Origin of the sequence: Paraburkholderia domus, from assembly GCF_905220705.1 — a bacterium.
Taxonomy (GTDB): domain Bacteria; phylum Pseudomonadota; class Gammaproteobacteria; order Burkholderiales; family Burkholderiaceae; genus Paraburkholderia; species Paraburkholderia domus.
Map to the genome: position 1 here is coordinate 1 of NZ_CAJNAT010000013.1, position 57671 is coordinate 57671.

Sequence of the window (57671 nt, forward strand, 5' to 3'; positions counted from 1 at the left end):
GCATGCGTTGAAGGAACTCACCGACAAGCTGGTCGAGAAGGGCATCGAGGTGAAGTACGCGATTCACCCGGTGGCCGGACGGATGCCGGGCCACATGAACGTGCTGCTCGCGGAAGCCGAAGTGCCGTACGACATGGTCTACGAAATGGACGACATCAACGGCGAGTTCGGACAGGTCGACGTGGTGCTGGTGCTCGGTGCGAACGACGTGGTGAACCCGGCGGCGAAGAACGATCCAAAGTCGCCGATCGCGGGCATGCCGATCATTGAGGCGTACAAGGCGCGCACGGTCATCGTGAACAAACGTTCGATGGCCGCGGGCTACGCGGGCCTCGACAACGACCTGTTCTACATGGACAAGACGATGATGGTGTTCGGCGATGCCAAGAAAGTGATCGAGGATATGGTGAAAGCGGCTGCATGACGTACCTTCCACGGCGCGTGGTTGGCTTCAATTGCCATCCAAATCTTGATCGAGTCGACGTCAGCAAGTTCCAATGTCTGTACGCGAAGAGGGTTGCATGACGACTATTGATGCTACTGATATGGACGTGGAAGCGCTCGCGCTCTACCTCGAACAATCGGTCAAGGGATTTAGCGGACCTGTGACCGCGCAAAATTCTCAGGCGGTCAGTCGAATCCCACTTTTTTGCTCAAGGCAGCAAGCGGCCAGTATGTCTTACGCCGGCAGCCGTCCGGACCGTTACTGAAAAGTGAGCAAGATGGTAGCGCCATTGGCGCGCATGGCGGTGGCCGTCCTCGAAGAGCAAAGTGACCGGACTTTCAGGAGCAAATGATCCGGCACGCAGCATGATGAGATCCGCTTGCAATGACCGATGATTCGCTCGCAGTCAGCCGAAATTGCGTGGAGAAACCGCGATCGGCCGACTGGCATCACATCACGCTGAAGACCGCCACAGCCGCATTGAGTTTAAGCGCCTGATCCTGCAACGATTGCGCTGCGGCGGCGGCCTCTTCGACGAGCGCGGCGTTTTGCTGCGTGACTTCGTCCATTTGCGTGACCGCCTGTCCAACCTGGTCGATACCCTTGCTTTGCTCGTCCGATGCTGCTGCAATCTCGCTCATGATGCCGGTCACACAAGATACGGCGTGAATAATCTCCTGCATCGTGCGCCCGGCTTCACCGACAAGCTCAGTACCTGCTGCGACACGCACAACCGATGTCCCTATCAATTCCTTGATTTCCTTGGCGGCACTGGACGAGCGCTGAGCGAGCGCTCGAACTTCCTGCGCGACGACGGCGAAACCCCGCCCCTGTTCGCCTGCGCGTGCCGCTTCAACCGCAGCGTTGAGCGCGAGGATGTTGGTCTGGAAGGCGATGCCCTCAATTATTCCAATGATGTCGGCGATCCGCGCGGAGCTCTCGCTGATCTCGCCCATTGTTCCTACCACGCGCTCCACAACCTCATTACCGCGGGCTGCAATGTCAGACGCGCTGCCAGCCAGGGCAGTCGCATGACGTGCATTGTCGGCATTGTGACGGACGGCGCCCGTCAATTGCTCCATGCTTGCGGCCGTTTCTTCGAGTGACGCTGCCTGCTGCTCTGTGCGAGAGGACAGGTCAATGTTTCCTGCCGCGATCTGTTTCGTCGCGGACCCGATAGCCTCACTGCTTGACCGTACTCCGCCCACGATATTGATCAGACTATCGTTCATGTGCTTGAGGGCAGTCAGCAACTCGCTTGTTTCGTCGTGCCCAGTTACGGAGATTGTCGACGTCAGGTCGCCGGATGCCACGGTTTCCGCAACCTTCACCGCTTCCGAAAGCGGGTTTGTAATCGAACGTATCAGCATCCAGCAAGTCAGCACGGCGGCGCAGAGGGTGAATCCTGTCACAAGCCCGTTCACCACCATGAACCGTTTGACCATGTGATGCGCCTCGACGTATTCGTGCTGAACCTCGTCGATCTGCGGATTGGCCCCTTTGAGTTGACCAGGACCAACCACGCGATCGTTGTAAATGGTCTCGATCGAAGCATCGGCCTGCAGAAGGCGGATGCTGCCCATAACAGAAGTCAGCAACACGAGTGCAAGCAGAACAGCAACAAGTGTGATCAATCGGGTCTTGATGCGGAATTTGTTCACGGCGATTTACGTGCGGAAATGACCAAAAAATGCCGCCTCGCACATGCGGGCGGCCTTGGGTGCCGACTGCCTGACAAGCCCCGCGACGGCAACGCTGCGCGCCGCGCGGGGTGCCGGCTTTAGAAGGAGTGGCGAATGCCGAGCATGCCGGCAGCGGTGTTCATGCCGACTGCGGTAGGCTGACCGTAGACAAGCTCCTGGTTCATCGCGCCACGGTTCGACACGTAGCCGAGCTCGGCGTAGAGCAGGGTGCTCTTTGACAGGTTGTAGTCGGCGCCCAGTACATACGCGGTCGACTGATTTTGCGAGTGCTTCTCGTCCTTCACATAGTAGACGCCCGACGTGATATCGAACGCGGGTGAGAAGCGATACCCGATGCCACCGGTCAGCATATTGAAATCCCCCGATACGGCGAAAATCTTGGGATTACCGTTCTCGTTTGCCGGGTTGCGTCCGTTGCTGAAGGACCCGGAGACTGACAGTCCGCGCCACGTGTACTTCGCGCCAAAGTAGACGAAGCGGTTGTTGTTCAGGCCGGTTGCCGGGACTGCGGTGGTGGGCGCTGCATAGGTATAGGGACTGGCGTCGTGGCCGTTGTAGTAGACGGCTGCGGCATTCAGGCCGTAGTTCGAATACTTGAGCACGGCCGACTCACGCGTGCCGCCCTGGATCTGGCCGGCCACTCCGCCCGGTGCGTATTCCAACGCGGCTGATACGCCGTAAAACGACGGCGAATTGTAGACCAGCGCATTGCTGTCATACAGCGCGCCGATCTGGCCATTCGTGCTGTTGCCGGGCCACCCGCCCACCGTGTTCATGGTGAGCCACGCGGTCAGGACGCTACCGAAGAACTGCGCATTGCGTACGTCTGTGTCCGCGAACGCGTAGGCCATCGGTGCGAGCTGCCGACCCGCGTCAATCCGGCCAAAGGGCCCCGATACGCCGACCGCTGCGATCTGGTTGAACAGTGCAGGGGTGCCCGGGGTATCGCTCAGCTGGAACTTGCCGGTGCCACTGTCAAACGACCCCTGGAGCCGGAAGTTGATCTTGTAGCCGCCGCCGATGTCCTCCGTCCCCTTCAAGCCGTAGATGCTGGAGTAGATGCCGCCGTCCTTGAGCCGGAACACGGATCCTGTGTTCGGGTTAAGTTTGCTGTTCGGGAGGAAGGGAGCGGCTCCTGAGGCTGAGGTGTTCTGCCAGAGCAGGCCTGAGTCGACTGTGCCGTACAGCGTAACGGATGATTGGGCGTGTGCGGCACCAGCACATGCCAAAAGTGCTACACACCCGGTGATTCTCAACTTCATGCGGTCTCCTGTGCAACGTTGTTCTAACGAGAGGCACCACGGCCTGGTTTCATGAAGGCCACGTTGCATCTGGGTCGAGAGCATACGTACTCGTGCCGCAGCCGCCTCCCCCTCGCAGAAGGGGGGCGGGTTTTCAGGAATACCGTGATGGCATAAACACCGGCCGACCCTTCATATCAAGGTCCACGGTCGCTGGAAGACCCTGATCTCATGCTTCGTATCCCGTACCATCCCGCCCGAGTGTTGTACTTACGTGACAAACGACAGGACGAGATGGCGGTTGGTTCATTCACGGAGCTATCCGTTTTCGTGGCGATCCTGCATGAAACTTCAGGGCGCGACGAGGCCGACGCAAAAGGCTCGCGCATCGTGGCGTATCGTGGCGTATTGGCGGCACTAGTCCGAGAAGCGTGGCGGGAGAAGGGCGGTGCCCAGGCGCACTATGGGACGCTCAGGCGGCTTCCAGCAGCAGGCCCATGAGTTGAGCCCGGCGAACGATCTGCTTGCGTGACGTCGCGTCGAGCTTGAGGAAGAGGTTCTTCATATGCCACTTCACTGTTTCCTGGCCAATCCCCATGGCGAATGCGATTTCCTTATTGGTGAGATGACGGGTGACTAGCTCCAGCACGTCACGTTCCTTCGGTGTCAGAGCCATACTTGGGGTCGCACGCAAGCCATCATGACGCTCGGGCACGGGTGCATTGGCCACCGTCGACGATTGCTGTTCGGGCGGCGAGGAAGGGCTCGCGGCGCCGTCGGCTGCGTCCATCCACAGGGCAACGGCGGGATGCAGGTCGAGAGGTACCAGCTTCATCCCGCACGCCACGCCAAGACCCACGGCCTCGCGCAGAAGCGCGGTAGACGTTTCCCCGATGCGATCCAGAACAAAGGCGCGCAACGTCATGATATCGACGCGCGCCGCACCGAGCCGCATCTCTTCGGCAACCCCCTGCGCGCGAGTGAGCGCATGCTTGGCTGCACGCCAGTCCTGAGCGGCGATAGCCACGTAAGCATGGCTAATATCCTGATGTAAGACCAGGGTGCGACGCGTGATGGGCGCATCTGACACCGTGTGCGCGGCGACGATTCGGTCGAGCTGCTCGACAAGCGTCTGGCATGTCGCGGAACGGAAGCAGCCACTATGTAACCGGATCTGCTCCGTCAGGCTTGCCACGCGCAGCCTCGGCATGTTGCGCGCGGCGCCAATGGCATCGAGTATTCCAAGCAGGTCGATGGCGCGATGCTCCATACCCGCCGCGACTGCAACACGCGCTGCTGTGCGGTACGCGAGGATCACGGCGTCGGGTGTTCCCCCGCGTTCGAGTACGTCCAGGCGGTTTGCCAGCAAGGCTGTCGCTTCCTCGAAGTCGCCTCGTTTGAATCGGGTCGCGGCGAGAAGCGCTGCAATCATGCAGGAGAACGGGTGCCGCCGGCCAAGGTCGTTGTCGGCACGGTCGAGCGCGGGGCGCAGTGCGCGCTCCGCCAGCAAAAATTGCCCCTCGAACAGATACCCAAGGCCGGTCATGTAGTCGCGCCATCGACTCACGTATCGGCACGCGGCGCTGGTTTTGCCGTGCGGTGCGCGCCGCTGCAACTGACGGGCCGCCGCGTAATCGCCGTTCATCAATGCTCGCGCGGCAAGCCGGTTTGCGTGCACCTGTTGCAGCCACGCGTCGCCTACCGGGGAAGTCTCCCCCCACTTCTCCATCAGACATTCTGCGCGGTCCGGCTCGTCAGCGAAATAGGCGGCAGCGCTCAGGATCAGATCGATCTCATAGCGTGTCGCCTCGTCTGGCCGCATGCTGAGGAGAACGGCTTGAGCCTGTGCCTCGGCGTCCTGGTGCCGGTCGCTCATGGCGAGTGCCCATGCGATCGCGATGCGCAACTGTGGATGCCGGTCCAGCACCGCCTCAGGCAACCATTCGCGCCACTCGGCCACATCAACAAGGTGGCCCTGGGTGACGGCTTCATGCAAGCTACGTTGCACGAGTCTATAGGCTGTCTCCTCTTCGCCACATGCCAGTGCGTGCCGCGCTGCCGCCACGGTCATGCCATGGTCGGCCAACCACTGCATGGCACGTTTATGCAGGCAAGTCAGCTCGGCGTGGGGCAGATCAGCGACATTCTCGCGCAGCACCTCGCGCGCCATGGCGTGCAGACGGTACCAGCCGCTGCGACCCTGCGCGTTGCAAAGAAGCGGGGTTTCACCTGCAAGGCGCAATAGCCGTTGCCTTGCATCGGGGAACCCGGAGAGCGCAGAGCAGAGGTCCCCATGCAACAGGTCGACGATCGAGATGAGCGTGAGAAAGCGGATGTCGTCGCTGTTGAGCCGCTCAAAAAGTGCGCTCACGAAGCGCCTCTGGATGCCACCGGTGCTGCTTGCGAAAGCGTCGATACCGGCAGATGGATCGTGTGTATCGGCGATCGCGTCGAGCGCGAGTTGCAGGCCGAGTGGCCACCCTTCGGTGATGTCGTGCAATCTTGCACTTGTATCTGCATCGACATCGGCACCAAACCGGCTGCCGATCAGGGCGATGGTTTCATCGAGGCGAAAGCGAAGCGTCGCGGCGTCCACGGCCGTACACGTGCCATAGGGGATCAAGCGCGCGATAAGCTTGTCGTATCCGCCACGCGAGGCAAACACGACACGCAGATTGGCGGGCAGATTCTCGAACAGGTAAACCAGCACTTCCTGGCTCGCCTGCGGAAGTGGCGCCGCTTCGTCGAGAATCAGAACGATATCGAGTGCCGTGCGGGCGACCTCGGCCAGCCAGGCCGTGATCGCTTCGAGCGGCGCATCGGGCGCTGCGCCACCTTCGAGTAAGTGTTTCCCAAATGCTGCCCGCCCGGAACCCGCGCGGACAGCAAGCATCAGTCCCATGAACAGACGCCTCGGGTCGTCGCGTCCGTCAAGCGAGAGCCACGCCACGACGCAGCCACGCATCAGTTGCTCGTGGCGCCATTGAGCCAGGAGCGATGTCTTGCCGAAGCCTGGTGGCGCCTGCACGATCGCCACCGGCCGGTCGCGAAAGCGCTCGCCATTGGAGCTCAGGCGCGTGCGGGCAAGCAGGTGCCGTGGGGCTCGTGGTGGACTGATCTTAAGGGTGAGTTCCATCGTGACGGGTAGTTTGATGCTCTCGAATGCGGCGATTCTGGCAGTTACCTGTACGTGGCGGGAGCCCTCGGTTCTCGGCGGCTATTGAAGATTTTCGAAGATGGCCGCGATACCTTGACCGCCACCGATGCACATGGTCACCAGCGCGAAGCGCCCATTAACGCGCTTCAGTTCATGGAGAGCCTTGACGGTGATCAGCGCGCCTGTTGCGCCGATCGGGTGACCCAGTGAAATACCGGAGCCATTGGGATTCACCTTGGCAGCGTCGAGCTGGAGTTCTTGTGCGACGGCGCAGGCTTGTGCCGCGAATGCTTCGTTTGCCTCGATCACGTCGATATCGTGAATACTCAGGCCCGCACGTTCGAGCGCGATGCGCGTAGCAGGCACGGGACCGATGCCCATGTAGAGCGGATCCACGCCGGCATGAGCGTAGGACACGAGGCGGGCGAGAGGCTTGACCCCGCGTTGTTCCGCAGCACCGCGCTCCATCATCAGGACCGCGGCGGCGGCGTCATTGATACCGGATGCGTTGCCTGCTGTTACGGTGCCACCGGTCTTCTGGAAAGCGGGCCGCATGCCGGAAAGGTCGTCAAGGGAGACGTCCGGACGCACGTGTTCGTCCGTGTCGAACGACACTTCCTTTCCCTTCACTTTACGTGTCACAGGAACAATCTGCTCCTTGAAGCGCCCTTCGGCGATCGCATGTGCCGCGCGGCGGTGCGATTCCATCGCCAACGCGTCCTGCTGTTCGCGCGTGATGCCATATTTCTGGGCGACGTTTTCTGCCGTGATCCCCATCGGTACAGTATGGAAGGGATCGTTCAGTGCGCCGAGCATCATGTCGACCAGACGCGCATCGCCCATCCGAACGCCAAAGCGTGCGTCGGGGGTGATGTACGGCGCACGGCTCATGTTTTCTGCGCCGCCACCTATGGCAACGTCGGCGTCACCTAGCAGAATGGCCTGCGCGGCGGAGATAATGGCCTGTAGTCCGGAGCCGCACAGACGGTTCACGGTCAGTGCCGGCGCTGACTCGGAGACACCGCCGTTAATGGCGGCCACACGTGCCATGTACATGTCTTTGGGTTCAGTCGCAATCACATTGCCGAAAACCACATGCCCTACCTGATCGCCGGCAACGTTGGACCGTGCCAGCACCTCTCGCACGACAAGGGCTGCAAGCTCTGTCGGCGGTACGTCTTTCAGGCTTCCGCCGAATTTCCCAATGGCGGTGCGCACACCGCTCACAATAACGACTTCTCTTTGCACGTTGCACTCCTTGATCTAGATGGCGCTCGCGGGCATCGTTTTCGACGTCCCGCGTATCGAATCACATATTCGGGTAGTTGGGACCGCCGCCGCCTTCAGGCGTCACCCAGACGATATTCTGGGTCGGGTCCTTGATGTCGCAGGTCTTGCAGTGCACGCAGTTCTGCGCGTTGATCACGAGCCGCTCGCTGCCGTCATCGTTCTTCACGAACTCATACACTGCGGCCGGGCAGTAGCGTGACTCCGGACCCGCATAGGTCTGCAGATTCACATTCACTGGCACCGAAGGATCTTTCAGCGTCAGGTGAGCCGGCTGGTTCTCTTCATGGTTGGTGTTCGAGATGAACACGGAAGAGAGCCGGTCGAACGTCAGTTTCCCATCCGGCTTCGGATAGACAATCGGCTTGCACTGCGACGCAGGCTTCAGCATCTCGTGATCGGAATGCTGGTGATGCAGCGTCCACGGCACGTTGCCGCCCAGCAGCTTCTGCTCGATGCCGACCATCAGCGTGCCGAGGTACAGGCCCTTGCTCATCCACTGCTTGAAATTGCGCGCGCGATGCAGTTCGGTATGCAGCCACGAGGTCTTGAACGACTCCGGATACGCCGTCAGCTCATCGCTGGTGCGGCCTGCCTGGACTGCCTCAAAAGCAGCCTCAGCGGCCAGCATGCCGGTCTTGATCGCCGCGTGCGAACCCTTGATCCGCGATGCGTTCAGGAAGCCCGCATCGTCACCCACCAGCGCGCCGCCCGGGAACACCAGCTTCGGCAGCGACAGCAGGCCGCCCGCGGTGATCGCCCGCGCGCCGTACGACACCCGCTTGCCACCTTCCAGAATCGCCCGGATCGCCGGATGTGTCTTGTAGCGCTGGAATTCCTCGAACGGTGACAGATACGGGTTCGTGTAGCCCAGGCCGACCACGAAGCCCACCACCACCTGGTTGTTGTCCATGTGATAGAGGAACGAGCCACCGTACGTGTCGTTCTCCAGCGGCCAGCCGGCGGTGTGCATCACCAGACCCGGCTTGTGCTTGGCCGGATCGATTTCCCACAGTTCCTTGATGCCGATGCCGTGAACCTGCGGATCAACGCCTTCGCGCAGCTTGAATTTGTCATTCAGTTGACGGCCCAGATGCCCGCGTGCGCCTTCGCAGAACAGCGTGTATTTCGCGTGCAATTCCATGCCGAGCTGGAAATTCTCGGTCGGCTCGCCATCCTTGCCGATGCCCAGATTACCGGTCGCGACGCCTTTGACCGAGCCATCGTCGTTGTACAAGATTTCAGCAGCCGGGAAGCCCGGAAAAATCTCGACGCCCAGCGCTTCAGCCTGCTGACCCAGCCAGCGCGTGACATTCGCGAGGCTGATCACATAGTTGCCGTGGTTCTTGAAGTTATCCGGCAGCGCCCAGGTCGGCACGCTCTTCGACCCGGTTTCGGTCAGGAAGAGGAATTTGTCTTCGGTCACGTCGACCGTTAGCGGTGCACCTTTTTCCTTCCAGTCCGGGATCAGTTCGGTGATGGCGCGCGGATCCATGACCGCGCCCGACAGGATATGCGCCCCGATCTCCGAGCCTTTTTCCAGTACGCACACGCCAAGCTCGACGCCTTTCCCAGCCGCCAACTGCTTCAGGCGGATCGCTGCGGACAGGCCAGCCGGGCCGCCGCCGACGATCACGACGTCGTATTCCATCGACTCGCGTGGACCGTACTGTTCAATGAGACTTGCGTCTGTCACGATGCGATGCCTTTTCTTTAGAACTGGTCTTCACTCAGCGCCAACATGCCTTCGTTGTTCTTCGCGCTGACGATGGATGCCTCAAGCGCGACGGCTTGGGGCAGGACGTGATCGGCAAAGAAGTGAGCGGTTGCGATCTTCGAGTCGTAGAACGACTTATCTTCAGCGTGCTTCTCCTCAGCCACCAGCAGGGCACGTGCAAATTGCCAGCCCACCAGGACGATGCCAGCCAGCTTCAGGTAGGGCACACCGCCGGCAAATACCGCATTCGGATCGCTTTTGGCGTTGGCGAGCATGAATTCCACTGCGCTTGCAAGCGCCTCACGGCCTGTCGTGAGTCGCTTGTGCAGCGACCGGTACGCAGGGTTGGAGGAGAACGACGCACAGCCTTCCAGTTCACCCAGCGTTCGATCAATCTGGGCGAGGATTGCCTTTGCCACCGCGCCGCCGTCGCGCAGGGTTTTGCGCCCGATCAGATCGTTCGCCTGAATCGCCGTGGTGCCTTCGTAGATCGTCAGGATGCGGGCATCGCGATAGTACTGGGCAGCGCCCGTCTCCTCAATGAAGCCCATCCCGCCGTGCACCTGCACGCCCAGGCTCGCCACTTCGATCGAGAGTTCCGTGCTCCAGCCCTTCACAACTGGCACGAGATATTCGTAGATGGCCTGGTGTTCCGCCTGCACGGCTGCGTCCGCGTGGCGATGGGCGATGTCGCTATGCGCCGCTGCGACGTAGGCGAGCGCACGGGCGCCCTCGGTGAGCGCACGCATCGTCAGCAGCATGCGGCGCACGTCCGGGTGCTGGATGATCGCCACGGACTGTTTCGCGGAGCCATCCACCGGCCGGCTTTGCACGCGATCCTTCGCGTACGCAACGGCCTTCTGATACGCGCGTTCAGCAACGGCGATACCCTGCACACCCACGCCAAAGCGGGCCGCATTCATCATGATGAACATGTACTCGAGGCCGCGATTCTCCTCGCCGATCAGTTGGCCGATCGCGCCACCATGATCGCCGAACTGCAGCACCGCGGTCGGGCTCGCCTTGATGCCGAGCTTGTGTTCGATCGACACGCAATGCACATCATTGCGCTCGCCCAGCGAACCGTCTTCGTTGACGAGGAACTTTGGTACGGCAAAGAGGGAGATGCCCTTGACGCCTTCGGGCGCATTGGGCGTACGAGCCAGCACGAGATGGACGATGTTTTTCGCCATGTCGTGCTCGCCCCACGTGATAAAGATCTTGGTGCCGAACACGCGATACGTTCCGTCGCCTTGGGGCTCGGCGCGTGTGCGCACCAAGGCCAGATCCGAGCCGGCCTGGGGTTCGGTCAGGTTCATCGTTCCGGTCCATTCGCCGGAGATCAGCTTCGGTACATAAGCTTGCTTCTGCGCTTCCGTGCCGGCTGTCAGCAGCGCTTCAATTGCGCCGTCGGTCAGCAGCGGGCACAGGGCAAGCGACAGGTTGGCGGCGTTCAGCATTTCGATGCACGGTGTCGCCAGCAGTTTAGGCAGGCCCTGGCCACCGTATTCGACCGGATGCACGACACCTTGCCAACCACCTTCGCCGAACTGGCGGAAGGCTTCCTTGAAACCCGGCGTGGCGACAACCTCGCCATCGCGCCAGGTACTCGGATTTTTGTCGCCTTCGAAATTCAACGGCGCAATCACGTCCGCGTTGAACTTCGCCGCTTCATCGAGCACTGCCTGCGCAGTGTCCGCAGTAGCGTCCTCGAAGCCCGGGAGCGCCGACACGCGATCGAGATGGGCAAGTTCATTGATGACAAACAGCATGTCCTTGACGGGCGCCGTATAGCTCATGATGGATTTCCAGAAATGCAATCGAAGAGGGGACGCGGGCAGGGCAGGCAAGATGGCCCGGCACGGTAACAGTGAAGCGATCGTAGTCTCGATTGGGTGTAAATCGGCTACCTAAATCGGCCCATCTATTGACAAAATCGGCCACGACTTGCGAATGAGACGAGCCGCGGATGCGCGTTTACCCCATTGCGCGGGTCAGCGGATCCGGATGCCGTTCGATAGTCCCGTGAGGCGGGTAGGGTCGCGCTCAGGGTTGCCGGCGGTACTCACCGGGCGTGCTGCCAGTCCAATGACGAAAGGCCCGATGAAAGGCGGTGGGTTCGTCAAAGCCGACATCACCCGCGATCGAGGCGATCGGGTCTTTGGTGCCGGTGAGTCGCTGGATCGCGATATCACGCCGCAGTTCGTCCTTCAGCGTTTGAAATGCGGTGTCCTCTGCGGCGAGGCGCCGGCATAACGTGCGCACCGAGCAGTGAAGACTCCGCGCGGCGTCTTCGACGGTCGGCACGTCCGGCAAACAGGAGGCAAGGTACTGTCTGATGCGGTGGCTCGTGAGCTGCTCGCTAAAGGAAACAAAAATCCAGTCCTCGGGTGCCCGTGCGAGAAATTTGCGCAAGTTCGTTTTGCGTTGGCGGATGGGCATGTCGAAATACGCGGCGCTGAAGCGCATCAGCGTTTGCTGGCAGTCGAAATGGACGGGTCCAGGGAACAGGTACAGATGATCCACCGTGTGCGGTGGACAGGAAAACGCGAACTCGACTTGCAGCAGGGGGATCTTCTGACCGATCAGCCACGATGCCACGCCGTGTGCGAGCTTTAGCATGAGCTGCTGCCCAAGCATGCTGACGGTGGACGCTGGATCAGGGTGAAGGGCCACGCATGCGACCAGGCCGTCCCTGCGCGATTCGAACCTGAAGTCATCGAGGACAATGTGAAAGAACTGCCCAAACCGATGCATGGCAATTTCCAGGTTGGGCGCATCGAGCAGGCTCAGGCAGAGAAACTTCAGTGTGCCGCTGCGCATCGGACGGGCGAAGATGCCCGGCATTTCATCGTCGAATTCAATGGCGAGGGCACGGTATAAGGTCGAAAACTGTTCCTCTGTGACTCGCGCGCCCGGTTCGGTCAGAAGCGCGGGGGAGATGCTGGCTTCGTTCAGGTATTTGCCGACCAGATCCGGCCGTGCACCTGCGGCGGCAAGGAAACCGTTGACGAGTGAGATCGGGACGGTGGCGCTGGGCGATTGCATGGGCGTTGACGAGGCTCGTTGATGTCGGTTCACCACGTCAGCCATTGTACGGCACCGTTCAGACCAGGTAACCAGCCCGCCTGTCTACAGGTCAAAGTCCGTGACGCTCGCGAGGGCCGAGGGCGTATGCCAGTCCATCCAGTCGAAGTGTCTGGAACTTTCAGCCCACGCCCACGTTGCCTTTGGTATGCGCGTGGCCGGCGCTTCTGCTTGCGGCGCGTTACTTTCGTGCTCATTCTTGGCAATGGAGTGGAGGGCGGTTGCAGTTGAGTTCGCCTTCACTTCGTCCGGCTCGAGATTAGACACAGTTGATTTGCAATGCATAATAAATTGAAAGGTAGGTGATTGGATAAAAACGTTCAGGCGTTGGCGCCGGTGTCACGTCGCGAACAGTGAAAGCCATATCGCCCCGTGCCCCAGGAGGGGTTTCGAGGCATCGCGAGAGTCCACGGAATGGTTTCGATTCCGTGGGGCAAATGCGCACGCCCCGAAAGGAGATTACTGACCGAATGTCTGCTGAATCACGATCTGATTCTTGACCGATGTCACACCAGGGACCGCTTTCGCTACTGAGGCTGCTGCGTCGATCTGAGACGTGGCCGGCACGGTTCCGTAAAGGGTTACCGCGCCGCCCTTCGCTTTCACACTGATGTTTGCGGCGTCGATGCTCTTCTCTTTGGCAATCGCCGTGCGAACTTGTTTGGCCAGTTCGCGATTCGCCCGTTTAGCGGCTTTGGCATCGACTCCAGCCGATGCCGATTTTGCCGGTCCGGTTGAGGCAGCGGCTGTCTGGCTAGACTGAGCCCACGCGCTGATAGACGCCAGCGCGAACATTCCGCTAGCCGCCAACTTGAGTGCAGTTGCTTTTTTCATCGATTTATCTCCAGTTTTATTGATTAAGTGTGATAGTCCGTTTTCCTGCAATTTCGAGTCGATTCGAGCATGAATCGACGTCTCCCTATCTTGCGTGCGCGCTGTCAGGCCCGTGGCCGATACGAGTCAGGGTTTCGCCGTGGTGGAATCCGCAGCCGTTGCGTCGAATGCCGCCGCGATTTCGTTCCAGTCCTCGTTTCGCAGATAGCGCCGCGCGGCCGGCAGTACCACGCCTTCTTCCCGTCCCAGATGCTCCCATGTGAATTGCGCGTAAGCGCTTAGCGCCTGTTCAAGCCGCCCAGCTGGGACACCCGGTTCCGCGTCACGCTCGACAAGTTCGGTGAGTTCCTGGAGGAGTTGTATGTCGCGCTGATGCTGGCATTCGAGCTCATCAAGTTCGGCATCCGCAACGGACGTGCGCTCGCGCAGTCGTGGGAAAAACCGGGCCTCTTCCTTAAGACGATGCCGGCGTATCTGCAGATCGCGAATGCGCTTGACCGCCTCACGCATTGATATCGCTTCGGGCTCCTGGCCGGCGGCTCGTGCGGCGCGGGCCATGTCCAGCAGCGCATGGAGGGTATCGGCGATGGCGCGGTGTTCGTCGAGGAGTATGCCGATCGCGTGCGAGGTCGCAGGTCGCCGGTCAGCGGCGCATATCAGGACTGCCACGTTTCCCGCATCAGCGCCGTCCGACGCCGCAAACACGACGTCGCCCGCTTCGGCCAGCCGCTGGCCAGGGGTGATGCAAATCAGATCGCATCCAGATTTGACTGCCGCCGCGACGATGCTGTCGAACGACGTTTCGTTGCTGGGAGCGATGGACGAATACGGCACGCCCTGCGCGCGCGCCGCGGCCTCGGCCCGCGCCAGCAGTTCCAAAGCACGCTCCCTGACGTCGCTTGCGCGCGAGTCCTGGCGGTGCAGTGCGGCAGCATGTTGGTACAGTATCGGCAGGAAGCTCACGCGCGCACCCATCGACTGGGCAAACGCGACTGCGTGACCGGTTGCTTCAATGCATGAACCAATGTCGCCCACAGGGACGAGAAAGTGCCGATACATGGTATCCCTTGTGCTGCATTCGACGTTTGCAGATCCTGCTGAGCAGTTGCAAGCTCATCTGCTGGCTTCGCATTGGAAGTCTGTTGGAACTCATCTTAGTCTGCGGTCGATTCGCTCACCCCTCCCACGAAGGGAGGGGGCTTCAGGCGTTCGGGTGGTACGCTTGAACCTTCCCCTTATTTCGCTCCCTGCGGCAGCCGGCAATGACCGTCGGGAGCCTCGACAGGCCCCGCAAGATGGCATCAACACCTACAGGCGCTGGGAGTGTAGCCACGGCGCTCGTCCTGAAGACCATCGCGCCGCGTGCGCCGGCACATCTGCTGGTGCGTGACCGGCTAGCCGCGCACGCGTTGCACTTCGGCGATCAGTCGATCGCCCTCGTGCAAGCGCCGGCTGGCTACGGCAAGACCTCTCTGCTAGCCCAATGGCGCAGGGAAACCCTCGCGCATGGTGCCGCGGTCGCCTTCCTTTCGGTGGATGAGCGAGATGACCCTCAGCGGCTCCTCCAGGGGCTCGTCCATGCCATGCGGGCAGGCTGCGCCCGCCCCGCCTTCGGACGATTGCTGCTTGACGGCGCCATGGGCGCGGTCGGCGAACTGGACGGCGTGACCGCCTGGCTGGCGGAAGTCGCACAGTTTTCTGGCGATGTTCTATTGATCGTCGACGAGGCCGACCGTCTACCCGACGCCGGCCTGACTGCACTGATTTATGTCTTGCACAATGCACCGCAGAACCTTCGCGTGGCCGTCGCTGCGCGTCGCAGAATCGATACCGTGGTTGCCGATCTGATCGCCTACGGGCAATGCATACTGGTCGATCCCGAGATGCTGCGCTTTCGTCTCGAAGAGACGATTGGACTTATTGCCAATCGTTTTGGGTCGCGTTTCGACACCGACGCGTGCGCGAGGCTGTTCGAGCTGACGGATGGCTGGCCGCTCGGCTTGCAGCTTGCGATGGCGGCAATGGCGCGCGCCCCGGATCCCCGGAAGGTCGTGGAGACCATGGCGGCCAACCAGGGCGGACTGCGTGAACACCTCGTCGGGACGCTGATCGCCGAGCTTTCTTCGGAAGATACCGATTTCCTCACGCGCACCAGCTTATTGGACTCGCTGCACCCGGAACTCTGTCAGGCGTTGACGGGCGATCCGCAGTCACCGGAGCGGCTGTCACGCCTCGTGCGTGAGACGCCGGTGTTCGTGACCTCCGAGGACGGCGCATGGTGCTGGCTTCATACGCTGGTGCGCGACGCGCTGCAAGGCCGCCTCGCTCATGTGCCTGCCGCCGAACGGGCTGCGCTGCATGGTCGTGCTGCCGCCTGGCTGAACGGGCACGGCATGATCGAACAAGCCGCGAGGCATGCTCACGCTGCAGGTCAGCATCAAACTGCGTACGAGCTGGCGGAGCGTTGCCTGCATGACGCCGTCAAGGAGGGGCGCCTGACTGCGGTTCTCGAATGGCTCGATCTGCTCCCTGCGGACGAACTCGAACGGCGTCCGCGCTTGTTGCTGGCGGCGGCTTGGGCCTTGGCGCTGGGCGAGCGGCACAAGGAGGCTGAACTTCAGGTGCAACGCGTCCTTGCCAGTCCCGACGCCGACGCTCAACTGCGCTACGAATGCGCGCTCATCCTGTGCGCTGCCGCCTATTACGCCGACGAGATCGACCAGTTCGTGGACCTGTTCGCGCCCTGGGCCGAATTCGCTCCCGCTGGCAATTCATGGCTCGCCCAGGTTCATGCAAACCGCCTCGCGGTACGCGCGATTCTCCTCGGCCAGCCCGCGCAGGCGCGTCGCTTCCAATTGGCGGCAAAGCGAGCCGAAGTCGGCAAAGGGATCGGCTACGTGGTGCGCTGGGGCGATTACATTGTCGGCTTCAGCTACGTGTGGGAAGGACAACTCGTGCTTGCCGAGGAGGTGCTCCGTCCAGCACTGGCAAGCGCGGACGCGGATCTTGGCCGCCGCCATCCGCTCTCGTGCATGTTTGCGGCGACATGCGCCGCGCTGAGCTACGAAGCCGATCGTATCGACGAGGCCGCTGCGTTGCTGGCCAATCGGCTGGACATTCTGGAGCGAGGCGGCACGCCAGATACCGTGTTGCTCGCCTACCGCACCGCGGCGCGCATCGCCGCGGTCAAAGGCAACGAACACCGGGCACTCGATCTCCTCGAGGCAATGTACGCGATGGGTGTGAGCCGGCGCCTGCCGCGCCTGTGCATTGCCAGCATGGCTGAACAGGTGCGCATTCATGCAGGCCGATATCGCACGCAAATGTGCGACGCGCTGGTGCGGCGTATCGACGACACGGTGGCCGAGGCGGAGCCGAACACGGGGCCGCTGTGGAGGCAATCGGTCGGGCTGCTGGTCGGGTTGGCGCATGCAGGCGCTGCGATTGCGGCGCGACGCTGGCAGGAAGCGCTTGACGATCTCGCGCAGGCAGGCGTTGCCGCCGAGGCGATGAAGCTTGGTCGATATCAGATTGAAATCATGGCGATGCGCGCATTCGCGCTGGAGCAGTCCGGCGCTAACGGGCTCGCACTGCTTCGCGAGGCAATGAATCTCGCGCAAACGTTCCGTCTGACTCGTACGCTGGCCGACGCCCATCCCGCTCTCGCGGACTGGGCGCGGCGAGTTAGCGAAGGGCAGTCCGAATCCGGCGAAGGCATCCGGGCGATTGCGGCAGCACGCATCGCCGTGCCGCCACCAGGCCGGCAGGCTACCGTGCCGCGGGCTGTGCCGAGCGTTGTGCTAACGCCCAAGGAGCGCGAAATTCTCGAGCTACTGGCGCGCAATCTGTCGAACAAAGAGATTGCGGTTGCGGCCGCGGTGGGAGAGGGCACCGTCAAGTGGCACCTCAAGAATCTCTTTGGAAAGCTCGACGCCAGCTCGCGAAAGCATGCTGTTCGAAGAGCGTTGGTGCTGGGTTTGCTCGAAGGCGCATGAGTTTGCGCCGCCCCGCGCGCTGTTCACCTTGATGTTCCGCCCCTCCCGCTTTGGGAGGGGTCGGTACGCGCTCCTTTCCGTATTCTTCCCTGCACGACGCGCCACGATGCCGCGAATTCCTGGCCGCAGTCGAAACAAAACTATCAGGAGACAAAATGCAGGTGAAACTGATTGGAGCGGCCGCGCTCATCGCATTCGCGAGCGCCGCTCACGCGCAATCTTCGGTGACGCTTTACGGCATCCTCGATTCGGGTTTCTTGTACCAGAGCAGCTCGGCCGCGACGTTTAACCCGAAGGCGCCAAACACGGGAGCGGTGTACCGCCTCAAGGACGGCGGCATCTATTCGAGCCTGTGGGGAATCAAGGGTAGCGAAGACATCGGCGGCGGCTACCATGTCAATTTCAAGCTCCAGGGCTCGTTCGACAGCAGCACCGGCAAATCCGGCCTGAGCGATACGCCAGGCGCTGTGGCTCAGTTCAACCAGTTCGCGACGATTGGCGTATCGGGACCGTTCGGCACGTTCAACGCGGGCCGGCAGATCGTCCCGATGATCTATGCCATGGCCGAGACGGATGTACGGTCCTCCCAATACTTCGGCAGTATCCTGACCGCGTGGCTGGGTATGAACCAGGCCGCCGGCTGGCCGGGCACCAGCACCAATGCGCCAATCGGCGCACTGTACGACAGCAACGCGCTGGTCTACCAGTCGCCCTCTTTCGGCGGCGCTTCGGTCGGATTGGAATACGCACCCGGTGGCGTGGCAGGCCAGTTTCAGGGGGGAACGCGCGAGTCCGCGGTACTCAAATACTCGAACTACGGTTTGAGCCTGTCCGCTGTGTACTACAACGGACATGACACGAATCCGGCTCCCGGTGCGCCGTTGACCGGGCTCGACAACAACCGGTTCGTTTATCTTGGCGCACTTTATACGCTCCATGGTTTCTCGGTGTCGGCGTCGTACAGCAACGGCAAGAATCCTGCGCATGCCAATCAGGTCAATATTGATCTCTATTCCGCGGGATTGGGCTATCGCTTCTCGCCGGCGTTTCAGGTCACCTCGGGCCTCTATTACCTGAAAGACAAGAACAATTCGGCGAATCACTCGACGGAAATCGCACTCGGTGGCGAATACAAGCTCTCCGTCAGAACGATGGTTTACGCGCAGGTCGGTCACGTCAATAACAAGGGGACAATGAACCAGACGATTGTCTATGGCCAGCCGGTGGCGCCTGGCGTGACGACGACGGCGGCCATGATCGGCCTGCGCCATAGCTTCTGAGCGGAGCGTGCTGGCTGTTCGTTGTTCGGGACAGCATCGGGTGCGTGGCGACGATGTACATTCGCTGCCGCGTACTTCGGAACTCGACCCAACCAGATGGATCGAGTTCCAGAGCGGGAACTATGTCGTGCGCACTTTCACATAGCGCCCAGGCGCCGGCTCGACCGGCTTATGCAGAGCGCTTCCCAGCCTCGTGCGCGCCTTGACCGAATCTCCAGCATAAGGCTTCAGCCACTCGATCCAATGGGTCCACCAGCTGCCCGCTTCTGTTTCGGTTGACGCGAGCCATACATCCGGATCGCCAGTCGAATCACCGCTGACTCTGTAACTCCGCTTGTTCTTCGACGCAGGATTGACGACCCCGGCTATGTGACCGCTCGCGCCGAGAACGAACTGAGTCGGGCCGCCAACCAGTTGTGTGGATCGGTAAGCAGATCGCCATGGCACGATGTGGTCTTCCTCTGTTGCCAGCACGTAGCTCGGAATGTCGATGTGCTCCAGGTCAACTGGCGTGCCGCAGACCGTCAACCGCCCCGGCTTGCACAAGTTGTTCTCCAGGTACATGTTGCGCAAATACCAGGTGTACATGGGCCCGGGCAGATTCGTGCTGTCGGCATTCCAGTACAGCAGGTCGAATGCGGGCGGGGACTTGCCCTTCAAGTAGTTGTCGATGACGTAAGGCCAGATCAGATCGTTTGCTCGCAACGTCTGGAACGCGAACCCAAGTTCCTTGCCGGAGTAGATGCCGCCTTGACCGATTGCGCCCTCGCGCTGAGCGACGCCTGCTTCGTCAATGAAGACGCCCAGCTCGCCAGGTTCTTCGAAATCCAGCATCGTGGTGAGCAATGTGATGCTAGCCAACCGGTCTTCGCCGCGCGCTCGGGAGATCGCCGTGGCCGACGACAGAATGGTGCCTCCTACGCACCAGCCCACCGCGTTGACCCGATCGGCGCGGGTGATCGCGAGCGCAACGTTGATGGCCGTCAACGCACCGTGTTCGACGTAGTCGTCCCACGTCGTATGCGCCATGGCGGCATCCGGGTTGCGCCAGGACACCATGAACACCGTCATCCCCTGTTCGCAGGCAAAGCGTACAAAGGAGTTTTCAGGCTGCAGATCGAGAATGTAATACTTGTTGATACAGGGTGGCACGATCAGCACCGGGCGTTTGGCTACCCTGTCGGTGAGCGGCGCATACTGGATCAACTGGAATAGATCGTTCTCGAACACCACCGCGCCCTGGGACGTCGCCACGTTGTGCCCGACCTCGTAAGCGGTCTCGTCCGTGATCGAGATGTTGCCGCGCTGCAAATCGCCAAGCAGGTTCGTGAAGCTTTCACGCAAGCTGTCGCCGCTGGATTCGAACGCGAGCTTGAGCGCCTCGGGATTGGTCGCGGCGAAATTGGCTGGGCTGAGCAAGTCGATGAACTGCCGTGTGAAGAACTCGAGCTTCCGTTTGTCCTTTTCGCTTAGGACAACCGCATCGACGACGTCTTCAAGCAAGCGCGCATTGAGCAGGTAGTTCTGCTTGAGCAGGCTGTACCAGGCATTCTTGCGCCAGTCTTCGGCAAGAAAGCGGCGGTCACTGCGCTTTGGGGCGATCACGGGTTCGGTTTCCGCGCCCATTGTGCTGGCCAGCGTGCGGGTCCAAACCGACGCCAGCTGCGGCCAGTACGCCGAGTGTGCATCGAGCAGTGCCACAGGAACGACTAGTGCTTCCGGAGACTCCGCTCCAGTGTGCGTGTCGTTCTGCAGATTGCCATTCGCCTTCAAACCGGCCATGGTGCGCCAGAACTTCTGTCCAGACTTGAAGAATCCCTGTATATATTCAGTAGGCACGTTTAACGACATGGTCACGATGCCTCGCTTGATTGACTCATGATTGCAGACAATTCGGCGCTGGCTACGCGTTCAGCCAGGCGCCGCGCACGGGACGTAGCCATGACGACCGCTTCGCCGTCGATCACCACTTTTCCTCCAACGGTACAGACGGTCGACATCACGACGCGGCTCTTTTCCGGCTGCAATTCTTTCACCGCGACCGTTGCATGCACCGTATCGCCAGGCCGGACCGGTGCCTTGAAACGCAGGTTCTGTCCGAGGTACACGGTGCCGGGGCCCGGGAGGTGCCCGGCGAGGGTCGCGGAAATCACACCTGCGGTTAGCATCCCATGTGCGATGCGCCCTTTGAACGGGGTGGTCCGCGCGAATTCCTCATTGATGTGAACTGCGTTGTTGTCGCCCGATGCGGCCGCGAAGAACAGGATGTCCGTCTCCGTGATGGTTTTCGCAAAGGTGGCGCTCATGCCGGCTTCCAGGTCTTCAATGTCGTAACCGCCGATTTCGTTCATCTTTGTCTCAAGTCGTTATAACTGAATGAATGGATTGACCCTGTCTGTTTCCGAAGCATTGATGACAAACAGCACGCCCATGACAGGTGCCGTATGGCTCACGATGGAATTCCAGAAAAGCGATCGAAGAGGGGACGCGGGTTGGGCAGCGTTGATGGCCCGGTGCGGTATCCGTTGAGCCGATCGTAGTCTCGATTGGACGGGAATCGACTACCTAAAGCGGACCATCTATTGACAAAGTCGGCCACGACTTGCGAAGCAGGTGGCTAGCGATTTCAGGCCCGCTGCGCTCATGCCGCGAGCAAGGACGTGCTCATCATCGGTGCTTCCTGCCTGGGTGGATACACGTTCCACGACCCGTCGCCATGCCGGAAGAAGGTAATCGCTAACAAGCTGTCAGAACAGCCTCCGCCGATGCGTATGTAGCGGCTTCGATTCGAAGATGTACGACTGAATTCGATCACCTGCACGGTCCTCGTGCCGCAGTGACCAAGCCACTTGTCGATCAACTTCCGCAAAGAACTTTCACCGTTTCGCATGGCGCTTTCCCTGAAAAGTAACACCGGACGCCTGTCTGGCGCCTGGGCGACCGGGACTGCCGCGTGCCCAAAATCATCGAGACGGTTGTGTCCAATGACTTTTCCGCCTGGCGGCGGACGGCGTATCCAGGTCTTTCCCTGATTGCTCAAGTGAAGTCTAGGGCGCGCCGTTCGTGGCCGCCCCCCTCCACAGGAGAGGGGCTAGGGAAAACACCTCAGACTGCGCCGCCATTGGGCGAAATGATCTGGCCCACCAGATAGTGATTGTCGGACGCAAGGTAGACGGCAAGGGAGGCATATTCGTCCATCTTGCCGAACCGGCCTAGCGGGATCAGTTGCATGAGCCTGTTCTTTTGTTCCTCGGTTGAGCGGGCGAAGTACTTTTCGAAGTCCGGTGTCTGGATGCCGCCCGGCGCGATTGCGTTCACGTAGATGTTCCCGCCAGCCGCTTCTGCCGCCACCGTCCGCGTGAATGCAATCACGGCGCCTTTCGTCGCCGAATAGTGCGGACTATGGGCACTGATGGTGGACATGCCGGCAATCGACGCAATGTTGATGATCTTGCCGCTGCCTTGGGGCTCCATGATCCGTAATGCTTCGCGCGTGCAGTAGAACACGCCGTGAACATTGACACCCCAGTAGCGATGCCATTGTTCGTCTGACATCGAGCTGGTGAAGCCCAGCGCCTGTCTGGGCACGGGCGTGGTCATGTAGTCCCAATGCCTGTTGCGCCGTGCGTCGTCCTCGGGGCCGATCGGCCCGATTCCCGCGTTGTTGACCAGCACGTCTAATCGACCAAAGCGCGCCGCGATGCTCGCGAAGAGTTTCGCCACCTGCACGCTGGAGGAAACGTCGCATGCCTGAGCGATGCATTCGTGTGTCCCCGCGGCGGTCACTTCCTCACGCGCGGCGTTCAGGTTTTCCTCATTGACGTCGCAAATGATGACCTGGGCGCCGGCACGTGTGTAAGCCAGTGCAATGCTCTTCCCGAGACCTCGGGCAGCGCCAGTCACGAGGGCGATCTTGTTATCCAGTGTCATACGACTGCTCCTTTCGGGTTGCGATCAAGCTAAAGCCGGCCGGGAGAAAACGGAGGAGCCGACCTGTGCGCAAAAAGACTATCGGCTTCGTCGCCTGAAGGGTCCCCCCAGCAATGGGGGGCCGGGTATTCAGGAGTACCGTCGCGAGAGCAGACAGATAAGCTTCTCGACAACATCGGTCGATTCTGGAGAGGCAAATGAATTCAGCAGAGGGCACAACGCTGCGAGGAAAGGTCGCGGTCATCACAGGCGCAGGTCGCGGCATCGGCCGCGCCATCGCGCTGGCCTATGCAAAAGCCGGGGCAGATGTCGTGTGCAGCGCACGCTCAGGCCGGGAGATCGACGAAACCGTCGCGTTGATTACCGCGCAGGGCGGTCGAGCGATCGCGATCACCTCTGACGTAACGAACTACGAATCGGTCGAGGCGCTGTTTTCAGGAGCGGTTCAGGCGTTCGACGGCGTGGACATCGTGCTCGCCAATGCTGGCGTGGGTACCGTGACCGGGACGGTTGAACACTCTGACCCGAAACGCTGGAAAGAGGTGATCGACGTCAACCTCGTTGGCGCGTTCCACACCGCGCGCGCGGCGATTCCACATCTGCGCCGGAGCGGGGCCGGCAAGCTGATCCTGATGGGCTCCGGGCTGCGGCAGCGTCCCAATGCCAATCTGTCCGCCTATGGCTGCTCAAAGGCGGGAATGTGGCTGCTCACGCAAACCCTCGCGTTGGAGCTCCTGGACGCCAACATCAGCGTCAATGAGCTGATCCCTGGGCCCGTGCGTACGGCGATGACTGACTTTGGCGACAAGTGTCAGTTCAATGAAGAGTGGCTCAAGGAACCAGAGGACGTCGTTCCGCTCGCGCTGTTCCTTGCCAGCCAGCCGGATGTCGGCCCATCCGCACAAAGCTTCAGTCTGATGCGCCGCGCCTGAGGGTTTCCGGCTTGCGCTGAACGCGCGCCAAAACGCTGAAGAGCGAGAACCGACAGGAGACGAACCACAATGGGATTGGATTTAGCCGAAACCGGAAACGCCGATCCAGCTGGCGTGTCACGACGCTCACGGGCTTACCCGTGGGCTGTATTTGCGCTTGTACTTGGCCTGCTTCTTTCCGACTATATGTCGCGGCAGGTACTGAGCGCTGTGTTTCCTCAACTGAAGGCGGCGTGGACCCTGACTGATGCCCAACTGGGCAGCCTGAGCGGCGTTGTGGCGCTGATGGTCGGGATACTGACCATGCCATTGTCGCTACTGGCAGATCGCAGGGGCCGCGCGCGCAGCATCGCGCTGATGGCGGTGGTGTGGAGTGTCGCCACGCTGTGCTGCGGGTTCGCGGCAAACTATGGCCAGATGCTGGCTGCGCGGTTCTTTGTCGGCGTAGGCGAGGCGGCCTACGGCAGCGTTGGGCTGGCCGTCATCATGAGCGTCTTTCCGCCGAAGGTGCGCGCGACCCTGGCGGGCGCTTTCACCTCAGCGGGGATCTTCGGCGCGGTGCTCGGCACGGCACTGGGCGGCTCTGTTGCGACCCACTACGGCTGGCGTGCGGCGTTCTCGGTGATGGCAGTCGTCGGGCTGGTCGTGACCGCCGTGTATAGCCTGACTGTCACGGAGCGCAGGTTGGCGCGCCACGTTCACCAGGGTGCGGCCGTGCGAAGCGGCGCAGGTCTTTCGGTCTGGGACACCCTTCACTCTGTTTTCGGCTCGCCTGCCCTGATCTGCGCTTACCTCGGTGGTGGGCTTCAGTCCTTCGCGCTGTATTCACTGCTGGCCTGGATGCCGAGCTATCTCAACCGTTACTACGGGATGGCGCCGGGCAAGGCGGCCATGGCTGCGGCCGGGATGTTCGTCCTGAGCGGTATCGGCATGACGCTCTGCGGCGTGCTCACTGACTGGGTGGGCCGTGGCGCGCCAGCCCGCAAGGTCTCATTTGGCATCGGCTTTTGCCTGTTGTCGTGCGGGGTGCTCTCCATTGCGTTCCGCTTGCCTGCAGGCAATGCGCAGATCATCCTCATTGCGATCGGCGCACTGGTGGCAGCCGGTCCGTGGGGGCCCGCCGGCGCGTCGGTCGCCAACCTCGCGAATCCCGTTGTTCACGCCACCGCTCTCGCGGTCCTTGCTCTCGCGTACAACTTGATGGGCGCGGCTCCGGGTCCGTTCATTACCGGCGTGCTTGCGGACAAAGTCGGTTTGCTCGGCGCGCTTCAACTTGCGCAACTGGTATCCATTCCGGCAGCCATGGCGTTTGCGCTGTGCCGGCGTACCTATCTGCGGGACCTGCCGGATACGGGGCGCCAAGGTCACCATTCCTGATGGTCGCGGCTCGCGAGGGGGCGAACGCTTCGAGGCCAGTCCGGCCCTCGCGACCTTCTATAGGCGCAGATGCCGTCACGAAGCCGTGCATGTTCACTTTCGATGGCGGCCACGCCACTCCCGGGGTGTCATCTGAAAACGCTTCTGGAACCAGACCGTAAACGCCCCCTGGTTGGTGTAGCCCAACAGGGCGGCGACCCGGCCGATGGGATAGCGTGGATTGAGCAGGTAACGCACAGCAAGATCACGCCGCACTTCTTCAACGATGCCCGAGAAACTGGCGCCGGCCGAATCAAGCTGGCGCTGCAGGGTGCGCACCGTCAGACTCAGTTGCCGCGCCACCATTTCGATTGAAGCCTGACCGAGGGGCAATAGCAGGTAAATCGTCTTGCGCACCTCCAGCACAACTGAATCCGCCGCCGTTTCGTTGAGCGGATTGGCGAGACTTTCCGCATACCGGACCAGCACGGGGTCTGCATTCGGGTTCGGATAATCGAGGTCCGCTGCCGCACAAACGAATCCGTTGAAGTCGCTTTCAAACGTGATCGGACAGCCGAAGAAGCGGCGATGAAAAGTGAGATCGGGCGGCGCCGCATGGCTGAAGTGCACGCTGTGCGGTTTCCAGTGGGCGCCGAGGAGTGCGCTGGAATGACGGGATAGCACGCCGACTGCCAGTTCGATTGCCTGAACTGTCCGGGTGCCCGGTTCGGCGACAATCTCTTCGCGAATCGTCACTGTGTCGCCGGTCGTTTCGACGTAAACACCTAGCGCTTCGTTGAGCAGATAGCGGTATTGGGCAGCCGCCAGCAGCACCTCACGCAGCGTGCGCTTGTGGGCGAGCAGAACGTTGACGACGCCGCTACCGAACTGCTGACGGGTTTGCGCGATCAGCAGCCCGAGTGTCGAACACGACGCTTTCTCCGCCGTCGCTTCGAGCAGCCGGCAGGCGCCGTCAGCCGGAATCCGCTCATCGGGGTTCGCCAGCGCCACGGCGTCGAGACCGACCTCCTGCACTAGCTCGTAGGGGTTGAGGCCCAAGCCTCTCGCAACGTCGAAATAGCCGCGCAATGTCGACGATCTCACCATGCTCTGCATCCGGTCTCCTTCCTCTTTCGACGCGCGAAGCCCCTTTAGCGTGGGATTAGTGTTAACGCGCAGTGTCGTCAAATCATAAAACAATGTCACCAAAAACGAAATCCGTATCGACGGATTGCCGTATCTTGGCTGGACTGATCCACCTCCCGTTGCGCCGACCTGGACCGGACGCGGAGGTCAATCATCCAACTATTTCTGGAGGAAACGATGCAATTTCTCGACGACTCGCTGCACCCGGAGAATCAGGACAAGGTAGTCATCACCGTCGCACCGTACGGCCCGGAATGGGCGCCGGAAGACTTTCCCGAAGATATTCCGGTGACGATGGACGAGCAGATCCAGAAGGCCGTCGATTGCTACAACGCCGGCGCGACCGTGCTGCACCTGCACGTGCGTGAACTGGATGGGAAGGGCTCCAAGCGCCTGTCGAAGTTCAATGAGCTGATCGCGGGCGTGCGCGCTGTCGTTCCGGACATGATCATCCAGGTGGGCGGCTCGATTTCGTTTGCACCGGAAGACGACGGCCAGGCCGCGAAGTGGCTGTCCGACGACACGCGTCACATGCTGGCCGATCTCGACCCGAAGCCCGACCAGGTGACCGTCGCGATCAACACCACGCAGATGAACATCATGGAGTTGCTCTATCCGGAGTATCTGGAAGGCACGTCGCTGGCCAATCCTGCGCTCATGGCTGCGTATAGCGAAATGACGGTGCCGGCGGGTCCGGCCTGGGTTGAGGAGCACCTGCGCCGCCTGCAAGCCTCGGGCATCCAGCCGCACTTCCAGCTCACCGGCATCCATGCGCTCGAAACGCTCGACCGCCTGGTGCGCAAGGGCGTCTACAAGGGGCCGCTGAACCTGACGTGGATCGGCATCGGCGGCGGCTTTGACGGTCCGAACCCGCACAACTTCTTCAACTTCGTCCACCGTGCGCCGGACGGCGGCACGGTCACGGCTGAGTCGTTGCTGAAGAACGTCCTGCCGTTCAACATGATGGCGATGGCCATGGGCTTGCACCCGCGCTGCGGCATCGAGGACACGATCATCGACCAGCACGGCAACCGCATGAGCTCAGTGCAGCAGATCGAACAGTGCGTGCGCGTGGCCCGCGAACTGGGCCGTGAGATTGCGAACGGCAAGGAAGCGCGCGAGATCTACAAGATCGGCGTGCAGTACAAGACCGTCGACGAGACACTCGCGGCTAACGGCATGGCACCGAACCGGAAGGCAGGCGTGAAGAACCTGCCGCTGCGCGCGGCGTAATAAGGCGGTACTCGCCATCGGCATGACATGTCGTGCAGGTGGCGATTGAGGGAGGAGACCCCCGGCTCACAGCTGGGGAGCGGCACACATATCGGCCCCTTTTGCCCGTTACGGGAAAAGGGAGCCGGACGCGCCACACCAGAAGGAGACGAAATGCTTTTACAGCATGCTGAGCCCACAACGGCCGATGCTTCGGCGACGCAATCGGACATCCCCGCCTACGCGTGGGTGGTATGCGCGCTCACGGTCGGTCTGCTGCTTTCCGACTATATGTCGCGCCAGGTGTTGAACGCGGTCTTTCCGTTTATCAAGTCCGCCTGGAACCTCTCTGACACGAAGCTCGGTTCGCTCAGCAGCGTCGTGGCACTGATGGTCGGCGTACTGACCTTTCCGCTTTCGGTTCTCGCGGATCGCTGGGGCCGCGTCAAGAGCATCGTACTGATGGCGGCGCTGTGGAGTCTCGCGACCCTCGGGTGTGCCATCTCGAGCACTTACGGTGAGATGTTGCTCGCGCGTGCGTGCGTCGGTATCGGCGAAGCGGCCTACGGAAGTGTGGGTATCGCGCTCGTCCTGAGCATTTTTCCGCCGCGTCTGCGCGCCACCCTCACAGCCACTTTCATGGCAGGTGGAGCGTTTGGCTCCGTGATGGGCATGGCGCTGGGCGGCGCGGTCGCGAACAGCCTTGGCTGGCGCTGGTCGTTCGGCGCAATGGCCTGCGTCGGGATCGCGCTCGTTGTGATTTACCGTCTCGTCGTCACGGAAAAGAGGCTGGCTTTACTGCAGCCAGTGATCGCGGGGCAGAAGAGTAACCTCGGCGTGCGCATGAGCTTCCGTGCGCTGATGAAGGGGCTGTTTTCCACGAAGTCCGTCGTTTGCGCCTACGTGGGTAGCGGTATGCATCTGCTCGTCCCGGCGGCCGTGTGGTCCTGGATGCCGAGCTTCCTGAATCGCTACTACGGCATGGCGCCTGGTAAAGCGGCCGTGCATGGCGCGGTGTTCGTGCTCGTGACCGGCCTTGGCATGATCGCGTGCGGAAGCCTCTCCGACCATCTCAACAGGAAGGGTGTACAAAGAAAGTGGCTGACCGCGATCGTGTACTGCCTGTTGTGCAGCGTTCTGCTCGGCATCGCTTTCCACCTGCCGCCCGGCGGGTTGCAGCTCTTCCTGATCGGTTGCGGCATGTTCTTCTGTGCTGGCGCGACGGGGCCTTCGGGTGCCATGGTGGCGAACCTTACCCCACCGTCGATCCACGCGTCGGCATTCGCCACCCTGACACTGGCCAACAACCTGTTGGGGCTGGCGCCCGCGGCTATCCTCACGGGCATCGTCGCAGACCGGATCGGCCTCGTCGGCGCCTTGCAACTGGTCCCGCTTGCACCGCTGCTCGCGGCGGTCGCGTTTGCCATCGGCCGTTGCAGCTACAAGCGCGACCTTGACCTCGTGAATGCACTGCGTGAGAAGGCCACGCTCTGAGCGGCTTCTTCGCGCTTGCCGCGTCGTCCGCATGGTGAAGCGGCGGCGCGGTCTGGTTAAGTTTGGCTAAGTTTGAATAAGGCAGTACCTGGACACTATGCGGTAATCGACGCCTGCGCCCGGACGTGATGGTCCTCCAGCAGGCGCATTCCCTTTCTGTAAATCGAGAAACAACTGGAGAACGAATCATGGCGAAAGCAGTCCGCTTTCATGAAACCGGTGGCCCGGAGGTCTTGCGTTACGAAGACGTTGAAGTAGGGGACCCGGGCCCGGGCCAGGTTCGCCTGCGCCATGAGGCAGTGGGCCTGAATTTCGCGGACACCTATTTCCGCTCCGGACTGTATCCGGTTCCGCTGCCTGCCGGCATGGGTGTCGAGGCAGCCGGTGTGGTCGAAGCAGTGGGCGAGGGCGTGACGAATGTCGCGGTAGGCGATCGTGTCACCTATACGGGCTTTATCAACACACTTGGCGCCTACAGCACGGAGCGCCTTTGTCCGGCCGCACCGCTGATCAAGCTGCCTGAAGGCATTACCTGCGAGACGGCGGCTGCGATGACCATGCGCGGCTTGACCTCGTCGTATCTGATGCGGCGCATCTATGATTTCAAACCCGGCAATACCATTCTGCTCCATGCTGCCGCGGGCGGCGTCGGGCTGATCGTATCGCAGTGGGCCAAGCTGCTGGGGCTCACGGTGATCGGCACCGTGTCGAGCGAAGCGAAGGCGGAAGTCGCCCGCGCGCACGGCTGCGAACACACCATCAACTACAGCCACGAAGATGTCGCCAAACGCGTGCGCGAGCTGACCGACGGCGTCGGGGTCAATGTCGTTTTCGACAGCGTCGGCAAGGACACCTTCGAAGCAACCCTGGATTCGGTCAAGCGTCGCGGCCTCATTGTTTGCGTCGGCACGGCATCGGGGCCGATTCCGGCATTCAATCCGCAGATCCTGGCGATGAAGGGATCGCCGTATCTGACCCGTCCCGCGCTCGCCGACTATATTGCCGACCCCGCTGAAAAAGCGGACCTGGCCGGCGAAATCTTCGGCCACGTTGCGGCTGGCCGTATCAAGATCGAGATCAATCAGCGCTATGCGCTCGAGGATGCCTCGCAAGCGCACCGTGATGTCGAATCGCGCAAGACGACCGGCTCGTCGGTCTTTGTCATCTAAGGAGGGCGCCATGCATGTCGAACAACTCACCAACGCCATCGGCGCCGAACTGGTGGGCGTCAAGCTCGCCGACGCGATTCACGACGACGGTCTCTTTGCCGAGATCCGGACGAACCTGCTAAAGCACCGCGTCCTGTTCCTGCGCGATCAGGACATTAGCCGTGCTGAGCATGTCGCTTTCGCGCGCCGCTTCGGCGAGCTGGAAGACCATCCGGTCGCGGGCAGCGATCCTGAGCATCCGGGCCTCGTGCGGATTTACAAGACGCCCGACCGGCCCAACGACCGCTACGAAAATTCGTGGCATTCGGATGCCACCTGGCGTGAAGCGCCTCCGTTCGGCGCTGTGCTGCGCTGTGTGGAATGCCCGCCCGTTGGCGGCGACACGATCTGGGCGAACATGGTGCTCGCGTACGAGAACCTGCCCGCGCACGTGAAGGAGCAGATCGCCGAGCTGTACGCGCGTCACAGTATCGAGGCGAGTTTCGGTGCGGCGATGCCGATCGAGAAGCGGCATGCTTTGAAAGCGCAATATCCCGATGCCGAGCATCCGGTCGTGCGCACGCACCCCGAGACGGGCGAGAAAGTGCTGTTTGTGAATGCGTTCACGACGCACATCACGAATTACCACACGCCGGCGCGCGTGCGCTTCGGCCAGGACGCCAATCCGGGCGCGTCTGATCTGCTCCGCTATCTCATCAGCCAGGCTTACATCCCGGAGCACCAGGTGCGCTGGCGCTGGAAGCCGAACAGCATCGCGATATGGGACAACCGCAGCACGCAGCACTACGCGGTGATGGATTACGCGCCGTGCCATCGCAAGATGGAGCGAGCCGGAATTATTGGCGACAAGCCGTATTAACCTGAAGGACTCAGCGTCGTGACGCTCAATACCGACCCTACCATTCTTATCGTGCCCGGCCTTCGTGACCATGTGGCCGAACACTGGCAGACACTGCTGCAGGCTCGCCTTCCCAAAGCGGCTTCGGTGCCTCCGCTCGAGCACGACAAGCTCAGCTGCGCGGCGCGCGTCGCGGCGCTGGACGAGGCCATCGCGAAGATCGATGGCCCGATCGTACTGGTCGCTCACAGCGCCGGCGTCATGATTACCGTGCACTGGGCGCAGCACCACAACCGCCCGATCCAGGGCGCGCTGCTTGCCACACCGGCGGACCTGGAAGTACCGATGCCCGCCGGTTATCCGGCGCTGGACGTGCTCAAAGAACACGGGTGGCTGCCGGTCCCGCGCAAACCGCTGCCGTTTCCGAGCATTGTTGGCGCGAGCCGCAACGATCCGCTCGCGGCGTTTGATCGCGCGGCCAACATGGCCGCGGACTGGGGCAGCCGTCTCGTCGACCTCGGCGAAGTGGGGCACCTGAACCCCGCGGCTGGTTATGGCGAGTGGCCGCAGGCGGAGACCTTGATTCGTGAGCTTCTCTGACATGGCGTGCACAACGGAGCAGGGCACGGTGGTGAGCAAAAGCGCGTCGGTGACGGTCGATGTCCACTTCGACTTTGTCTGCCCGTGGTGCCTGATTGGCAAGCGCAATCTCGATGCTGCCGTCAGCCGCATCGCAGGCTTGCGTCCGGACGTCAGCGTCAAGTTGCGATGGCACTCGCATCAGTTGCTGCCCGATACGCCTGTCGGCGGGGTTCCTTACCAGGCGTTCTATGTGGCCCGTCTGGGGAGTCCGGGCGCGGTTGCCGCACGGCGCGCGCAGGTTCAGGAGGCCGCTCGCGCAGCCGGCATCGAACTGGCGTTTGACAGGATCGAGGTGATGCCCAACACGCGGGCGGCGCACAAACTCGTTGCATGGGCCACAACCACGAACACAGGCGCGGCATGTAAGCCCGCGTTGCTGATCGACCGGTTGTTCACAGGCTATTTCATGGACGGCGAAGACATCGGCAACCCGGACACGCTCGCGCGAATTGGCCTCGCTTGCGGTCTGGACGCCGCGGGTCTTGCTGAACATCTCACGACGTCACAGCGAGACGACAACGTGGCGTTACCGCGTTCACCGCAGGCTGATCATGTCAGGGGTGTACCGCATTTTGTGATTAATTCGGCACTGTCGCTGTCTGGGGCGTACTCGCCCGGTGCGATCGTGGATGCCATGTTGCGTTCGATTGACGATCAGGAGAGCAGATAATGTCACGCCAGATACCGGTCGGATCGGCCGATGAACTCGCGCCGGGACAGCGCAAACTCGTCTTCGTCGATGGCCGCAGCGTTGTGCTCTTCAATATCGACGGTGGGCTCTACGCCGTCGAAAACACCTGTCCGCACAATGGCGCATCGCTTGCAGGCGGCCAACTCGAGGGGCGCCTGCTTCGCTGTCCCGCCCACGGGCTTCGTTTCGACGTCACGACAGGTTGCATGCCGGGAAAGGGCGGTCTGAATCTTGCGACTTGTCCCGTCCGCAACGTCGCCGGTACGCTCGAACTCACCGTCGACGACACGCCGGCAAGTCCGTGTCACGCACAGCTAAGCTGAATCTGGAAAAATCAGGAAGGTACCCATGCATGGATTGATGATGCAGCAATCGCTGCTGGTCTCGTCGCTCCTCACCCACGCCGAGCGGCATCATGGCGAGCAGGAAATCGTGTCGCGCCGGGTCGAAGGCGACATTCACCGATATCGCTATCGCGATCTTGCGCAACGCGCCCGAAGACTGGCCAATGCCCTGGCTGGGCTCGGGATTAACCAGGGTGAGCGCGTCGGTACGTTGGCATGGAACGGCTACCGCCACATGGAGTTGTACTTTGCGGTGTCGGGTTCCGGTGCCGTGCTCCACACGCTCAACCCCAGGCTGCACGTCGATCAGCTCGCCTACATCATCGATCATGCTGACGATCGCGCGATTTTCTTCGACTTGACCTTCCTCCCGTTGATCGAGTCCGTTGCATCGCGTATCAAGAGTCCGAAGGTATTCGTCGCGATGACCAATCGGGCGAACATGCCGGCCGTGCACAATCTGCCGGTCACGCTGTTGTGCTACGAAGACCTCATTGACGGTCACAGTGATGACTTTGCCTGGCCGCTGTTTGACGAAAACAATGCGTCTTCCCTGTGCTATACGTCGGGTACCACCGGCAATCCGAAAGGGGTGCTGTACAGCCATCGCTCGACGCTTCTGCACACTTATGCGGCGGCATTGCCCGACTCGCTGAACTGCTCGGCACGCGATGCGATCCTCCCGGTCGTCCCTATGTTCCATGTGAACGCGTGGGGATTGCCCTATATCGCGTGCATGGTCGGCGCCAAACTTGTGTTCCCGGGTCCCGCGCTCGACGGAAAATCGCTCTATGAGTTGATCGAGGCAGAACAGGTCACGCTCTCCGCCGGTGTGCCGACCGTTTGGCAAGGGTTGCTTCGACATGCGGCCGAGCGCGGCACGACGTTTACGTCCATGCGCCGCACCATCGTGGGCGGGGCGCCCTGCCCGACGGCCATGACCGCGGAATTCCAGGAGCGTTACCAGGTCGACGTCCTGCACGCATGGGGGATGACGGAACTGAGCCCGGTGGGCACGGTTTGCAGTTTCAAAGGACGCCACCTGTCGTTGCCGACGCAGCAGCGCTACGCCGTCCAGGCAAAGCAGGGCCGCGCGGTGTTCGGCGTCGACATGAGAATCGTGGGTCCGGACGGCGAGGCGCTGCCATGGGACGGCCAGGTGACCGGCGATCTGCAGGTGCGCGGGCCGTGGGTGGCGTCCGGATATTTCGGTGGCGAAGATGCGTCGCCGCTATGCGACGGCTGGTTTCCGACCGGCGACGTGGCGAAGATCGATTCCGACGGCTTCATGCAGATCACCGACCGTAGCAAGGACGTCATCAAGTCCGGCGGCGAATGGATCAGCTCAATCGACATCGAGAACGTGGCGTGTCTGCACCCGGATGTGGCGAGTGCAGTGTGTATCGCGGCAAGACATCCGAAATGGGACGAGCGCCCGTTGCTGCTAATCGTGAAAAAGCCGGACAGCGCGCTTGAAAGTGACGAACTGCTCGAGTTCTTTGACGGCCGGGTGGCGAAATGGTGGAAGCCCGATGCCGTTGTTTTTGTAGATGCCATTCCTCTCGGTGCAACCGGCAAGGTGCTCAAGAATAAGTTGCGGGACCAATTCGGGGACTACTACCTGACGGCCTGAGGTGGGTCGTCAGCGTAACGACAACCGGGTCCGATCGAAGAGGGGCTAATTAAAGTCACGACCTACAGATGCAATCTGATCTGTGTCGCGAAGGCGCGTATGACTTCTTCATTTCGCGCTAGAAACATCCACTGGCCAACACGAGTCGACATTAGCAGTTCCGCCTCGATCAATACCGCGACGTGTGCTGATACGGTCGACTGAGACAAGCCACTGCGCGCGTGGATTGCATTTGACGGTACGCCGCAACCAAGATCGACGTGTCCCCGCACAAAGGATTGGTTCGGCGTCTTTAACCACCTCAAGATCTCGCGCCGGAACGGGTTTGCGAGTGCCTTATGAATTAAATTCTCGTCAACCATAGATTTCGACAAACACCTGAATAGAAGCTATACAAATCGGCCAGAGGTCACGGCTGAACGCATAGAACGCATCGCGTCACGCTCATGAGCGGCATCCCGGCCCGTCGAACGAGCCTTGACTTCGCGTTCAGTTGCGGCGCCTCGATAATGATTTTGTAATGCTTCGGACGAACTCTTCGCCAAGGTCCTCCCTGACGAGGCCCAAGGCCATTTGGATACCGTCACTCACACCGCGCGACGAGTACAGACTGCCATCCTTCAGGAAGCCTTGATTGCTCATGACGCGTACCAAGGGATACTCGGTGGAGAGACGCTGCGCGTCGTGCCAGTGCGTGGACAACGAGCGATGGTCGGCAAGGCCGGCGCGCGCGATTAAAAGCGCCCCGTTGGAGACCGACGCGAGCCTTCTTACCTTACGCCCGGCGTCACTGAGCCAGTCCACCAGTTCGCGATGCTCGCGTCCCTGGCTGATGACCGCGGAACCCGGCACTACGACGATGTCGAATGATGTGTGCGCATCCGCTAGACACTGCGTCGTGCCCACCGCTACGCCACTCGAGCACATGACCGGCCCCGGGGACGCACCCACGAGATGCTGTTCGTAAAGCATTTTGCCGCCAAGACGGTTTGCTTCGTGGAACACATCCATCGGGCCCGTCACTTCGAGCAGCCGAAATCCTGCGTACAGCGTTATCGCAACGTGCATGCGTCGTCACTCCGGGAATGCACCGCACATGAGGGGCCGCACCCGCTGCGACTGCACCCGGTTAACGCTCGGTGCGAGGGATGGTGTTCCTTTAACACGATGAATCTGTCCTTGGTTATCGTCCCGCATCAACCTGGATCGCAACTTTTGAAGAGCCGGCCGTAGCCGTATCCATGGGATCAAGTCTAATCAGCCGGAATGGGAGAGGAAAGACGGGGTTGGCGCGATGCCTGGCCAATCAACGTGAGATTTGGGCCAACGGCAGGGCCAACGGCGGGACCAACGGCGCCGGTGCGCTAATGTCATATGCGTTGAATTGGTCTGAAGGGTTAATGTCAGTTGTGCTCCCCGAGTCCGGCCCTTTCGTTACACCGACGCAAAAGACAATTACCGGTTAGTACGTCCCTGTTTTCGGTCTGTTGCAGTAAGCTACCGTACCCCTCGTCAATACGGGCTAGCAGGCTTGGTCCAGTCGTTCGGGTGAAGCCAATCGAATCGCCGGTATCGGAAACGGGCCTATTAACTCCACGAAGGTCACGGCATGAAAGTCGCCATTGTTATATTCGATGGTGTGCAGTCGCTCGATGTTGCGGGCCCCCTCGACGTGTTCGCAGAAGCAAACACGATCCTTTCCGAACAGCAGAAATATGAAGTCTCCCTTGTGGGACCCCGGGCCGGCACCGTGACCTGCTCGAACGGGATGCAACTTTCTGTGCCGTTCGGCTATGCGGATCTCGACACGCAATGGGACCTGTTACTGGTCGCAGGAGGGCCGCAGTTGCCCGACGCTCAACTGTCAAACGACTTTCTGGCGTGGTTGCAAAATCAGGCACGAGACGCGAAACGGTTCGGCTCCGTTTGCAATGGGGCATTCGTGCTTGCCCATGCGGGACTGCTTGATGGCAAGGAAGTGACAACTCACTGGGCGGACGCGGGCCGGCTTGCCCTCGAATTTCCGCAGGCGTGTGTGCAGCCCGACAAGATCTTCGTTCGTGACGGACGCCTCTTTACCTCGGCGGGCGTGACGGCTGGCATCGATCTGTGCCTGTCGCTTGTCGCAGAAGATTGGGGGCACGAGCTCGCCGTGCGTATAGCCAAGCGTCTCGTCGTCTATATCCAGCGGGAGGGCGGGCAGTCTCAGTACAGCCCGTATGTTGGAGCAGGGCGGGACGAAGATCCGATTATCGGCAAAGTGCACCGCTATGTGACCGAACATATAACCGATGCGCTATCGATCGAACAGCTCGCGGGCGCAGTCGCAGTGAGCCGACGGACCTTCTCGAGAGTGTTTGCGAAGTATGCAAAGGTGACACCGTCCGTGTTTGTCGAGCAGGTTCGCGTCGACACCGCGAGGAAGTTGCTCGAAGACACGGATGCACCGCTGAAGACCGTCGCATTTAAATGCGGCTTCCGCAGTGCCACGCATATGCGCACGACTTTCTCCCGGCGGCTAGAAGTAACGCCGAAACAATATCGGCAACGATTCCGCGGCGACGCAGGCAAGCAGCCACGAGGGGACGACGGTGCCGGTAAGCAGATCTCTCTTCAAGGACTCTCTCATCTGTGACTGACGTTGATTCCCTGCTATCGCTTCCTGATGTCCTTGAACCGGGTTTGTCGCTGGTATTTTGCGGAATCAATCCGGGTATTCGTGCGGCATCGACCGGTCATCACTTTGAAGGCAGAGGCAATCGGTTCTGGCGGGTCATGCATCTTGCAGGTTTTACTCCCGAACAGATTCGTCCCGAAGACGACCACACGCTTCTTCGATATGGCTGCGGTCTCACAACGGTGGTCCCGCGACCCACCGCGCAGGCTGCCGAGTTGTCGCGATCGGAGATTGAACTGGCCGGCGATGCTTTTCGGCGGAAGATTGAGCGGTATGCGCCGCGGCACATCGTTTTCCTCGGAAAGATGGCACTTTCGGCGATTTCCGGCACGCGCGATATCCACTGGGGGCCACAAACCAAGCCATTCGGCGGCGCACGCGCATGGGTCGTACCCAATCCAAGTGGACTGAACCGGGCGTTCGACCTCGATGCGCTGGTGGCCGCCTACCGGGAAGTCCGCGTTGCAGTAGCGTCCACACCCTGAAGGTGTGCGTTTTCGCGCAGCGTCCCGGTAACGAATTCCACGAAAGCGCGAATCTTGCCGCTGGTGCTTCGCCGCTCCACATGAAGCAGGCTCACCGGGATCGACTCGGGCTCGAATGAGGTCAGGACAGGTTGGAGCCTGCCATCAGCGACCTCAGGAGCCGCCTGGTACGACAGTAACTGGATTATCCCCACACCGTCGACGGCGGCCAGAACGGCAGCGGGACCCAGATCGACAATCATTCGTGGCTGAAGTCTGACGGGCAACCTCGAACCTTTCTCGTTGAACACCCACTCGAGCGGAGGCGAGACGCCAGTGAAGGACACACAATGATGATTGGTTAGATCTTTGGGGTGAAGGGGTTCCCCATGCGCGGCGAGATAAGAGGGCGCCGCGTACGTTCGACGCCGCACGAAACCCAACGGAACGGCGAATGTCGAGGAGTCTCCGAGGTGACCGACACGGATAGCAATATCCACCCCTTCCTCCAGAAGCCGCGTGGTTCGATCGACGTACACCGCATTGATGCTGACGTCCGGATAACGCAGCGCGAAGGCGTTGACCAGAGGCGCAACATATCGCTGGCCAAACAGGACGGGTGCAGAAATGGTCAACGTACCGACTGGATTGAGTTGATCGGCTGCAATGTCTGCTTCCGCGTCCGTGATGGTGTCCAACACCTTCCTGCAGGCTTCCAGGTATGTCATGCCGGCATCCGTCGGACGAACCGTTCGAGTCGTCCGGGCAAGCAGGTGTGTGCCTAGACGGGACTCCAGCGAATTGACCGCCCGCGAGACCGCGGCAGCCGACATCCCGACTTTTTCGGCTGCGCCAGTAAAGCTGCCTCGCTCGACGATGGCGACGAAAATCTCCATCTCACGCAATTTGTCCATTCCGCTCCCCACTCTGATCACCATGTTCACACGCCGTGATTCTATGCGTTGTGATCCGCATGGTGGCGCTCCGCGCTATCGAATGGTTCAAGGAGGCCGCCCAATATTCAACGCTGAATTCTTCCGGATGGCAGAAGGCGGCCTTCTCTATTTTCCCAGGCCGGGAAGGCTCACCTGATCGGCTTGCAAAAGACTCTTTCAGGCAGTGATGGTTATCAGGACATTCATTGGCCGGTTGGCAAAATTCGCTAACTTATTGGCCCAATACCAACTAGCGTGGGCTCCAACGGATTGCGCCTATCCTGGACAATCACTACACGTCTTAAGGCTAACCAAACGGAAGATAAACGGAAGAGGTCCTCATGTTCTCCGCAATGCTTGAAGTTCACCCAATACCCGAACAGTTCGATGCCTATCTCGGCATGGCGAAGATGCTGCGCCCTGAACTCGAGAAAATCGACGGGTTTATCGACAACAACCGCTATGCAAGTCTCACCCGCGAGGGATGGCTTCTTTCGCTGTCGAGCTGGCGCGACGAGAAGGCGCTCATCCGCTGGCGCAGCCAGGAGACACACCACAAGATCATGCAAGCTGCGCGAGATCGCGTTTTTTCCGACTATCGCTTGCGTATTGGCCAGACGGTCAGCGATACCCACGTACCGGCGGGACAGGTTTTGCGCGAGCAGCGCCTGGATGTCACCGAGGTGGGCAAAGGCACGGCGGTCACGCTGCATGACGGGAAATGCTCGCCGGAGTGGCTCAGGGAGAATGGCGCCGAAGCCGTGGCGAACTCACTGGGCGTGGATACGAATGCGCCCGACCTCGTCTCATGGGACGTCTTCGACGCACTGCTGGCGCCGGGGGAGGTAATCGCCGTGTTGACGTGGCGCGACCATGCAGCAGCTAAAGCATTCCTGGGCAGGACGACGACGGGAGATGCGTCACGCCTGCGGAATATCCGCATTATCCGGGAGTACGGAATGCTCGATCGGCGGGAAGCACCGCAATACTTCAAAGAGGCGCAACTCAGGTCGTAAGTCAGCCGTATATCGTCGTCGTAGCTGGAGAAGCTCGTAATTCCTGCGGCCTCCAACCACGAAAGTTAGATATCCGTATCAAATATGAGTGGAAACGGGAATCCCATGACTACAGGTAACCCTTTAATGACTGGAGTGGAAGCGCCGGACCTCGCACAGTCGCCAGCGCGCGTTTCTGTGCCGGGAACAGAGGCGCCTGCGCAACCAACGCCCAAACAAACCGCGCTTTCGCTTCGGCTCGCCGTGGGCGTCGTTGGGATGCTGTTTGCGTCGCTATTGGCCATTCTTAACGAACAGGTCACTGCACAGTCGCTCGCGGACATTCAAGGCGCGTTCTCGATTGGGCACGACGATGGCACCTGGCTGACCGCCCTGTTCGAGGCGGCGAATGTCGCTACGATGGTGTTTGCTCCGTGGTTTGGGATCACCTTCACGCTCAAGCGATTTACGATCGGTGCCGTGATCGCGACGATGTTCTTCGGATTCCTTTGCCCTTTCGCACCGAACCTGGTTTCGCTCTATACGTTGCGTGTCCTGCAGGGCATGGCCGGCGGATGCCTTCCCCCGATGCTGATCATCGTGGCGTTGCGCTATCTGCCGCCTGAAGTGAAGCTATACGGGCTCGCCGGGTACGCGCTTACGGCGACCTTTGGACCGGCGCTCGGCACACCGCTCGCCGCTTTGTGGACCGAGTATGTCGGTTGGCAAATGGCTTTCTGGCAAATCGTGCCGCTTGGCATCGCAGTCTGCGTGGCGATCCAGCAGGGGCTTCCCGCCGATCCGCTCAAACTCGAACGACTCAAGGCATTCAACTGGACCGGGTTTCTGACGGGATTTCCCGCCGTCGCCATGCTCGTGATCGGCCTTCTGCAAGGTGATCGTCTCGACTGGCTCAGTTCAGGGTTCATTCGCGTGATGTTTCTGGGCGGTGGGCTGCTGATGGCGACATTCCTCGTCAACGAGTGGTTTCACCCGCTGCCTTTTTTCAAGCTGCAATTGCTTTCGCGCAGAAATTTTACGCACGGACTCATGACACTCGTGGGCGCGGTAGTCCTGCTGGTGGGCGTGGCCGCCATACCCGGCCAATATCTCGCCAGGGTTCACGCCTACCGGCCGCTGCAGACGGCGCCCCTTTCATTGCTGGTTGCGATCCCGCTATTGATCACGCTTCCCCTGACGGCGGCCCTTTTGAATCTGCGGCGGGTTGATCACCGTTGGGTGATGGCGATCGGCTTGTGCCTGATGGTCGCCACGTGCCTGATGGGAAGTTTCATCACGTCCGATTGGATCCGCAACGATTTCTACTGGCTTCAATCCATACAGATCGTCGCGCAACCCATGGTGATTCTGGGAATCCTGATGGGCGTGACGACGGGCCTGGCCCCGACAGACGGTCCATTTGCTTCAGCGATGTTCAACTCGCTCAAGACGTTTTCCGCAGCTGTGGCGACAGGTCTCATCGAAGGGTTGGGTACTGATCGCGAACGTCTTCATTCGAACATGCTCGTGGACCAGCTGGGCAATCACGCACTTGTGACGAGCCAGAGTATCGACCCGGCCCATAGCCTTGGCGAGCTTGCGCACCGGATCCACGTGCAGGCAATGGTACTGGCCTCGGCGGATCTTTATTGGGTGATGGCAGGTGTTGCCATCGCACTTCTTTTCCTCGTGCCAGTGTTACCCGTGCGGATTTACCCGCCGTGGTGCACCACGCCCCCTCTTTCCACTAAGGGACGGTAATCATGTCATCCGTTGCTCGATCTCCTCTCAAGATTATTCGTATTGCCGCTCTGGTTGTCGCAGCCGGTGTTAGCGCATGGGCCTGCTCAAGCCTGTCAGGCCACTCGAATACCGAATCCACGAACGATGCTTATGTAGAGGCCGATTTCACTGTCGTGGCACCGCGTGTCGCGGGTCAGATATCCGACGTATTCGTCGAGGACAACCAGTCGGTCAAAGCCGGGCAATTACTGGTGCGTATCGACGACCGCGACTTCAGGGCCGCATTGATGATCGCAGAAGCGGACGTGGCTGCGGCAAAGGCATCCGTCGCGAACTACGACGCCGAGATTGCGCGGCAGCCTTCGCTCGTCGAGCAGGCGCGCGACGCTTAAATCCGACGACGCGTCGATCGGATTTGCGCGAGCCAACGCGTCGCGGTACCAGAACCTCTCGGAAGCCGGCGCAGGAACGACTCAGGAGCAACAGCACGCTTCGAGCACGCTCGCCGAGCAGCTTGCGCAGCAGGCCCACGACGGGGCCGTGCTGACGTCGACTGAGCAGAACCTGAACGTATTGAATACCCAGCGCGACAAGGCGGCCGGTGCGCTCGCACGCGCCGAAGCGGCGCTCGAACAGGCACAGCTCAACCTGTCGTATACGGAGATTCGCGCAGCGGTCGACGGCAAGGTTGGGCGGCGTTCCGCGCGGGTTGGTGCATTCGTGACGGCAGGTGCGCCGGTTCTCGCGATCGTGCCGCTTTCCGAAGCCTATGTTGTCGCCAACTTTCAGGAGAACCAGATCACGCACATGCGGCCGGGAGAAAGCGTGCGGATCAAGGTCGACAGCCTTCCTGGTGTGGTGATTCACGGCCGTGTCGATAGTCTCGCTCCCGCAACCGGTGTGAGCTTTGCGCCTATCGCGCCGGACAACGCGACGGGCAACTTCACGAAGATCGTCCAACGTGTGCCCGTGAAGATTGCGATTGACCGCGGTCAGCAGGCGGCCTCTGCGTTGAGCGTGGGGCTTTCGGTCGAAACGGAAGTGGCTGTCGGTCAGCATGGCGACGCGCCGGCCGAAGGGGGAGAGGGAAAATGAATGCGAACCACATTTCCATCCGTGCGGTAATACTGGAGATCCTGGCGTGCCTCGTGATGGCGGGTTGCACTGTCGGGCCGGATTTCGAACGTCCAACGACGTCCACGCCGCCCCAGGTCTTTGATCGCACCCAAGCTGCGCAAGCACCGAGCAAGGCAGTCGAGGCGGGATTCAACCAGGATTGGTGGACACTGTTCAACGATCCCACCTTGAACACGCTCGAGCAGCAACTGGCCGACGCGAACCTCGACGTGGCCGCGGCCTCGGCGCGCCTTCGCCAAAGCCGGGCCGAGCAGCGCGTGGCGGGTGCGGCGGAATATCCCACGCTCGACGGCGCTGCGTCGTACAACCGCGAGCGAGGCAGCCCGAACGGAATTCTCGGGTTGCTCGGGGTCAGCCCAACGGGAACCCAATCGCAATCCGCTTCGGGTAATACGCCGCTTGGCGTGGCGCCGTTGCCGGGTTCCAAGGGTTCGCCGGCCTACAACCTCTATCAGGCGGGTTTCGACGCATCCTGGGAACTCGATATCTGGGGCGGCGTTCGACGCACGGTCGAAGCTGCGTCTGCCATGAGCGATGCTTCTTACGAAGATCGGAACGCTGTCTTGTTGTCTGCCCGTGCCGAACTCGCGAGAGACTATATCGGGTTGCGCGACACGCAGTCGTTGCTGCGGATCGCGAGACAAAACCTTGAGATTGCTCACGATACCACGAAGCTCACACAGATACGGGTGCGTGAAGGCGTGACGACGGATCTGGACGTGGCCAACGCTTCCGCCCAGGTCGCGTTAATCGAAAGTCTGATTCCGACGCTCGAATCAAAGTGTGAGACCACGATCAACGCGATTGGCGTATTGCTCGGCGAGGAGCCAGGCGCGCTTGCGCAAACGCTCGACGAGCCGAGTGACGTACCCGAACTGCCTGGACAGGTGCCTATCGGCTTTCCGTCGGAGCTTGTGCAACGCAGACCCGATATCCGGAGGGCGGAAGCGCAACTGCATGCGGCGACGGCATCGATCGGCGTGGCAAAAGCGGACTTTTACCCGCGTATATCGCTGAATGGCAGCGCAGGTTTCCAGAGTCTTCAGCTCTCGACTCTCGCCAATTGGGCGTCTGGGCAGTTTGTTGTCGGCCCCTCCATCACGATGCCGATCTTCGAGGGCGGGCGCCTGAAGGGCACACTGCACCTGCGCGAGGCGCAGCAACAGGAGGCCGCGATCAACTATAAGCACACCGTACTTGAGGCGTGGCGCGAGGTGGACGATGCACTTGTCGTCTACGATGCTGAGCAGTTGCGCCGCGATAGGCTGACGGCGGTGGTTGCTCTGAACCAGCGCGCGCTTTCGATAGCGCAGCAGCGCTACAAAGGTGGCGCGATTGACTATCTCGACGTGCTGAACGTGCAGAAGCAACTACTCGACGCCCAGAGCAACCTTGAACAAAGCAGGGCGACCGCTGCGGCGAATCTCATCACCCTCTGTAAGGCGCTCGGTGGCGGCTGGGAATCGACTTACGCCGATCAATCCGTCTCGCGCTGACGGGGGAGCAGTTGGAAGGCAAATCGCCCTTTAATTTTGGTCGCTGATATTGTCAGCGCCGTTTCCATGCGAGCGAGTAACGACACGCGATGGACAAGATTTCTGCAATGAAGGTGTATGTGAAGGTGGTCGAAGCGACCACCTTCACGAGGGCCGCCGAAGTTCTGCGTACGTCGGCGGTCTATGTGACCCGTATGGTTCAGGCCCTTGAGGCGGATCTGGGCGTGAAACTTTTTATCCAGTCATTCATTTGCTACACTTGATCAGGAATTCGTTAGCGAGGAATTCGCTACGAAGCGGTGATTCGACTCGAGTTCGTTGACGCTTTTCTGTTCATAGACCTGCGGCGCCACAATTGCGGGCCCAAGCGACGGTCCTTCGTCGCAGCGTATGAAATAGTGCGGAGGTGTCGCCATGATTGAGTCGTCCGATTTCCGGAGCAAAAAGTTAGTGCTCAATCACGGAGGCGGCGACATGCCCGCGCTCGGATTTGGCACGTTGATTCCCGATGCAGCTACCACGACCCGTGCTACGAGAGACGCACTGGAAGCCGGCTATCGACACTTCGATTGTGCCGAGCGATATCGCAACGAGCGCGAGGTAGGCGAGGCCCTGCGGGTAGGGCTTGCTGCCGGAGGGATCGCGCGCGAAGACATCTTCATGACCACAAAATTGTGGAACTCCAATCATCGCCCCGAGCGTGTGGAACCGGCTTTCGAGGCAAGTCTTGAAAGACTCGGACTCGACTATCTTGATCTCTATCTGATACACACTCCGTTTGCATTCCACCCAGGAGATGAGCAGGACCCGCGCGATAAAAACGGCGATGTTATCTACGATAAAGGCGTGACCTTGCTGGACACGTGGAGGGCGATGGAAGATCTCGTCGACCGTGGAAGATGCCGGTCCATCGGACTATCTGACATCGGCCTGAACGAATTGCGGCCTCTCTATGAATCGGCACGCATCAAGCCGGCGGTGGTGCAGGTCGAAGCACATCCGTATCTTCCAGAAACGGAGCTTCTGGAATTCTGCAAAGAGAACGAGATCGTGTTTTTGGCCTTTGCGCCATTGGGTCACGGAATCAGGCCGGGGCCGCTTGAGGATCCAGTCATCACGCAGATTGCCGCACGAATTGGAAAGACGCCAGCACAGGTGCTGCTTGCCTGGGCCGTCCAGCGTGGCGGAGCTTTGCTCACCACACCAAAATCCGCGGCCCGCGCGCGCGAGAATTTCGATATTTCCGCGCTTCCGGAAGACGCGTTCGACGAGATCAACCGGATTGAGACGAGGCAGCGATTCAACGAAGTCGTCAAGACGGGCAGCCCCGGGTTTATACCGCGAAGTACGCAATAGATAGACGCGAACCGTATCTGGAGGCACTCCATGCTGGAAGAGAAAATACGCGAAGCCTTGAATGCGCACTGGCACGCGTCGGCGACGGGCGATCTCGACGCAGAACACGATATTTACGATGACGATGCCATCTGCGACTATCCACAGTCAGGTGAGCGAATCATCGGGCGAAGCAATTTGCAGGCGCTACGGGGTCATCATCCAGATAAGCCATCGGGTTTCGACGTCAGGCGAATTCAAGGGGAAGGTAATCTCTGGGTCACGGAATACACCATCACCTATAAGGGGCGAGCGGCGTACACGGTAAGCATTATGGAGTTCCGCAACGGCAAGGTTGTTCACGAGACCCAGTATTTTTCGGATCCATTTGAAGCACCGGGTTGGCGGAATCAATGGGTTCAGCAGATCGCGTGACGTCGCGTTGCGGCGAGACAGGCTCAATAGCTTAATGCTCGCGTGCTCAGTCATCCGAGTTGTGACTACATTGAGATTTCACGCATATCGATGAAACCTTCAAACAAGATCACATCCTCGAAAAGACGACGTATTTTGCAATGTGCGGTCGGACTCACATTTTTGTATGGCGCCCGGAAACAGATGCTCGCCTCGGCGCAAGCGGCGGCATCAGGAGCGCTTGCTCGCGTGCGTCCAGGCGATCCGGGATGGCCGTCCGCGACACAGTGGAACGAACTCAGCCAGCAAGTCGGCAAGGCACTGATCAAAGTGCAATCGCCCTTGGTGGCTTGCCTGAACGCGCCCGATAGTGACGACTGCAGGCTGCTATTCAAGGACCTAAGGAATCCCTATTTTCTCGGCGACGAGGTGGGTCTGACTCAGACCCTCGGCTGGGTAGATGCGTGGACATCAATGACTTCTATCAGCAGAACCTGCTTAACCCGCACTGGGGCGAACAGATCATCCTGCGCCATGACAATGTCCTCAAGATCGCGATGGTGTTCCAGGGGCTCAGCCGCAACGAAGCACAAGTGGTCTGGCAACCGTTCATGGATGCGGTCGCTCGTACGCCGGACGATTTCAAAGTCGAGTTCTCGCCACTCAAGATCGTGGCAACCTCGGCCCGCAGTTTCTGGGCGCCGACGATGCTCAAGAAACTCCTCGGTTTCATCAGTACCGACAGCAGGCCGGGCGCACCTACAAGCAATGTCTTCTGGCCGGGCGACCAATGGGATGCAGGTCACGTGCTGCATGGTTACGAGTCCGCGTGGCTTCCGGCGACCTTATTGCAAGACGATCAACGTCAAACGCTCGCCGATGCGCTGTTTGCTTCGACCCGGCACTGGGCCGTATCACTGCATCTCAACAAAGGTCTGGCCGGGGCGCCGGCCGAGGCCGTCGCTGCAGCCAGGGATACGGCAATCAACCCGGCCGCGCTCGATGCCTTCGCGTTACTTATCTGCCAGGCGGCGGAGCCACCCGCTTATCCTGGCATTCAGGGTCACGAGCCCGACACCGCGCTGGCGCGGCGGAACGTGCAGGCCATCGGACGAGCAATGGCCGAGGTGCGCAAGCTGGTTCCAGACGCCGGCTCCTACGTGGCGGAGAGCAATTTTTTCGACGCGGAGTGGCAGCGGTCTTTCTGGGGCTCTAATTACAGCAGGCTGCTCGCCGTTAAGGATGAGTACGATCCCGATGGTGTGTTCTTCGTTCACCACGGCGTAGGGAGCGAACGCTGGAGCGCCGACGGTTTTACCAGGCTCGTATGAACGACTCGACCCTCGAATTCGCCCACGCGGTTCAGCGGAAATCGCATTTCGACATCGAGTATGCCAGGATCGGGGCGCCAACGGCTATCCCCGATCCAGCGCAATGCCTGGTCGACCCCTGTCTTGCACGGAACTGAACAGCGAGGTGCCGCACGACGAATACGCCTAAGGAATTATTTTTCTTTTAGCAGATGCGAGGGGCAAAGTGATGATGCACCGGTGGCGACTGTGACAGTGAGTTTCATTGCGCGCCGCGTTCGCCTGCAAAGTCAGCGTCGGCCAGATACTTCGTGCTAGGATTCTTCGACAGCTGCCAACGGAGGCGATGATGGCTGACAACATCGAAGGCATTAGTGTCGCAAATGACGGCGAGGCCGTTAAGTTCGGTATCAGAGTCGACAGCGTCCATCACTTCTGCATTGTGAGCAGGGAAGTGCTTAAGGAATTGTCGCAGCCGGGTGGCCACAAAACCGACTTGTTGGAGGAGTTCGAACGGCACCGCGAGTTGATCAACGAGAAGGCCGCACTTGCAATTCGAAACGGTTTGAAGGGAGATCCGCTACCTCTTACCATCGACCTCTTCCTCCCTTAACGCAAAGCGCAAAGCTCACCGTGGGGCGACATCAGTTGCCCCTCCTATACTCGGCCATTCAACCTGGCTTGAGGTCAGCGATCGGGACCTACTCCCTGTTTTTACGCACTCAGTGGCTTGCGGTAGACCGTTCCGCGATGAGCTGCAACAACTTTGTCGACCGCGCCAGGCGCCGCTTCGCTAGCTTCGAGGATGATTGCAACACATCCCGGCGCAAAGTCACCGCTTACGGAATCGACGAATTCACGATCGAGTATATCGATGAGTGCAACGCCGGCCAGCCCTGTGCTTGCCCCGATCGTGAAGCCGAGTAGTGCGCCGGATGGTCCACCGAGCATGCCAATCAGGCCACCCGTTATGGCACCGATTACAACACCCCAGAACGGCTGCGTCTTTGTACCAAGCAAGGTCACTTTTCCAGCCAGGTCCTTTTGAACCATCACACCGCTTTCGATCTTGAAGCGCGCGTCTTCTCCCTCGAGATTCCGGAAATCCAGGCCGGCTTTTTCCGCATCAGCCACGTTGCTAAAAACCGCGACGATCAATTGTTGGGTCATCGTAAAGTGCCTCCCATGAAGAAATCCACGTGTCACAAACAGTCTGTCAGATGAAGCTCGCTGGCCTTGCTCACAAATGCTGCCGAAGACGAAGCACCCATGCAACGCGCACGAAGTTGTGCCGTCTGCATTTCGCGGCCCATGCATTCTCAAATTATTGATGACCCTGATTCTTACGCTTCGCCCCCGTCTGGCGTTTCTTCGCACGTTTGACATTGCCGCCCGCGGTCACGCGCTCGTTGCCACGGAGCACGAGCTTCCGCCGCTTCGAGCGGCGTATCGCCGGTGCATTGGGCGACCGCTTGACGACCTTGACGATGCGCGGCGCGCCGCTCTTCGTCGTGCCGACGTCTCCGGCAATGCCAGACGCGTTGCGCACGGAACGTGGCTCGGCCGCTGCGGGCTTCCAGACGACGAGCAGCTTACCGATATGCTGGATCGGTGCGGCACTGAGACGCTCGCAAATCTGGTCGTAGATTGCGTCGCGCGCGTCGCGGTCGTCGTCTGACACGCGGATCTTGATCAGGTTGTGTGCGGCGAGGTGTACGTCGATCTCGGCGAGTACTGCATCAGTCAGCCCTTCGGCGCCGATTAGCACGACAGGCTTGAGCGTTTGGGCCTGGGAGCGCAGTGCGGAGCGCTCGGCGGGAGATAGGAAAAGGGCGGGCATCGGGTCTTTGAAACGAATGTGGTCGCATAGCGGAAAGCTCGCTGCTTTACATTCTCGGCGTGACTGGCCGCTTACAACAACAGCGTATTAGCCGATAGTAACTATCGGTCATATTGATAAGCACATCGACATGTTGACCTCTATCGAACGCGATCAGCCTGACTATAATCAACTGACCCAATATCAACTTCTCGGGTAGTTGTCGGGGCTCGTTGTCATCATCGGGAATTAATACGACCAAAGACGCGCAATTCATCTTCGTCGATACGCCCGGTTTCCAGACCCGTCACGCCGCCGCACTGAACCGCGCGGTCACGTCGACGCTGACGTCGGTCGACCTGATGGTGCATTGAGAGGGGCCTTCTGGGGCAGCCTGATCGGTTGGCTATTTCTCAATCCGCTGCTGGGCGCCGCAGTGGGATCGGCGTCAGGGGCATTGGCAGGAAAATTGAGTGAATACGGTGTCAGTGACACTTTTGTGAAGTCGCTGGCGCAAAAAATTCAACCTGGCGCCGCCGCCGTATTTGCGCTGCTTAAGGATGTGACGCTGGATAAAGTGAAAGCCGACCTGGCGAAACTGGGCGGGACTGTGCTCTACACCAATCTTTCGCTCGACGATGAGCTGAAGCTGGTCGAGGCGCTGTCCAAAGCCAAAGAAACGGCAAACGGATAACGCTGGCCTGGCAAGCAGCGGGACTTTTCACCGCAACTTTCGAGGCGACGTCATCAGATATTGACGACGTGCCTGGCTATGTATCAGATGCCGATTACAACCTCGCGGGCGGCTACGGCACTTCGATAAGCAGAAGCAGCAGTTTGTTGCTCGATCGCAGCCGAATCAAGATCGGCCTCCGATTCCGCCAATTCATATGCATTCCTAGCTAATGCGTAGGCGTTGGCAGACTTACGTTGAAGTTCTGCAACCTCGGCCAGGTCAATGTTAGCCATGCTCATTCTCCTGCGGATAGAAGATTCCCCGTACTTTTCGATTCATCCATGTCGTTTTGGAATATTGAATCCCGCAACATTCCGTAGAGGCTTACGGAACAGCCGTGCAGTAAAGCGGGTGAGCTAGTGGTCAATAGTACTGTCATCTGGAAGCAATGTTGGCAGATATCAATGGTGCAATGGAACGGCTTGGTAACAGCATTGGCTGCTGCTTCGACAACCGGCAGCAGCATGGTGCGAGCGTGCGTCCGAGGTCTATTGGTCTTCACTGACTTGACAGGCGTGCACCGTTGGCCTTTGATGAATGGACAGCCCGTGCTGGGCTGACAGAACAGGCAGGGAGCCGGCCATGAGCACCACCCGTCATACCACGATGTGGGACGCCGCCGTCGACGCGCTCGAGCGCGCCGAGCGCTTGCATCGGCAGTTCTTCCGGTTAGCGGGTCAGCACGCGCGGGTGCCGGTATGGGAGCCGCCCATCGAGGTGTTCGAGCATGAGGGCCGGCTGGCGATCGTGGTGGCGCTGCCTGGTGTGCCTCCCGAGCGCGTCAGCCTGGAGCTCGAAGGCGGGATGCTGGTCGTGACAGCCGAAAGGGCATTGCCCCGTGCCTTCGCCGTGGGGGCGGTCCATTGCCTGGAAATTCCTTATGGACGCTTCGAGCGGCACATCCGGCTTCCGGCCGGGCGCTACCGGCTGGCACAGCGCGACGCTCAGGACGGTTGCCTGGTGCTGGACTTCGAAAGGCTGGATTGAGTCCGGCGAGCGCCGGCGAATCGAGGAGCGAAGATGAGCACGGACAGCAATAGCGAGGCCCCTGACGCCCCTGAGGCCACCCCGGCGAGCCGAGGGCCGGCCCCCATGCCGGCACTCCCCAAAGACAGCCTGATTCTGCTTCCTGTCCGCAATACCGTGCTGTTTCCGGGCATGGTGTTGCCGCTGACGGCGGGGCATGGGCAGACCAAAGAGGATGTGCAGGCTGCCGTTATGCGTCAGCAACCCTTGGGCATCGTGCTGCAACGCGATCCACAGGTGCAGGATCCGTCCTTTGATGGCCTCAATACCATTGGCACTGTGGCCAACGTGCTGCGCTATGTCACCAGTGCGGACGACGGCGCGCATCACCTGATATGCCAGGGTGTAGAGCGCTTTCGCCTGATTGCGCCGGTGGCAGGCCTCGGGTTCCGTGCCGCCCAGGTGGAGCTGCTGCCCGAACCCATGTACAGTGACTCGGCCATCGACGCGCGCGTGCTGGTTCTGAAGCAGCGCGCGGGGGAAATGATCGGGCTGCTGCCCAATGCGGGGGGCGAACTGATCCGGGCATTGGACGCGATCGAGCCACCCGGGCTGCTCGCCGACACCGTGGCCGGCCTGCTCGACATCCCGCCGGCGCGCAAGCAGGAGATCCTGGAAACACTCGATCTCTGCAAGCGACTCGACAAGGTGCTCGACGCCGTCGCCGGACGAATCGAAGTCCTTCGCCTGTCGCAAGAAATCGGTGAGCAAACTCGCGGCCGGATCGACCAGCGTCAACGCGAAGTGATGCTGCGCGAGCAGCTCAGGACCATCCAGCAAGAGCTCGGCGAGAACGTCGAAAGCCGGGAGGAAGCCCGCAAGCTGGCTGAAGCGATTGACACTGCCCACATGCCGCCGGATGTCGAGGCTCATGCTCGCAAGGAACTTGCCCGACTGGAGCGGATGCCGGAGGCGTCCTCCGAATTCGCCATCAGCGTGAGCTATCTCGAATGGCTGACCGAATTGCCGTGGGCACTTCCAGTGGAAGCGCCCATCGACATCGCCCGGGCGCGGGAGATCCTCGATGAGGCGCATTTTGGTCTGGACAAGGTCAAGCGCCGCATCCTCGAATATCTGGGTGTCAGAAAGCTTAATCCGGGTGGCAAGGCGCCTATTCTTTGCTTTCTCGGCCCACCTGGGGTGGGCAAGACATCGCTGGGCCAGAGCATTGCCCGAGCGCTGGAGCGGCCGTTTGTGCGCGTCAGCCTGGGTGGCGTCCATGACGAAGCCGAAATCCGCGGCCATCGGCGTACCTATATCGGCGCGATGCCGGGCAACATCGTGCAAGCCATTCGCAAAGCGGGGGCGCGCAATTGTGTCATGTTGCTGGACGAACTCGACAAGCTCGGGCACGGCGTGCATGGTGACCCGGCCGCGGCGATGCTTGAGGTTCTGGATCCCGAGCAGAACGCCTCCTTCCGGGACAACTACCTGGGGGTGCCGTTCGACCTGTCCGCTGTTGTGTTCCTTGCCACTGCCAACCAGCCCGATGGCATTCCCGGGCCTCTGATGGACCGTATGGAGGTCCTGAATCTACCGGGATACACCGAAGCCGAGAAGTTTCAGATCGCCCGGCGCTTCCTGGTTCCACGCCAGTTGGAGGCGTGCGGGCTGACGCCCGAACAATGCGAGCTGAGCGACGAGGCGCTGCGGTCCATCATTCGCGACTACACGCGGGAAGCCGGTGTGCGCAGCCTGGAGCGGCAGATCGGCGCGGTATTCCGGTATGTCGCGTTGCGCGTGGCGGAGGATCCTGCGACGCATGAACGCATCGAACCCGATTGCCTGCCGTCGATATTGGGGCATCACCGCTTCGAGAGCGAGGTGGCCATGCGCACCAGTTTGCCGGGCGTGGTGACCGGACTGGCATGGACACCGGTTGGCGGCGAACTGCTCTTCATCGAGGCCAGCAGCACGCCGGGCGGGGGCAGGCTGGTGCTGACCGGCCAGTTGGGCGACGTGATGAAGGAAAGCGTCCAGGCCGCGCTGACATTGGTCAAGTCGCGCTGCGAGGCGCTGAATATCGATTGTTCGAGTTTCGAAAAGCGCGACATTCATGTCCATGTGCCGGCCGGCGCGGTTCCAAAGGACGGCCCCAGTGCCGGAGTGGCCATGTTCATTGCCATCGCATCGCTGCTGATGGGGCAAGCCGTGCGCAGCGATTGCGCCGTGACGGGCGAGATCAGCCTGCGGGGCGTTGTTCTGCCCGTCGGCGGCATCAAGGAGAAGGTTCTTGCCGCGTTGCGCGCCGGTATCAGGACGGTACTGCTGCCTGCGCGCAATGCGCCGGATCTCGAGGACCTCCCCGCCGATGCGCGCAGCCAGTTGCGCTTTGTGCTGCTGGAGACTGTGGATGACGCACTGCGCGAGATAATCGAGACCAAAACGCCGAAGCCTCGCAGCGCCGCAGACTGAAGCGGCCCTGCCGGAACGCGGCATAGACCGCTCGCGTCCGTCAGCCGGGTTCGCCGTTGCCGGAGGGGCTACTTACCTGATTGGCTCGGCGGTATCGCCGGCGAGCAGCAATTGCGGACGTTGCGAAAATGACCATCCGCCAAGCGTGCGATCGAGTATCCAGACCATGTCGAACCGGTTCTCCGGCCACGTCGCGGGAACCGCGGGCGCGCCGGGCACGTGCCCGATGAGCGGCGGCAGCACTTTGTGCTCCCATGCGATCAGCACGACGCCGGATTGGGTCAGCACGTCCGCCATGAGCGCGGGTCCGTCGTCCTTCAGGTGCGCCGTGATGTAGTTCACCTGCGATGTTGCTTGCAGCAGCGCAACGAGCGGCGTAACGGTTTGCATCGACCGCTTGCTCTTGCTGGCTGGACCATTCCCCGCCGCGAACACGGTGGCCGGCGTGAGTCGCGCGGAATGCCTCTCGTCAATCGGACAGAAGAATCGCGCCAACGCGCCGGCACGCTGCCAGCCGCGAACCGCGAGGCTTTCGTCGTCTGCCTTACCGTCTGCTTCGATGCCGTTACCCTCGTTGGCGTCGGGCTTCTCCGCGTGGCGGATAAACATGATTCGATCGGGTGCCATGTTGCCTCCGTGGTGGTGTTGAACAACTGAGTACCACTCTATAACGGAATTCATCGAGCATAGGACTTGATGCCGCAGTGGTTGAGGGCGCGAATTCCGCCAATGGCACGTTACCGCGCTTCGATTTTATGCAGTACGGTCAAATGATTTGCGGCGTGATATGAGGGCCGCAGATTTGCGTGGAGCCCTGAAGGAGGATGAGCATGGACAACATTGACCAGGCCAAGGCTGCTGAACTTCAACGTGAGTCAGCTAACGCGTATGCACTAGCTAGGAATGCATATGAATCGGCAAAGACAGAGGCAGATCTGGATTCGGCGGCCATCAAGCAACAAGCTGCTGCTCGTGCATATCGAAGTGCCGTAAGCGCCCGCGAAGCCGTGCTTGGGATCTGGCCGGCCCTATACACGAGACGCGTATGGTCCGGCGATCCTTCGACTGCGCAAGAGGTCGCGAGGCGGCTGCGTCAGGTGGGATTGGATGCGCACGAAGCTATGCAAAAATCTGCATCTATTACGATCCGAACTTACAAGCCGACAGAGCCTCTACCGTGGTAGTTTGGCCATCCTGGCCAGTGGCGCGGTCGTCCGGAACAAACGAAACGTTTTTTGTTTCATTAACGAGTGTGAAAATGACAAACGGCGTAGGTGGTAGTGATCAGGAAACGGCATTGGCGCGACTCTTGCCGTATGCGAGTGAGGTTGAGGAAATCAGCGCAGCCGAGCATCTGGCGCGGATAAGTCAATTGCAGAGGAACATGACGGACGCTGGCGTCGATGCGGTTTACGTCAATGCAGGGACTAATCTGCTTTATTTCACTGGAATAGAATGGCATCCCAGTGAAAGACTGCTTGGCGCCATCATCCCTGCGAAGGGGAGTTTGATATACATTGCCCCGTGGTTCGAGGAGCGGACGTTGCGTGATCGGATGAAGGTTGAAGCTGACGTCATGTGCTGGCACGAAGACGAAAGTGCGTATGCGGCATTTTACAAAGCCTTGCTTGCAATCGGCATACCGTCAGTTCACGGAAGGCACACGAAAATTGCACTATGCGGAACCGCGTCCGCGTCGGTCTATTTTGGATTGAAGGAACGATCGGAAAATTACGAATTGATCTGCGCCGATGCGCTGATTGGGTCCTTGAGAAAGAACAAATCGCGCACCGAGATTGCAATCATGCAGGCCGCCAAAGACATGACTTTGCAGGTTCACCGGGCGGCGGCAAGCATTTTGCGCGAAGGCATCAGCACCGTGGAAGTTCGCGACTTCATAGACCAGGCACATCGAAAAGTTGGCGCGGCAGGATCGTATTTCTGCATCGTTTTGTTTGGGGAGGCCACATCCTATCCACATGGGGTCAAAGAGCCGCAGATTCTAAAACGCAATGACGTGGTCCTGATCGACACGGGCTGCAAGTACAAGAATTATGTTTCGGATATCACGCGCACTTACGTTTTCGGTGAGGCAAACGATCGGCAGCGGTTTGTGTGGGACGCGGAAAAGGCAGCACAAGCAGCGGCTTTTGATGCTGCGCGCCTGGGTGTGCCGTGTGCAGAGGTCGATCGCGCGGCGAGACGTTGCCTGGAAACCTACGGATTCGGTCCTGGCTATCAGTTGCCGGGTCTGCCGCATCGGACTGGCCACGGCATCGGCCTCGACTTGCATGAAGCACCGTATCTGGTGGGGAACGACGAAACGCCGCTGGAAGTCGGGATGTGTTTTAGCAATGAACCCATGATCTGCATTCCCGGCGAGTTTGGCGTGAGGCACGAAGATCACTTCTACATGACCGAAGACGGGCCGAGGTGGTTTACTCAGCCCGCGCATTCCATCGACGATCCTTTCCACGTCGCATAGTTTTTACGACGAACGCTTTGCCGCTACCGCTCATGCACCGCCGGGTTCGACTCGGGTTGAGGTCTTGTGCGTCGGCACGCTCACCTGGGGCGCAGGAACATCCGCAATCCCGAGGGCTTTGCGCGTTCCTGGGCGACTGGCTCAAGTTGCCGGCATTCAACGTGAATGCCGCGCGCGGGAGCGTCGCGCACGAATTCATCGATCAGTTCGCGCACGTCGGGGTCGATGAAATCCGCGCGGCTGCCATCCACGACCACCGTGGCGTGATCGGGAACCGACTTCAAATGATCTTTCAGACCGACCTTGGCGAGAAACGACACGTCTTTGCGGAACGACAGCAGGAAGTGATCGTCGTGCCGAGCCATCGTGATCGGCCGCTGCATGTGCGCATGAACGGCAAGAGCGACGCTGCAGACGATGCCCAGGACGATGCCGATCAGCAAGTCAGTCAGCAGCACGCCTGCAATCGTCACGATAAACGGGGCGAAACGCGCGAATCCTTGCTTTGCGACTGCGGCGAACATCGACGGTTTGGCGAGTTTCACTCCTGTAAAGATCAGGATGGCGGCCAGGCAGGCAAGCGGTATGAGGTTGATCACAGCGGTCAATGCGAAAACGCTCACGAGCAGCAGCACGCCGTGCACGACCGCCGACCAGCGGCTCTGCGCACCTGCGTGAAGGTTGGCTGAACTGCGCACAATCACGGAGGTGATGGGCAGCGCGCCGATCGCACCCGCCACCATGTTGCCGATACCCTGTGCCTTCAGTTCGCGATCCGGTTGTGCGACGCGTTTCTTTGGATCGATCTGTTCCACGGCCTCGAGGCTGAGCAGCGTTTCCAGGCTCGCGACAATGGCGATGGTCACCGCGAGGCGCCAGACGTCCGGGTTCATCAAGTGCGTCAATTCGGGCCAGCCGAACGCTTTGTCCAGCGCGTCAAACGAAGCCAGCGAAGGCAACGACACGCGGTGTTCAGCCGGTGGCGCGAGACCGGGTGCGGTGAAGTCCAGCAGCAACGTGACGCCGATGCCGAGCACGACAACCGCAAGTGGCGCGGGCACGAAGCGCACCAGCGCGAAGCGGCGCATGGCTTTGGTTTCCCAGCTCGCGAGGATCGCAATCGACAGGATCGCGACCGCGCATGCGGCCAGCGACATGGCGCCGAACGGCGTGTCGATCGTACCGGCGGCGGCGCTCGTGCCCCCATTGGCGAAGCCCGCCGCGAGCGGCACCTGCTTGATGATCAACAGCAGGCCGATTGCCGCCAGCATGCCCTTGATGACCGACGAAGGCACGTACGCGGCGAAGCGACCGGCCTTGAGCATGCCGAAGCCGAACTGTATGGCGCCCGCGAGCAGTACCGCCATCAGGAAAGAGGGAAAGCTGCCGAGCTTCGCGATGCCGTCGACGACGATCACCACCAGCCCGGCGGCAGGACCGCTGACGCTGAGATGTGAGCCGCTCAGCAGAGCCACGACGAGCCCACCGATAATGCCAGAAAGAAGGCCGGCGAACGGCTCGACGCCGGATGCGTTGGCGATGCCGAGACACAACGGCAATGCAACGAGAAAGACGACGGTGCCGGCAAACATGTCGCGCGGAAACGATGCAAACTGTTCGCGTAGAGTCATATGCTTTGGATTCCAGACGTTTCTTTAAAGAGGCGAAAGGGTCTTGCTTAACCGGTGCTTAGAACAGCGCGGGTCAGCGGGCCATCGTCTCCGCGGTGTGCAGATACTCGCGTACCGGAACCGCGCGGCGGGTCGATTCGTTGTGCCGCGAATGAAGGTCGCCTGCCATCAACACTTTGATGCGGCCATCGTGCAGCCCGAAAATCCAGCCGTGCACTGAGGGCGAATGCGCAGCGTCGCGAACAATCGATGTCGCACGGATTGCCCGAACCTGTGCCATCACATTCAGCTCCGCGAGGCGGTTGACCTGCTCATCGCCGGAGCGGCACTGGTCCAGTTCCGCGCTGTGCGCGCCAGCGAGCGCGCATAGCGGCGCAATACGTCTTGCGACATGCGGCAGATCGGACGGGATGGGTAGCAACGCCGCCTTGACACCGCCACATCCGTAGTGCCCGCAGACGATGATGTCGTGCACCTTCAGGACCTGAACCGCGTACTCGAGCACGCTCATGACGTTGTCGTCGGTACTCGAAAAGAGGTTCGCGATGTTGCGATGAACGAACAGATCGCCGGGGGCGCAATTCGTGACGATCTCCGCAGGGACACGACTGTCCGAACAGCCAAGCCAGAGTGCTTTGGGACTCTGGCCGACCGCGAGGCCGTCGAAGAATCTCGGGTCGCTCTGTGCCGATTCGGCTGCCCACGCAATGTTTTCCAGCAGCATGCGCTTTGTTCGGTTCATGGGGTGCTCCAGTAGAGGGTTTGGTCGTTTCTGCGGAACTGCGCTGTCAGATCGATGTCTGTTGCAGAGGGCGTTGCTTACGTTTTGCTTTCTTTGTTCTGCGTGCCGGCAGGACGACAGGCTTGATCTGAGACGATGCATCCGCTACCGAAGAAGCGTGCATCGAAACTTCAGTGAC

The 57671-nt window shown here is 60.6% G+C and carries 49 protein-coding genes and 3 pseudogenes; 30 read left to right on the plus strand and 22 right to left on the minus strand.

What is annotated here, in order from left to right:
- Both KHO31_RS21460 and KHO31_RS21465 read left to right on the plus strand, forming a co-directional pair.
- Positions 1-424: NAD(P)(+) transhydrogenase (Re/Si-specific) subunit beta (locus tag KHO31_RS21460; RefSeq protein ID WP_201073907.1), on the plus strand; the 424-nt coding region annotated here is incomplete at its 5' end.
- A 121-nt stretch (positions 425-545) separates the two neighbouring features.
- Positions 546-715 (plus strand): annotated as a pseudogene (locus KHO31_RS21465) (phosphotransferase family protein); the annotation flags it as partial.
- Positions 716-894: 179 nt separating this feature from the next.
- On the opposite strand, the gene KHO31_RS21470 reads toward KHO31_RS21465, so the two are convergent.
- From KHO31_RS21470 to KHO31_RS21510, 9 genes are all read right to left on the minus strand, one after another.
- The gene (locus tag KHO31_RS21470) at positions 895-2106 is read right to left on the minus strand and encodes a methyl-accepting chemotaxis protein (protein ID WP_201073905.1); all 1212 of its coding nucleotides are present in this window, start codon (positions 2104-2106) and stop codon (positions 895-897) included.
- A gap of 119 nt (positions 2107-2225) precedes the next feature.
- Entirely contained in the window at positions 2226-3410 is a 1185-nt protein-coding gene (locus KHO31_RS21475) for a porin (RefSeq protein ID WP_201073904.1), read from the minus strand.
- Positions 3411-3861: 451 nt separating this feature from the next.
- On the minus strand, positions 3862-6525 hold the full coding sequence (locus KHO31_RS21480; RefSeq protein WP_211624116.1) for a LuxR C-terminal-related transcriptional regulator: 2664 nt from the start codon (positions 6523-6525) through the stop codon (positions 3862-3864).
- 81 nt (positions 6526-6606) lie between these two features.
- The gene (bktB, locus tag KHO31_RS21485) at positions 6607-7794 is read right to left on the minus strand and encodes a beta-ketothiolase BktB (RefSeq protein ID WP_201073902.1); all 1188 of its coding nucleotides are present in this window, start codon (positions 7792-7794) and stop codon (positions 6607-6609) included.
- A 61-nt stretch (positions 7795-7855) separates the two neighbouring features.
- Positions 7856-9529, minus strand: coding sequence for an electron transfer flavoprotein-ubiquinone oxidoreductase (locus KHO31_RS21490; protein ID WP_201073901.1), 1674 nt, complete (start codon positions 9527-9529; stop codon positions 7856-7858).
- A 17-nt stretch (positions 9530-9546) separates the two neighbouring features.
- Complete coding sequence (locus KHO31_RS21495) at positions 9547-11349, minus strand: acyl-CoA dehydrogenase (RefSeq protein ID WP_201073900.1); 1803 nt, start codon at positions 11347-11349, stop codon at positions 9547-9549.
- Between the two features lie 247 nt (positions 11350-11596).
- Positions 11597-12598: an AraC family transcriptional regulator gene (locus KHO31_RS21500; protein ID WP_201073942.1), complete on the minus strand. Its 1002-nt coding sequence runs from the start codon at positions 12596-12598 to the stop codon at positions 11597-11599.
- A 498-nt stretch (positions 12599-13096) separates the two neighbouring features.
- Positions 13097-13471: a BON domain-containing protein gene (locus tag KHO31_RS21505; protein ID WP_201073899.1), complete on the minus strand. Its 375-nt coding sequence runs from the start codon at positions 13469-13471 to the stop codon at positions 13097-13099.
- A 126-nt stretch (positions 13472-13597) separates the two neighbouring features.
- Positions 13598-14530, minus strand: coding sequence for a hemerythrin domain-containing protein (locus tag KHO31_RS21510; RefSeq protein WP_201073897.1), 933 nt, complete (start codon positions 14528-14530; stop codon positions 13598-13600).
- 236 nt (positions 14531-14766) lie between these two features.
- Between KHO31_RS21510 and KHO31_RS21515 the strand changes: the two genes are divergently transcribed.
- Both KHO31_RS21515 and KHO31_RS21520 read left to right on the plus strand, forming a co-directional pair.
- Positions 14767-17466, plus strand: a complete 2700-nt coding sequence (locus tag KHO31_RS21515) for a LuxR C-terminal-related transcriptional regulator (RefSeq protein ID WP_211624118.1) — start codon at positions 14767-14769, stop codon at positions 17464-17466.
- A gap of 155 nt (positions 17467-17621) precedes the next feature.
- Complete coding sequence (locus tag KHO31_RS21520; protein ID WP_201073893.1) at positions 17622-18746, plus strand: porin; 1125 nt, start codon at positions 17622-17624, stop codon at positions 18744-18746.
- A gap of 120 nt (positions 18747-18866) precedes the next feature.
- On the opposite strand, the gene KHO31_RS21525 is transcribed toward KHO31_RS21520, so the two are convergent.
- The 3 genes from KHO31_RS21525 to KHO31_RS21535 form a co-directional block, all read right to left on the minus strand.
- On the minus strand, positions 18867-20597 hold the full coding sequence (locus KHO31_RS21525) for a PHA/PHB synthase family protein (RefSeq protein WP_201085343.1): 1731 nt from the start codon (positions 20595-20597) through the stop codon (positions 18867-18869).
- Between the two features lie 2 nt (positions 20598-20599).
- Positions 20600-21097 carry a MaoC family dehydratase gene (locus KHO31_RS21530; protein ID WP_201073891.1) on the minus strand — a complete coding sequence of 166 codons (498 nt, stop codon included), beginning with the start codon at positions 21095-21097 and terminating at the stop codon, positions 20600-20602.
- A gap of 754 nt (positions 21098-21851) precedes the next feature.
- Positions 21852-22676, minus strand: a complete 825-nt coding sequence (locus KHO31_RS21535; protein ID WP_211624119.1) for an SDR family NAD(P)-dependent oxidoreductase — start codon at positions 22674-22676, stop codon at positions 21852-21854.
- Positions 22677-22873: 197 nt separating this feature from the next.
- Here KHO31_RS21535 and KHO31_RS21540 point away from each other — a divergent pair, with 197 nt between their 5' ends.
- Both KHO31_RS21540 and KHO31_RS21545 read left to right on the plus strand, forming a co-directional pair.
- Positions 22874-23608, plus strand: a complete 735-nt coding sequence (locus KHO31_RS21540) for an SDR family NAD(P)-dependent oxidoreductase (protein WP_201073887.1) — start codon at positions 22874-22876, stop codon at positions 23606-23608.
- Positions 23609-23677: 69 nt separating this feature from the next.
- The gene (locus KHO31_RS21545) at positions 23678-24985 is read left to right on the plus strand and encodes an MFS transporter (RefSeq protein WP_201073885.1); all 1308 of its coding nucleotides are present in this window, start codon (positions 23678-23680) and stop codon (positions 24983-24985) included.
- A 93-nt stretch (positions 24986-25078) separates the two neighbouring features.
- Here the strand turns inward: KHO31_RS21545 and KHO31_RS21550 are convergent, their stop codons facing one another.
- Positions 25079-26080, minus strand: coding sequence for an AraC family transcriptional regulator (locus KHO31_RS21550; RefSeq protein WP_201073883.1), 1002 nt, complete (start codon positions 26078-26080; stop codon positions 25079-25081).
- Between the two features lie 207 nt (positions 26081-26287).
- Here KHO31_RS21550 and KHO31_RS21555 point away from each other — a divergent pair, with 207 nt between their 5' ends.
- From KHO31_RS21555 to KHO31_RS21590, 8 genes are all read left to right on the plus strand, one after another.
- Entirely contained in the window at positions 26288-27343 is a 1056-nt protein-coding gene (locus tag KHO31_RS21555; protein ID WP_201073881.1) for a BKACE family enzyme, read from the plus strand.
- Positions 27344-27496: 153 nt separating this feature from the next.
- Positions 27497-28816, plus strand: a complete 1320-nt coding sequence (locus KHO31_RS21560; RefSeq protein WP_201073879.1) for an MFS transporter — start codon at positions 27497-27499, stop codon at positions 28814-28816.
- Between the two features lie 188 nt (positions 28817-29004).
- A complete protein-coding gene (locus tag KHO31_RS21565) occupies positions 29005-29985 on the plus strand; it encodes a quinone oxidoreductase family protein (protein ID WP_201085237.1) in 981 nt (326 codons plus the stop codon).
- Between the two features lie 10 nt (positions 29986-29995).
- Positions 29996-30844 (plus strand): TauD/TfdA dioxygenase family protein, encoded by an 849-nt coding sequence (locus KHO31_RS21570; RefSeq protein ID WP_201073874.1) that lies wholly within the window; start codon positions 29996-29998, stop codon positions 30842-30844.
- 18 nt (positions 30845-30862) lie between these two features.
- Positions 30863-31423: an RBBP9/YdeN family alpha/beta hydrolase gene (locus tag KHO31_RS21575; protein ID WP_201073872.1), complete on the plus strand. Its 561-nt coding sequence runs from the start codon at positions 30863-30865 to the stop codon at positions 31421-31423.
- Entirely contained in the window at positions 31410-32135 is a 726-nt protein-coding gene (locus KHO31_RS21580) for a DsbA family oxidoreductase (protein ID WP_236071382.1), read from the plus strand. Before KHO31_RS21575 ends, KHO31_RS21580 begins: the two co-directional genes overlap by 14 nt.
- A complete protein-coding gene (locus KHO31_RS21585; protein ID WP_211624121.1) occupies positions 32135-32479 on the plus strand; it encodes a Rieske (2Fe-2S) protein in 345 nt (114 codons plus the stop codon). The genes KHO31_RS21580 and KHO31_RS21585 overlap by 1 nt, the downstream gene beginning before the upstream one ends.
- A gap of 25 nt (positions 32480-32504) precedes the next feature.
- Positions 32505-34133, plus strand: coding sequence for a 3-(methylthio)propionyl-CoA ligase (locus tag KHO31_RS21590; protein WP_211624123.1), 1629 nt, complete (start codon positions 32505-32507; stop codon positions 34131-34133).
- Positions 34134-34195: 62 nt separating this feature from the next.
- Here KHO31_RS21590 and KHO31_RS21595 read toward each other — a convergent pair whose 3' ends face one another.
- Both KHO31_RS21595 and KHO31_RS21600 read right to left on the minus strand, forming a co-directional pair.
- Entirely contained in the window at positions 34196-34495 is a 300-nt protein-coding gene (locus KHO31_RS21595; protein ID WP_201085240.1) for an ArsR/SmtB family transcription factor, read from the minus strand.
- A 127-nt stretch (positions 34496-34622) separates the two neighbouring features.
- Entirely contained in the window at positions 34623-35201 is a 579-nt protein-coding gene (locus tag KHO31_RS21600; RefSeq protein ID WP_211624125.1) for an AraC family transcriptional regulator, read from the minus strand.
- Between the two features lie 541 nt (positions 35202-35742).
- Here KHO31_RS21600 and KHO31_RS21605 point away from each other — a divergent pair.
- Together KHO31_RS21605 and mug are read left to right on the plus strand one after the other, a co-directional pair.
- Positions 35743-36768: a GlxA family transcriptional regulator gene (locus KHO31_RS21605; RefSeq protein ID WP_201073862.1), complete on the plus strand. Its 1026-nt coding sequence runs from the start codon at positions 35743-35745 to the stop codon at positions 36766-36768.
- Positions 36765-37295 (plus strand): G/U mismatch-specific DNA glycosylase, encoded by a 531-nt coding sequence (gene mug / locus KHO31_RS21610; protein ID WP_201085241.1) that lies wholly within the window; start codon positions 36765-36767, stop codon positions 37293-37295. The genes KHO31_RS21605 and mug overlap by 4 nt, the downstream gene beginning before the upstream one ends.
- Here mug and KHO31_RS21615 read toward each other — a convergent pair.
- The gene (locus KHO31_RS21615) at positions 37256-38188 is read right to left on the minus strand and encodes a LysR family transcriptional regulator (protein WP_201073858.1); all 933 of its coding nucleotides are present in this window, start codon (positions 38186-38188) and stop codon (positions 37256-37258) included. The genes mug and KHO31_RS21615 overlap by 40 nt on opposite strands.
- A gap of 362 nt (positions 38189-38550) precedes the next feature.
- Between KHO31_RS21615 and KHO31_RS21620 the strand changes: the two genes are divergently transcribed.
- The 9 genes and pseudogenes from KHO31_RS21620 (at position 38551) to KHO31_RS21660 (ending at position 47252) form a co-directional block, all read left to right on the plus strand.
- On the plus strand, positions 38551-39225 hold the full coding sequence (locus tag KHO31_RS21620; protein ID WP_211624127.1) for an antibiotic biosynthesis monooxygenase family protein: 675 nt from the start codon (positions 38551-38553) through the stop codon (positions 39223-39225).
- A gap of 105 nt (positions 39226-39330) precedes the next feature.
- Positions 39331-40965, plus strand: a complete 1635-nt coding sequence (locus KHO31_RS21625) for an MFS transporter (RefSeq protein ID WP_407945951.1) — start codon at positions 39331-39333, stop codon at positions 40963-40965.
- Between the two features lie 2 nt (positions 40966-40967).
- Positions 40968-42042, plus strand: a pseudogene (locus KHO31_RS21630) (HlyD family secretion protein).
- Complete coding sequence (locus KHO31_RS21635; protein ID WP_211624129.1) at positions 42039-43580, plus strand: efflux transporter outer membrane subunit; 1542 nt, start codon at positions 42039-42041, stop codon at positions 43578-43580. The pseudogene KHO31_RS21630 and the gene KHO31_RS21635 overlap by 4 nt, the downstream one beginning before the upstream one ends.
- Before the next feature lie 89 nt (positions 43581-43669).
- On the plus strand, positions 43670-43843 hold the full coding sequence (locus KHO31_RS21640; protein ID WP_201073850.1) for a helix-turn-helix domain-containing protein: 174 nt from the start codon (positions 43670-43672) through the stop codon (positions 43841-43843).
- 151 nt (positions 43844-43994) lie between these two features.
- Entirely contained in the window at positions 43995-44936 is a 942-nt protein-coding gene (locus KHO31_RS21645) for an aldo/keto reductase (RefSeq protein ID WP_211624130.1), read from the plus strand.
- A 30-nt stretch (positions 44937-44966) separates the two neighbouring features.
- Complete coding sequence (locus tag KHO31_RS21650) at positions 44967-45350, plus strand: nuclear transport factor 2 family protein (protein WP_201073846.1); 384 nt, start codon at positions 44967-44969, stop codon at positions 45348-45350.
- Between the two features lie 443 nt (positions 45351-45793).
- Positions 45794-46660 carry a BBE domain-containing protein gene (locus KHO31_RS21655; protein WP_236061438.1) on the plus strand — a complete coding sequence of 289 codons (867 nt, stop codon included), beginning with the start codon at positions 45794-45796 and terminating at the stop codon, positions 46658-46660.
- A gap of 328 nt (positions 46661-46988) precedes the next feature.
- Positions 46989-47252 (plus strand): DUF1488 family protein, encoded by a 264-nt coding sequence (locus KHO31_RS21660; RefSeq protein WP_201073844.1) that lies wholly within the window; start codon positions 46989-46991, stop codon positions 47250-47252.
- A gap of 101 nt (positions 47253-47353) precedes the next feature.
- Here the strand turns inward: KHO31_RS21660 and KHO31_RS21665 are convergent, their stop codons facing one another.
- Entirely contained in the window at positions 47354-47809 is a 456-nt protein-coding gene (locus KHO31_RS21665) for a DUF1269 domain-containing protein (RefSeq protein ID WP_211624131.1), read from the minus strand.
- A gap of 154 nt (positions 47810-47963) precedes the next feature.
- Positions 47964-48479, minus strand: a complete 516-nt coding sequence (locus KHO31_RS21670; protein ID WP_211624132.1) for a YhbY family RNA-binding protein — start codon at positions 48477-48479, stop codon at positions 47964-47966.
- A gap of 221 nt (positions 48480-48700) precedes the next feature.
- Between KHO31_RS21670 and KHO31_RS21675 the strand changes: the two are divergent.
- Both KHO31_RS21675 and KHO31_RS21680 read left to right on the plus strand, forming a co-directional pair.
- Positions 48701-48826: pseudogene (locus KHO31_RS21675) on the plus strand (GTPase Era); the annotation flags it as partial.
- 2 nt (positions 48827-48828) lie between these two features.
- Positions 48829-49152, plus strand: a complete 324-nt coding sequence (locus tag KHO31_RS21680; protein ID WP_201085243.1) for a DUF1269 domain-containing protein — start codon at positions 48829-48831, stop codon at positions 49150-49152.
- 83 nt (positions 49153-49235) lie between these two features.
- Here KHO31_RS21680 and KHO31_RS21685 read toward each other — a convergent pair whose 3' ends face one another.
- Positions 49236-49427 (minus strand): hypothetical protein, encoded by a 192-nt coding sequence (locus KHO31_RS21685; protein ID WP_201073834.1) that lies wholly within the window; start codon positions 49425-49427, stop codon positions 49236-49238.
- Positions 49428-49776: 349 nt separating this feature from the next.
- On the opposite strand from KHO31_RS21685, the gene KHO31_RS21690 reads away from it, so the two are divergent.
- Both KHO31_RS21690 and lon read left to right on the plus strand, forming a co-directional pair.
- The gene (locus tag KHO31_RS21690; RefSeq protein ID WP_201073832.1) at positions 49777-50181 is read left to right on the plus strand and encodes an Hsp20/alpha crystallin family protein; all 405 of its coding nucleotides are present in this window, start codon (positions 49777-49779) and stop codon (positions 50179-50181) included.
- A 33-nt stretch (positions 50182-50214) separates the two neighbouring features.
- Complete coding sequence (gene lon, locus KHO31_RS21695; RefSeq protein ID WP_211624133.1) at positions 50215-52635, plus strand: endopeptidase La; 2421 nt, start codon at positions 50215-50217, stop codon at positions 52633-52635.
- A gap of 72 nt (positions 52636-52707) precedes the next feature.
- Here lon and KHO31_RS21700 read toward each other — a convergent pair whose 3' ends face one another.
- Positions 52708-53262 carry a histidine phosphatase family protein gene (locus KHO31_RS21700; protein WP_211624134.1) on the minus strand — a complete coding sequence of 185 codons (555 nt, stop codon included), beginning with the start codon at positions 53260-53262 and terminating at the stop codon, positions 52708-52710.
- Between the two features lie 631 nt (positions 53263-53893).
- On the opposite strand from KHO31_RS21700, the gene KHO31_RS21705 reads away from it, so the two are divergent.
- The gene (locus KHO31_RS21705) at positions 53894-55120 is read left to right on the plus strand and encodes a M24 family metallopeptidase (protein ID WP_211624135.1); all 1227 of its coding nucleotides are present in this window, start codon (positions 53894-53896) and stop codon (positions 55118-55120) included.
- A gap of 80 nt (positions 55121-55200) precedes the next feature.
- Here the strand turns inward: KHO31_RS21705 and KHO31_RS21710 are convergent, their stop codons facing one another.
- Both KHO31_RS21710 and KHO31_RS21715 read right to left on the minus strand, forming a co-directional pair.
- Positions 55201-56751 carry a SulP family inorganic anion transporter gene (locus KHO31_RS21710; protein ID WP_211624137.1) on the minus strand — a complete coding sequence of 517 codons (1551 nt, stop codon included), beginning with the start codon at positions 56749-56751 and terminating at the stop codon, positions 55201-55203.
- 73 nt (positions 56752-56824) lie between these two features.
- Positions 56825-57493 carry a carbonic anhydrase gene (locus KHO31_RS21715; RefSeq protein WP_201073819.1) on the minus strand — a complete coding sequence of 223 codons (669 nt, stop codon included), beginning with the start codon at positions 57491-57493 and terminating at the stop codon, positions 56825-56827.
- Positions 57494-57671: the final 178 nt, after the last annotated feature.

What these genes read in the sequence shown, in the direction of transcription:
- KHO31_RS21565 (WP_201085237.1), top strand. Translation starts at nt 29,005, where the DNA reads ATGGCGAAAGCAGTCCGCTTTCATGAAACCGGTGGCCCGGAGGTCTTG.
- KHO31_RS21505 (WP_201073899.1), bottom strand. Translation starts at nt 13,471, where the DNA reads ATGAAAAAAGCAACTGCACTCAAGTTGGCGGCTAGCGGAATGTTCGCG.
- KHO31_RS21715 (WP_201073819.1), bottom strand. Translation starts at nt 57,493, where the DNA reads ATGAACCGAACAAAGCGCATGCTGCTGGAAAACATTGCGTGGGCAGCC.
- KHO31_RS21685 (WP_201073834.1), bottom strand. Translation starts at nt 49,427, where the DNA reads ATGGCTAACATTGACCTGGCCGAGGTTGCAGAACTTCAACGTAAGTCT.
- KHO31_RS21480 (WP_211624116.1), bottom strand. Translation starts at nt 6,525, where the DNA reads ATGGAACTCACCCTTAAGATCAGTCCACCACGAGCCCCACGGCACCTG.
- KHO31_RS21535 (WP_211624119.1), bottom strand. Translation starts at nt 22,676, where the DNA reads ATGACACTGGATAACAAGATCGCCCTCGTGACTGGCGCTGCCCGAGGT.
- KHO31_RS21585 (WP_211624121.1), top strand. Translation starts at nt 32,135, where the DNA reads ATGTCACGCCAGATACCGGTCGGATCGGCCGATGAACTCGCGCCGGGA.
- KHO31_RS21520 (WP_201073893.1), top strand. Translation starts at nt 17,622, where the DNA reads ATGCAGGTGAAACTGATTGGAGCGGCCGCGCTCATCGCATTCGCGAGC.
- KHO31_RS21705 (WP_211624135.1), top strand. Translation starts at nt 53,894, where the DNA reads ATGACAAACGGCGTAGGTGGTAGTGATCAGGAAACGGCATTGGCGCGA.
- KHO31_RS21515 (WP_211624118.1), top strand. Translation starts at nt 14,767, where the DNA reads ATGGCATCAACACCTACAGGCGCTGGGAGTGTAGCCACGGCGCTCGTC.
- KHO31_RS21545 (WP_201073885.1), top strand. Translation starts at nt 23,678, where the DNA reads ATGGGATTGGATTTAGCCGAAACCGGAAACGCCGATCCAGCTGGCGTG.
- KHO31_RS21645 (WP_211624130.1), top strand. Translation starts at nt 43,995, where the DNA reads ATGATTGAGTCGTCCGATTTCCGGAGCAAAAAGTTAGTGCTCAATCAC.
- KHO31_RS21475 (WP_201073904.1), bottom strand. Translation starts at nt 3,410, where the DNA reads ATGAAGTTGAGAATCACCGGGTGTGTAGCACTTTTGGCATGTGCTGGT.
- lon (WP_211624133.1), top strand. Translation starts at nt 50,215, where the DNA reads ATGAGCACGGACAGCAATAGCGAGGCCCCTGACGCCCCTGAGGCCACC.
- KHO31_RS21560 (WP_201073879.1), top strand. Translation starts at nt 27,497, where the DNA reads ATGCTTTTACAGCATGCTGAGCCCACAACGGCCGATGCTTCGGCGACG.
- KHO31_RS21640 (WP_201073850.1), top strand. Translation starts at nt 43,670, where the DNA reads ATGGACAAGATTTCTGCAATGAAGGTGTATGTGAAGGTGGTCGAAGCG.
- KHO31_RS21660 (WP_201073844.1), top strand. Translation starts at nt 46,989, where the DNA reads ATGGCTGACAACATCGAAGGCATTAGTGTCGCAAATGACGGCGAGGCC.
- KHO31_RS21605 (WP_201073862.1), top strand. Translation starts at nt 35,743, where the DNA reads ATGAAAGTCGCCATTGTTATATTCGATGGTGTGCAGTCGCTCGATGTT.
- KHO31_RS21540 (WP_201073887.1), top strand. Translation starts at nt 22,874, where the DNA reads ATGAATTCAGCAGAGGGCACAACGCTGCGAGGAAAGGTCGCGGTCATC.
- KHO31_RS21710 (WP_211624137.1), bottom strand. Translation starts at nt 56,751, where the DNA reads ATGACTCTACGCGAACAGTTTGCATCGTTTCCGCGCGACATGTTTGCC.
- KHO31_RS21500 (WP_201073942.1), bottom strand. Translation starts at nt 12,598, where the DNA reads ATGCAATCGCCCAGCGCCACCGTCCCGATCTCACTCGTCAACGGTTTC.
- KHO31_RS21635 (WP_211624129.1), top strand. Translation starts at nt 42,039, where the DNA reads ATGAATGCGAACCACATTTCCATCCGTGCGGTAATACTGGAGATCCTG.
- KHO31_RS21600 (WP_211624125.1), bottom strand. Translation starts at nt 35,201, where the DNA reads ATGCACGTTGCGATAACGCTGTACGCAGGATTTCGGCTGCTCGAAGTG.
- KHO31_RS21665 (WP_211624131.1), bottom strand. Translation starts at nt 47,809, where the DNA reads ATGACCCAACAATTGATCGTCGCGGTTTTTAGCAACGTGGCTGATGCG.
- KHO31_RS21530 (WP_201073891.1), bottom strand. Translation starts at nt 21,097, where the DNA reads ATGAACGAAATCGGCGGTTACGACATTGAAGACCTGGAAGCCGGCATG.
- KHO31_RS21550 (WP_201073883.1), bottom strand. Translation starts at nt 26,080, where the DNA reads ATGCAGAGCATGGTGAGATCGTCGACATTGCGCGGCTATTTCGACGTT.
- KHO31_RS21615 (WP_201073858.1), bottom strand. Translation starts at nt 38,188, where the DNA reads ATGGACAAATTGCGTGAGATGGAGATTTTCGTCGCCATCGTCGAGCGA.
- KHO31_RS21650 (WP_201073846.1), top strand. Translation starts at nt 44,967, where the DNA reads ATGCTGGAAGAGAAAATACGCGAAGCCTTGAATGCGCACTGGCACGCG.
- KHO31_RS21690 (WP_201073832.1), top strand. Translation starts at nt 49,777, where the DNA reads ATGAGCACCACCCGTCATACCACGATGTGGGACGCCGCCGTCGACGCG.
- KHO31_RS21525 (WP_201085343.1), bottom strand. Translation starts at nt 20,597, where the DNA reads ATGTCGTTAAACGTGCCTACTGAATATATACAGGGATTCTTCAAGTCT.
- KHO31_RS21510 (WP_201073897.1), bottom strand. Translation starts at nt 14,530, where the DNA reads ATGTATCGGCACTTTCTCGTCCCTGTGGGCGACATTGGTTCATGCATT.
- KHO31_RS21495 (WP_201073900.1), bottom strand. Translation starts at nt 11,349, where the DNA reads ATGAGCTATACGGCGCCCGTCAAGGACATGCTGTTTGTCATCAATGAA.
- KHO31_RS21670 (WP_211624132.1), bottom strand. Translation starts at nt 48,479, where the DNA reads ATGCCCGCCCTTTTCCTATCTCCCGCCGAGCGCTCCGCACTGCGCTCC.
- KHO31_RS21570 (WP_201073874.1), top strand. Translation starts at nt 29,996, where the DNA reads ATGCATGTCGAACAACTCACCAACGCCATCGGCGCCGAACTGGTGGGC.
- KHO31_RS21625 (WP_407945951.1), top strand. Translation starts at nt 39,331, where the DNA reads ATGACTACAGGTAACCCTTTAATGACTGGAGTGGAAGCGCCGGACCTC.
- KHO31_RS21620 (WP_211624127.1), top strand. Translation starts at nt 38,551, where the DNA reads ATGTTCTCCGCAATGCTTGAAGTTCACCCAATACCCGAACAGTTCGAT.
- KHO31_RS21595 (WP_201085240.1), bottom strand. Translation starts at nt 34,495, where the DNA reads ATGGTTGACGAGAATTTAATTCATAAGGCACTCGCAAACCCGTTCCGG.
- KHO31_RS21700 (WP_211624134.1), bottom strand. Translation starts at nt 53,262, where the DNA reads ATGGCACCCGATCGAATCATGTTTATCCGCCACGCGGAGAAGCCCGAC.
- KHO31_RS21590 (WP_211624123.1), top strand. Translation starts at nt 32,505, where the DNA reads ATGCATGGATTGATGATGCAGCAATCGCTGCTGGTCTCGTCGCTCCTC.
- KHO31_RS21555 (WP_201073881.1), top strand. Translation starts at nt 26,288, where the DNA reads ATGCAATTTCTCGACGACTCGCTGCACCCGGAGAATCAGGACAAGGTA.